We start from the raw sequence: 54,375 nt of genomic DNA, 5'->3' as shown, positions 1-54,375 counted from the left end.
GAGACCGCGTGGGGTCCCGCGGCGTCCGGGTCGGGGTCGGGATGGGCGAAGCGAAACTCGGTGATCGGTTCGAAGCCGCTGGCTCGTGCCGCGCCCAGCGAGGCCGCGTTCCACGAGAAGATCATCACGCGGCCGACGGTCGCGCCCTGCCGGCGGGCCCACTCGAAGGTCGCCTCGTTCAGCCGGTGGCTTACGCCCCGCCGGCGGTAGTCGGCCGCGACGCGCATTCCCTGGAACCAGGCCTCGTCGTCCGAGAGCATGACGGCCTGAACGATCCCCGCGGTCTCGCCGTCGACTTCGGCGAGGAAGGTCTTCTTGCCCTGTCCCGGCTCGTCCTCGAGCCAGTCGTGGTAGATTCGCGGGATGTAGTCGCCGCCGCGGTCGGGCCAGATGTCGCCCGTGAAGTCGGCGACGGCGTCGTAGTCGTCGTGAGTAGCGCGGCGGATCTCGATGGCGGACTCGGAATCCAACTCTGATGCCATAGTTGTCGAGTATTGGCATCTCATGTGATCGCCCGTGAAAGAACTTCGCGGGCTCGAGGCGGGATCGACTGCGGTGGCACACGCTGTCGTCCGATTTCGAGCGCGCGTCGCAAAACAATCTCTCGACTCCGTCTCCGTTCAGCCGCGTCCAGCGGACGCGATCACTCCCAGGGGACCGACCGCTCCTGAATCTCGCCGGCCAGCGACGTGCCCATCGCTTCCGCGACGTCGTCGCTGTTTGCGAGCGCCCACATCAGCTTGACCTTCGCCGTCCCCGGCAGCGTGTCGCCGGCCTCGACGACGCCGGCCTCGAGCAGGTCCCGACCCGTGTCGTAGACCCGGTCACAGACCCGGCCCTCGAGACACTGACTCGTCATGACGACTGTCGTCCCGTTCTCGATCAACTCCTCGATGCGGGGGATCAGATCGGTGTGGACGTGTCCGAGCCCGGTGCCCTCGATGATCAGGCCCTCGCTCCCCTCGACGACGTCGAGGAACGCGGGGTCCATTCCGGGGGTGAACTTCAGCAGTTCGACGTCGCCCTCGAGGTCGTCGCGGAGTTCCAACTCGCTCGCTCCGCGTTCCTGATACGCCCGCCGGAACTCGACGGTCTCGGTCTCGTACTCGACCTCGCCCAGCGGTTCCGCACCGACGGTCTCGAAGGCGTCCCGCCGCGAGGTGTGGTTCTTCCGCACGCGGGTCCCGCGGTGAAGGGCACAGCGGTCGTCCGACTCGGTGGCGTGCATACAGACCATGACCTCCGCGCAGTCGCTCTTGGCCGCCTCGACCGCCGAGACGGCGTTCATCACGTTATCCGAGGAGGGCCGGTCGGCCGAGCGCTGGGAGCCGGTGAAGACGATCGGCACCGGCGTCTCGAGCATGAACGCGAGGGCGGAGGCGGAGTACTGCATCGTGTCGGTGCCGTGCATGACGACGACGCCGTCCGCGCCGGCCTCGATCTCCTCGCGGACCGCCTGCGCGAGGTCCCGCCAGATCGACGGCTCCATGTTCTCCGAGAGGATGTTGGCGACGACGCGCCCGCGGTAGTTCGCCCGGCCGGCCAGATCCGGCACCGCCCGCAGGACGTCCTCGGCGTCGAACTGGGCGGTCACCGCGCCGGTGCGGTAGTCGACCGTCGAGGCGATCGTCCCGCCGGTCGAGATCAGCGAGATCGTCGGCAGGTCGTCGTCGAACTCGATCTCCGAGGCCCCATCGTCGCCCGCGGCGTCGGTGCCGTCGATCCTGTAGACGTCCTCCGCGAGGACCTCCACGTCGGCCTCGCCCCGGTCGACGCCGACGTTGTAGCCGCCCTCGAGTTTCACCACGAGCTGGTCGTCCGTACTCGAGGGGAGCAACACGCCTTCGTACGTACGGTCCGCGCGATCGACGCGGACGCGGTCGCCTGGGTTCATGCGTGGCCGTAGCGCGGCCCCGGACTTGAAGGCACGCTTTCGCGCTACCGGCGGCCGGGCCGGCAGACCCGCCCACGGAACCGAAGACGGCGAGGGAATCCCCTCGTGAAACGTCGTCAAACGCAACAAATAAATCGCTGACCGATTACATACGTGATATGCAAATCGAGCCGCAGGCGTTCGACCGGGTTCTCTCCTCGATGTGTACGGAACCCCACCCGGCGGCACGCGACGCGGCCGAGCGGTTTCTCGCGACCAACCCCGGCGATCCGGGCACCTACCCCGGCGTCTCGGAACTCGAGGACGACGCGGTCGCCCTGCTGAGCGAGATCGCCGGACTCCAAGAGCCGGCGGGCTATATCACCAGTGGCGGCACGGAAGCGAACATTCAGGCAGTCCGGATCGCCCGCGAACGGGCCGACAGCCGGAATCCGAACGTCGTCATGCCCGAGTCGGGCCACTTCAGCTTCCAGAAGGCCGCGGACCTGCTCGGAATCGAACTCCGGATCGTTCCGACCGACGACGACTACCGGGCCGACCTCGAGGCCGTCCGGGCCGCCGTCGACGACGACACCGCCGCGGTGGTCGGCGTCGCGGGGACGACCGAGTACGGCCGCGTCGATCCCATTCCCGAGTTGGGCGAGATCGCACACTCGGTCGACGCGACGCTGCACGTCGACGCCGCCTGGGGCGGCTTCGTGCTGCCCTTTACCGACTACGAGTGGAACTTCGCCCACGCCGCGGTCGACACGATGGCGATCGACCCCCACAAGATGGGTCAGGCCGCCGTTCCCGCGGGCGGCCTGCTCGTTCGCGATTCGGCCCTGCTCGACGAACTCGCCGTCGACACGCCCTACCTCGAGTCGACCTCGCAGGCGACCCTGACCGGCACCCGTTCGGGTGCCGGCGTCGCCAGCGCCGTTGCCGCGATGGAGGAGCTGTGGCCGACGGGGTACCGCCGGCAGTACGTCCGCTCGCAGAACAACGCCGAGTGGCTCGCCGACGCCCTCGAGAAACGCGGCTACGAGGTCGCCGACCCGACGCTGCCGCTGGTGGCGGCCGACGTCCCCCGCTCGACCTTCGACGCGTTGCGGGCCAAGGGCTGGCGGATCTCGAGAACCGCGACCGACGAACTGCGCGTGGTCTGTATGCCCCACGTCACCCGCGAGATGCTGGCCTCCTTCATCGGCGATCTCGACCGGCTCGAGGTGCGTGCGAGCGTCCCGATCACGAGCGACGACTGATCGCCACCGCGTACCGCGGGTCCGCCCCCGATCGAAACCGGCGGGTTTTACGCCCGCGAGCGCGACGTGGCGATCATGAGCCACGAGGACTTTCCGACGGACGAACCCGCCGTCGTGACCTGTGGGCTCCCCTACGCGAACGGGGACCTTCACATCGGTCACCTGCGGGGGTATATCGGCGCGGACGCCTTTTCCCGCGCGCTCGAGACGCTGGGACAGGAGACGGCCTACGTCTGCGGCTCGGACATGCACGGCACCCCGGTCGCCGTCAACGCCGAACAGGAGGGCGTCGACCCCGAGGACTTCGCGTTAGACTGGCACCGCCAGTACGAGGAGACGTTCCCGAAGTTCAACGTCGAGTTCGACAACTACGGTCACACCCACGACGAGACCAACGTCGAGACGACGCAGGAGATCGTCCGGACGCTGGACGACGAGGGCTACATCTACGAGAAGGAGATCCAGGTCGCCTACGATCCCGACGCCGACCAGTACCTCCCCGACCGCTACGTCGAGGGGACCTGTCCCTACTGCGGCGCAAAAGCCCGCGGCGACGAGTGCGACGAGGGCTGTCAGCGCCACTTAGAGCCCGGCGAGGTCGAGGACCCGACCAGTACGATCACGGGCAACCCCGCCGAGTACCGCAAGCGCACCCACAAGTTCTTCGAGGTCTCCGAATTCGCGGACTTCCTCACCGACTTTTTGGACGGCCTCGAGGGGACCTCGAACGCTCGTAACCAGCCCCGGCAGTGGATCGAGGACGGCCTGCAGGACTGGTGTATCACGCGCGATATGGACTGGGGGATCGATTACCCGACCGCCGAGGGCGAGGACGAGAGCGACCTCGTCCTCTACGTCTGGGTCGACGCGCCGATCGAGTACATCTCGAGTTCGAAGCAGTACTCCGAGCGCGTCGGGGAAGACGCGTTCGACTGGGAGCAGGTCTGGAAGGGCGACGGCGAGATCATGCACGTCATCGGCCGGGACATCATCCAGCACCACGCGATCTTCTGGCCGGCGATGCTCGAGGGCGCGGGTTACAACAAGCCCCGCGGGATCGCCGCGACCGGCTTCATCACGATCAACGGCAAGGGGCTCTCGACGAGTCGCAACCGGGCGATCTGGGCGAAGGAATACCTCGAGGAAGGGTTCCACCCCGATCTGCTGCGGTACTATCTGACGACGACCGGCGGGCTCCAACAGGACGTCGACTTCTCCTGGGACGCCTTCCAGGAGACGGTCAACGGCGAACTCGTCGGGACTATCGGCAACTTCTGGTACCGCTCACTGCTCTTTGCCTACCGCAACTACGAGGGGACCCCCGATGCGGCCGTCTCCGACGAAGTCCGCGACCGCATCGAGGGCGCGATCGACGACGTGCGCGAGAACGTCAACGACTACTCCATGCGCGGGGTCGGCGGAGCGGCGACCGAACTCGCGCAGTTCGGCAACGAGTACATCCAGCGCAACGAGCCCTGGAAGCTCGACGCCGAGAGCGAGGACGCGACGCAGGTCATCCGCGACTGCGTCCAGATCGCCAAGGCCGTCGCCGTCCTGCTCGAACCGATCACCCCCGACAAGGCCCAGGCCCTCTGGGCACAGATCGGCGAGGACGGCGATATCGCCGACGCCCACCTCGAGGACGCGCTCGAGGCTCCGCCACGGGACTTCGACGAGCCCGGCGAACTCTTCGAGAAGATCGAGGACGACCGCGTCGACGAACTGACTGAAAAGCTCGAGGAACGCGTCGCGGCCGCCTCGGACGATGACGACGAGGAAACCGAAAGCGACGAAAGCACCGACGCGGAAGCCGACGGTATGAGTGACACCGATGATCTCGAGCCGCTGGTCGACGAGCGGATCGGGTTCGAGGACTTTCAGGAACTGGACGTCCGGGTCGGCCGGATCGAATCCGCCGAAGGGATCGAGGGCGCGGACGACCTCGCGCGCCTCGAGGTCGACATCGGTTTCGAGACCCGACAGATCGTCGCGGGGATCAAGCAACTGCACGATCTCGACGAGCTGCCGGGCGAGAAATGTGTCCTGCTCGCGAACATGGAGAAAGCCGAACTGTTCGGCGTCGAGTCCAACGGGATGATCCTCGCCGCGGGCGAGGAGGCCGACCTGCTGACGACCCACGGCGACGCCGCGGTCGGCGAGAAGATCAAGTAGACGGCTCGCTCGAGCGGGGGCGATCCGGGCGGTCGCACGGTGACCGTTCGACACCCCCGTCTCGGTAGTATCTGTCAACCCGCCTCAAATACAGCTATGTGGTTAGATGCAATACGTTCTCATATGTCACAGAGTGACGGGCGCGCTCGAGGGGTCGTCGGTCGAGACGTGGAGTCGAACTGGCTCGCGGGACTTCCCGCCGCTTGCGGATCGGCGGAAGCCAGGGCGCTCGTCGTGATCGCCCTCTCGCTGTTTTCGCTCATGGCGCTTGGCAACCTCGCCGGCCTCTGGTAACGGTCCGATCCGGGCCCGCCGCTCGAGGGGCGGCGCGGCGGGTGACGGCGTCTCGACGAAACTGGTACTCGAAGGCGAGTAAGCGACCGGTTTTTACGCCACCTGGCGTTAGCCCCCGACATGAGAAACGCGAAGATCGTCTGTACGCTGGGACCGGCGTCGAACGACCGGGAAACGATCCGGGAGTTGGCCGAGGCGGGGATGTCGGTCGCGCGGCTGAACGCGAGCCACGGGAGCCGCGAGGACCGCGCCGCATTGATCGACCGGGTCCGCGCGGTCGACGAGGAGCGCACCGAGCCCGTCGCAGTCATGCTCGACATGCAGGGCCCCGAGATCCGGACCGCGCCCCTGCCCGAGGGGGAGACAGTGACGCTCGAGACGGGCTCGGAGATCCGCTTCGTCGAAGGCGAGACGGCGACGCCAGAGACCGTCGGGCTCTCGCTGTCGATCGACGCCGTCGAGCCCGGCGATCGGATCCTGCTCGACGACGGGTTGATCGAGGCAACCGTCCTCGAAACCGAGGGCGAGGGCGTCCGAGCCCGCGTCGATACCGGCGGCGACCTCGGCGGCCGCAAGGGGGTCAACGTCCCCGGCGTCGAACTCGACCTCGACGTCGTCACCGAGTCCGACCGAAAGGATCTCGAGCTGGCCGCCGCAAAGGAGGTGGACTTCGTTGCCGCGAGTTTCGTCCGGGACGCCGACGACGTCTACGAGGTCGACGAGGTACTCGAGGCGGCCGGAGCCGACATTCCGGTCATCGCGAAGATCGAGCGAGCAGGCGCGGTCGAGAACTTGGACGAGATCATCGACGCCGCCTACGGCGTGATGGTCGCCCGCGGCGACCTCGGCGTCGAGTGTCCGATGGAGGACGTCCCGATGATCCAAAAGCGGATCATCCGGAAATGCCGCGAGGCGGGGCGACCGGTCATCACGGCGACGGAGATGCTCGACTCGATGGTGACGGCTCGCCGACCCACCCGCGCGGAGGCCTCCGACGTCGCCAACGCCGTCCTCGACGGCACCGACGCGGTCATGCTGTCGGCCGAGACCGCGATCGGTGACCACCCCGTCGCCGTCGTCGACGCGATGGACAGCATCGTCCGCGAAGTCGAGGGCTCCGTGGAACACGCCGAACTGTTCGAGCAACGGGTCCCGGCCGCGGGCGAGGCGCGGACGGACGCGCTGGCTCGTTCGGCCCGCTTTCTGGCCCGGGATATCGACGCGGACGCGGTCGTCGCCGCGACCGAGTCCGGCTACACCGCACTCAAGACGGCGAAGTATCGTCCGGGCGTACCCGTCGTCGCCTCGACGCCGAGTCAGGCGGTGCGTCGCCAGCTCGCGCTGACCTGGGGCGTGACGCCGCTGTATGCCTCCGTCTCGGATCAGGGTGCCGACGCCGTCGTCGAGAAGGCCGTTCAGGCCGCGTTAGACGCCGGCATCGCCGAAAGCGGGGACACCGTCGTCGTCCTCTGTGGCATGATGACCGAACTCGAGGGGGCGAACACGACGAACATGTTGAAGGTCCACGTCGCGGCCGACGCGCTGACGACCGGCCAGGTGGTCGTCGAGGGCAGGGCGACCGGGCCGATCGTTCACGCCACCGACGGCGATCTCTCGGGAGTCCCCGAGGGAGCGATCCTCGCGCTGTCGGCCGACTTCGACGCGGAGTTCTCGAGCGAGACGGACCGGATCGGCGGGATCGTCAACGCCCAGCGGGGGATGACCGGTTATCCGGCGATGATCGCCCGCGAACTGGGCGTGCCGATGATCAGCGACGCGGACGTGGCGGCGCTGTCGGCCGGCGAGACGGTCACCGTCGACGCCGAGCGCGGCGTCGTCTACGGCGGCGATATCGGGGGTCGTCCCGAGCGCCCCTGAGACCGACTGTTGGACCGATTTCCCGGTGTAACTGCAGGACATCGGGGTTGGACCGGTGATCCCGTACAACGGGCCGTCCGCCCCGCGCTCGGACCACGGGTTTTTGACGGCGGATCCGTTACGATCAGCCATGGCAGACGAACCGTCCGGGACGCGAGACGACGCCGACGACGACCGGACCGAGCGGTCGGTTACGGGGCCCGACGCGACCCGGACCGACTCGGGCGAGGGCTGGGGCGTCGCCGACCGGAGCGGCGACGCGGACCGAGACGATTCCGTTCGGGACGAGCGCGTCGACGATGACGACCGCATCCCGCTCGACCTCTCGGACTCGAGCGATGACGCGGCCGACGTGGACGACGATGAGGAGTACGCGCCGGAGCCGAACGAGACGCCCATCGAGCCCGGGGAGCCGGAACTGGAAAGCGCGCTGTTCGTCCTGTTAGGGGCGATCGCGATGGTGTTGGTCCTCGTTCGTCTCGTGATGATTCCGCTCGGGTGAGGCGCTCTCGCCGCCGGCGGGAGCGCGAGGTCGTGGCCGGAGCGATAAAATCACTCGACGACCGCGGTAAACATTTAATCGGGGCGAGACCTTAGCCCCGGATATGGTGGAATCCCTCGCGGGGAACGTGCCGCTCTTGCTCCTAGTCGCGGGACTCGTGTTGATGGTCCTCGAGGCGGTGTCTCCCGGCGCACATCTCATCGTCATCGGCGTCGCGCTCGTCGGTGCCGGGCTGCTCGGTGTGTTGTTCTCGCCCTTCGCGAACGTCCTCGTGTTGGCCCTGTTGACGCTGCTTATCGGTGCCGCGGCCGCCTACGTCTACCGCGAGTTCGACTTCTACGGCGGCAAAGGTACTGCCAGGACGACCGACTCGGACTCGCTGGCCGGCGTGACGGGGTACGTCACCGAGACGGTCACGACCCGCAGCGGCGAGGTCAAACTCGAGGAGGGCGGCTTCGCTCCCTACTACAGCGCTCGGACCACCGACGGACGGATCGAGGAGGGGTCGGAAATCATCGTCATCGACCCCGGCGGTGGGAACGTCCTGACCGTCGAGTCCCTCGATGCGATCGGCGAGGACGAGATCGACCGCGCGCTCGCACGCGATCAGGCCGAGACCGAGGCGGCCGCTGAAGCCGATGCCGCCTCGGTGGCCGACACGGAGACCGACGACGAACCGGCCGATGACGCCGCGGTCGACCCCAACGACACCGAACCGGAAACGGAGACGGAAACGGAACGGTGAGGTCCCGATCGGGGCAGACATGTCGACGAAACAAGGGAACGCTTTTCCCCCCACCGCCGTAAGTCGGGGATATGGTGGTCCAACTCATTCCGATGCAGGCCCTCGGTGGGGCCCTGCTACTCGTCGGAGCCCTCTTGCTCGTCCTCGTGATCGCCGCGCTGCTGAGCGCGATCGAGATCGTCGACGCCTACGAGAAACGCGCGCTAACCGTCTTCGGTGAGTACCGAAAACTGCTCGAGCCGGGGATCAACTTCGTCCCGCCGTTCGTCTCGAACACGTACGCGTTCGACATGCGAACCCAGACGCTGGACGTGCCCCGGCAGGAAGCGATCACGCGCGACAACTCGCCCGTGACCGCCGACGCCGTCGTCTACATCAAGGTGATGGACGCCAAGAAGGCGTTCCTGCAGGTCGACGACTACAAACGGGCCGTCTCGAACCTCGCCCAGACGACGCTGCGTGCCGTGCTGGGTGACATGGAACTCGACGACACGCTGAACAAGCGCCAGGAGATCAACGCCCGCATCCGCCAGGAACTCGACGAACCCACCGACGAGTGGGGGATCCGCGTCGAATCGGTCGAGGTCCGCGAGGTCAACCCCTCGAAGGACGTCCAGCGCGCGATGGAGCAACAGACCTCCGCCGAACGGAAACGCCGTGCCATGATCCTCGAGGCACAGGGTGAACGCCGCAGTGCCGTCGAGAAGGCCGAAGGTGACAAACAGAGCGAGATCATCCGCGCCCAGGGTGAAAAGCAGAGCCAGATCCTGGAGGCACAGGGTGACTCCATTTCGACCGTGCTGCGAGCCCGCTCGGCCGAATCGATGGGCGAGCGCGCCATCATCGACAAAGGAATGGAGACGCTCGGCGAGATCGGCCAGGGCGAGTCGACGACGTTCGTCATGCCCCAGGAACTCACCTCGCTGGTCGGGCGCTACGGCAAGCATCTCTCGGGCAGCGACGTCGAGGCGGACGGTCAGGAACTCGAGAGCCGCGAGTTCGACGACGAGACGCGCGAACTGATCGGCCTGGACGACATCGCCGAGATCATCGGCGAGATCGACCAGGAGGCCGAGATGGACGTCGAGGCGATGGAACAGGAGGCCCAGGCGATCAAGGAAGGCCAGGACACGGCGGATATCTCGGATCCCGACGAGGTCATCGAACAGATGGATCAGGACTTCCAGGGCCAGACCGACGGTGGGACCGGCGTGCCGAGCGACGAGGCCGGCGACGACCCCTCGTCCAGCGACTGATCGGCCCGCCCCGCGCTCTTTTGCCGACGCAGCCGTCCAGTAACCGGTCACTATCGGAAAACAGGACGGAGCGAAACCTGTTTTACGGGTCGAACCGTTGTGGACCGTAGATAGACATGACGAAGCCCGACGGGGTCGACGACGAGAAACGAGCGACCCTGCGCCGATTCGCTGCCCTCGGTGCTGCCTCCCCGCTCGTCGGTCGCGCCGACACAGCGGCGGCTGAAACGGGCGAAAGCGACGCGCGCGACGCGATCGCGGGCTATCTCTCGACGACGCCCGGTGCCCACTTCTCGAAGATCCGCGACGACCTCCAGCTGGGGACCGGCGAGACCCAACACCACCTCCGCCGGCTCGAGGACGCCGGCGCGATCGAACGCTACCGCGACGGCGACTACAAGCGCTACGTCACCGCCGGCCGGTTCGACGAGTTCGAAAAGCGGGCGCTTGGCTACCTTCGGCGGGAGACCCCACGTGGTATGCTGATCGAACTCCTCTTGACGCCGTCGGCGACGGCCGCCGATCTCGCGGACGCACTCGAGGTCTCCGCACCCACGGTCAGCAAGTACGCCGGCGAACTCGAGGAGGCGGGCCTGCTCTCGCGGGCGGACGGCTACGCCGTCGAACGCCCCGAGACGGTGCTGGTGCTGGTCGTTCGCCACGCCGACTCCTTCGGCGACCGGGCGCGGACGCTGGCCCGGAACGCCGACGGCTATCTAGCGTATCAGGGCGACGACGCCGAATAATTCGTTCTTACAGCGACTCGAGCGCCGCCGGGAGCCCCGTCAATCCCTCGAGTTCGACGGTCGCGTTCGGCGGCCGTTCGTGATCGCGGTTGTGGTCCCGTCGCACGTAGACCGTCTCGAGGCCCGCTGCCTGCCCCGCGGCGACGTCTTTGTGGGAGTCGCCGACGTAGACACCTTCCGCGACCCCGAGGGTGGCCAGCGCGTCCTCGATGTAGTCGGGGTCGGGCTTGCGCCGCTCGTACCCCTCGAACGTGGGGTCCCGTCCGCGGACGACGTCGAAGTCGATCCCGACGTAGTCGGCGACGAACGCGGCGGTCTCGTGACGGTTGTTGGTTACGAGCCCCACCGTCGTCCGGTCGGCGAGGTCCCGGATCGTCGCGACGTCGTCGTAGATCCCACGCTCGCCGGCACGGAGCCGATCGTGGGTGCCCCGCGAGGCGTAGCGCTCTTTCAACTCCCAGAAACGGTCGGGATCGACCCCCAACTCCTCGCAGTGGGTCCTGATCCGCTCGGCGTCGTGTCGCCTGAAGTCCTCGCGCTGTGCCGGCGACGGATCGACCTCGAGATCGGCTACGGCCGCGTCAGCGGCGTCGGCGTACACCTGCGGGTCGGTGCGCGGTCCCTCGAGAACGATCCCGTCCATGTCGAACAGTACCGTCGTCGTCATTCGGTGCTGCTAGGGGAGCGAGCGAAAAGAGGGTTCGGCAGCCGCGGGGCTCGTGAAACGATCGACAAACGGCAGCGAAATGAGCCCCTTGGTCGGTTCCGTCTCAGATGTCGACCTTCCAGGTGGTACTCGAGGAGTACCCCCACTTTTCGATCTCGACGTCGTAGTCGCCCTCCTGGAGCGCTGTAATGTTCGAGCCGACCTCCTTGGCCGTCATCCCGAGTTCCTGGCCGATCAGACGGGATTTGAAGTACGTCTTCGTCGCCGCGTTGTTCCGAAGGTACTCCAGAATCCGGCGCTGTTTGCTCGTGAGGTCGGGGGCCATTGCAGTGCTCATACACGATGGGATGGCAGGTACACCCTTAGGGGGTTTGGTACGTGCAGTTAACCCGCCGCCGTCCTGCGATTTTTGTGGTCGGTAATCGATGTATACTGCCGTCGAAAGCTTTCGTTGGTACACGAGGTTAATATATATTTGCTGGCGACTGTCATCTGTACGTGTCCGTTTCCGATCGGCGGAATCGCCCGGCTGTCGGGCCGTGAAACCGGCGAGTCGGTGCCGGTGACGGTCAGCTGTCGGCGTCGTAATAGTTCGTTAGGAACGGGCCAAACGAACATGCAACCGCCTGCCCGAGCGCCGCCGTCCGGTCGGTGAGCCGATCCGTGAAGACGCCGACCGCGCCTGCCCCTTCGGCGAGTCCCTCGGTGCCGAGCAGTTCGTCCATCACCGGCCCCAACTCCCGGCCGTCCTCGAGTCGCGCCGCGACGTCGTCCGGAAGGCGGATCGTCGGACCGGCACCACGTTCCAATCGATCGCCGTCGGTGACCGCGCCCCACATGATCAGCGAGAGGCCCGGTGTTCCCTCGAGTCGCGCGACCCCGCCCTCGAGGCCGACGCCGTAGTCGGCCCCGGTCGCCTCGAGCGCCCGTCGGGCACGGTTCTCCGCACCCGTGACCGTCTCCGCGACCGATCGGGGCTGTTCGCTCACGCCGGAGTCGACGGCGACCGGGCGGACGGTCGCTTCGTCTCGCTCGACGGTCCGTTCGACCGCGTCGATCTTGACCGGGTTCGTACTCCCGACTGCGATCTCCATATCGGCCGTTCGAGCGGGGCCGATTTGGGGGCTGTGTTTCCGCTCGCGTTCGCAGTTTTACTCCGCCTATCTATCATGCTCTTTTGCCCGAATTACCCGTTTTCGGGGGATGTGCGGTTGGGATTTCGAAACCCTTAACCCTCGAGTGTCTGAACGTGGGAGGTAACGACTCCGCCCGGGCTTTTACGATCGGTTCGGCCGGGAGCATTCGCGATATGACTAACGCACCATCGAACACGAGAGTACGACGTAGCGAACCCGAAACGAACGAAACGGAAACCGAAACGGAAGAGGAGGATCTCGTCTGTCCGGAGTGTGCGGGCAATCTCGTCGTCGACGACGAACACGGCGAAACGGTCTGTGAGGACTGTGGACTGGTCGTCGAGGAGGACTCCGTCGACCGCGGTCCCGAGTGGCGCGCGTTCGACGCCGCCGAGAAGAACGAGAAGTCCCGCGTGGGTGCGCCCACGACGAACACGATGCACGACAAGGGGCTCTCGACGAACATCGACTGGCGCAACAAAGACGCCTACGGCAACTCGCTTGGCTCGCGCCAGCGCGAGAAGATGCAGCGCCTGCGCAAGTGGAACGAGCGCTTCCGAACTCGTGACTCCAAGGAGCGCAACCTGAAACAGGCCCTCGGCGAGATCGACCGCATGGCGTCTGCACTCGGCCTCCCGACGAACGTCCGCGAGACGGCGTCGGTCATCTACCGACGTGCACTCGACGAGGACCTGCTCCCCGGTCGCTCGATCGAGGGCGTCTCGACGGCCTGTGTCTACGCCGCCGCCCGGCAGGCCGGCGTCCCCCGAAGTCTCGACGAGATCGCCGACGTCTCCCGCGTCGAGAAAAACGAGATCGCACGCACCTACCGCTACGTGGTTCGGGAACTCGGCCTCGAGGTCCAGCCGGCCGATCCCGAGAGCTACGTGCCCCGCTTTGCTTCCGGACTGGAACTCTCCGACGAAGCCGAACACCGCGCGCGGAGCCTGCTCCAGAACGCCAAGGAGAAGGGCGTCCACAGCGGTAAGTCGCCGGTCGGCCTCGCCGCGGCAGCAGTCTATGCCGCCGCACTCCTGACCAACGAGAAGACCACGCAGGCCGCCGTCTCCGATGTCGCCGACATCTCCGAAGTCACGATTCGGAACCGCTACCACGAACTCCTCGAGGCCGAGGAGACTATCGGCCTGGCCTAACTCGCGGCGACGTTCGCCGAAACGATACCGTTTTCCCCGCTCTCGTCCGCACTGCGTAGCAATGAGCCTTCGATTCGATTCGTTCGTTCTCGCGGCGTCGACGGCCGACCTCGCCGACGAGCCCGCGGCCCGTGACCACGCCGACGCGATCGAGTTCCGGATGGATCTGGCCGACGACCCCCTCGCCGCCCTCGAGGCCTATGACGGCGACCTCCCGATCCTCGCGACCAACCGCGCCGCGTGGGAAGGCGGCGAGTGGGCCGGAACCGACGAGGACCGACTCGAGACGCTTGCCGAAGCGACCGCGCTCGCGGGCGTCGACGCGATCGACGTCGAACTCGCGTCGATCCTCGAGGGTGGGGCCGAGGGGCTGCTCGAGACGGCCCGCGACCGCGACGTCTCGATCGTCGCCTCGGCCCACGATTTCGAGGGGACGCCACCCCGCACGGAGTTGGTACGGACGCTGACCGAAGCGGGCAAGTACGCCGACGTCGCGAAGCTGGCAGTGACCGCGGAGTCGACGGCGGACACCCTGGCGCTGCTGTCGGCGACCGAGCAACTGACCGCCCACGGGGACGCCGTCGCGACGATGGCGATGGGCGAGGTCGGGAGCCACACGCGTGCCGTCGCGCCGGTCTATGGGTCGAAGATCGGTTATGCACCCGTCGATCCCGCAGAGGCGACTGCGCCCGGGCAGTACGACCTCGAGACGCTCGCGGAGCTGGTCGGTCGGCTCGAGTGAAAACGAGCGAAATCGGAATGTTAAGGGTCGGGGTCCCCTACGACCCCAACACACAATGACATGGTTCCGTGCGCTTCTCGCGGCCGGCCTCTCGATACTCCTGCCGGGTGCGGGCCATCTCGTGATCCGGGACTGGCTTCGCGCCGCCGTCTTCGCCGGCCTCTTCATCTCGGCGAGTGCGATCTTCCTGCCGATCGAACAGCTCACCGCCGCTGGGCCGATGACGAGCGTCGGCGATATCAACGCGTACGCGGACATCATGGCCGAGGAGACCGACGCGATGACCCAGTTCCTGCTCTCGTTTATCGGTCTCTTCGCCGCGATCGACGCGACCTTCCGCGCACTCGGGTTCCCTCCGGGCAGCGATACCGGCGGGGACGGCGCGACCTGTCCCGAATGCGGGAAGGAAGTCGACGAGGACCTCGAGTTCTGTCACTGGTGTACGACCCGGCTCGAGCCCGCCGCCGACGAAGAGCCGACCCACTCCTGACGCCCCCTCGTTCGGACCGATCCGACCGATCACTGTCGGCGGCATATACCCACGCTAGTAGTACTTCCACGGAGCCCTTTTGTCTCCGCGTCGGATACCACGGCCATCGTCGTCGGCCCCGCGGGCCGGCGGGAGTGACTTCGAATGCGAAGTGACGGAACACGACGTACCGACGACAGTGGGACGGCCGACATCGAACGCGAACGGTACGCGAGCTACCGGGACGGCAACGAGCGGGTCATCGTCGATCGACGGAACCCCGCGGCGTGGGTTCGATCGACGGTCGTTCGCCCCTGCGTTCGATAGCGTCAACGACACTGGCTACAGACGAACTCGGTTGGACTGACCGCCTCGAGCTGTGGCTCCGGAAGGTACCGGCCGCACTCGCGACACCAGGACCAGTAGATCCGGTGTGGATCGGCCGGCTCCGCGCCGGCCGTTCCGGCCGCCGACGCCTCGTCGCGCTCGATCGTCACGGACCGATCCGCGACGCCGGTAACCGTGCCGTCGATCGGGGCGTGCTGGGCGGTGCTGATCCCGTCGCCCGGACGGGCGATCAGCTCGCCCGGTTCGACCTCGTCGCCGGCCCGAACGATCGGCTCGCTGGGCGTCACCACACCCTCGAAGGCGGGGTTCGTCAGCAACGGTACGACGACGCGTTCCGGCTCGAGCCGGGCCGTCGGGGCCGTCTCGTGGCTCGATTCCGACCAGGCCGCCGACGCGAGGACGTTGATCCGGCCGCCGCTCCCGAGGCGGTTCTCCTCGACGACCGAGTCCGCCATGACGAGCAGACAGTTCGTCCGCTTTCGGACGCCGAACTCGTCCGGCGGGCGCTCGATTTCGAAGCACCAGCCCGGCCCACCGTCGAGGACGACCTCGTTTGCCCCCAACTCGTCGGCTCTCCCCGCGGCCTCGAGGAGGTCGGTCGCGGGCGTCCCGACCGGGACCCGGAGGAACCGGTGAGTGGGGACGCGGCCGTCGACGTGGACGAACTTCTCGGTCATCGGCTCGCCGTCGACCAGCGCTCGAGCGACGTTCGCGAGCGTTTCGGTGTTCTGGACGATCCAGCCGTGGTCCATGGGCAGTTCGTCGCCCGCCATGACGACGCCCGCAACGATCCGCATGAGGACGGTCTCCATGCCGAACTCGTATTTGTCGGCGGTGTAGGCGATCACGACGCCCGTTTCGGTCCCGTCGATCGGCAGGTCGCCGGGCTCGTAGACCGTCGCCTCGGTCGCCGCCTCGAGGTCGCCCAGCCATGCCTCGCGGTCGGTCCGCTTGGCGGCGACGACGATCCGATCGAACGCTCGATCGAGCAGGCCGTCGAACAGCGCCGCCAGTTCGTCGGCCCGCTCGCGACCCAGCCACTTGTCCATGTAGTAGTTGGGCTCGCTCTCCTGGTGGTTGACCAGCAGCGAATCGACCTCCTCGAGCCGGTCCCACTTGGCGTAGGTCGGGAACCCGGCACCGCCGGCCCCCGCCAGTCCGGCGTTTCGCAGCGTCACCGCGAACGCCGGCGGTTCGACCGCGCTGACTTTCTCTCGAGTGACGCTCATAGCGTGTTATTGGTGTGGGGCCAGCTACCATAGATAGTGTATACCGTTTCCGTGACGCGATCGAAAAACGATCCGTTAGCGGCCGAGTCGATATCAGGTCCGATGATAGTCCGGGTTTCCGTGGGTCGATCGGCGGCGTTCGATCCGCCGTGACATCTTCGTGCCCTATGTTACCAATTAACTATGAGGGCGAACCGACGGGTCGAGGAAACCCGCTATTTTTCGATGATACTCTCCTCGACGGCCTCGCCGAAGTGTCGGGCCGTGTCCTCGTAGTACAGCAGGATCTCGTCGCCGGCCTCGAGGTCGGTTACTGCCTTGCGGCCCTCGTCGGCGGCGACCTTGATCGTCTCGGCGTTCTGGAGCAGGGTCTCGACGCGGTCGCCCTCAGCGGTCTCGAGGGCGATCCGGAACATCGGTCGCTGTTCGATCTTGACCCGGCCGACGATGGCCTCGCGGGTGTTGCCGTCGGTGTCGACGACCTGGACCTCGTCGCCGCTTTGCAGTTCCGAGAGGTACTTCGTCCCGCCGTCGGGCGTGCGAACGTAGGCGTGGACCGCGCCGGCGTTGACCCGGAACGGCCGCGAGGCGACGTAGGGCGATTCGGCCGTCTCGGCGTGGACGAAGACCAGCCCGCGGCTCATCGAGCCGACGAGCATCCCCTCGTCGTGTTCGAGCAGGCTGCCGGTATCGATACAGACCCGGTCCGCGCTGCCGGCCCGTTCGACCTCGAGGACTTCGGCGGTGGTCAGATCGAGGCTCTCACGGGCGGCCTCGTCGCGGACCTCGACGGTCTCGCGGATCTCGTCGGGATCGTCCGAATCCAGCAGGACGGCGTCGGAGCCGATCTCGAGCGTCTCGAAGGCCGTCTTGGCCTCCTCGGCGCTGGTGACGCCCGCGATCAGGTTCGTCTCCTCGCCGATCCGGGCGATCAGGTTCTCGAGGGGGATGATCGTCCAGTCCTCGCCGACGACGATGGTGTGGTCGGCCTCCTCGGCGGCGGTCTCGGCGAACCGTTCGTACTCCTTGCCGAGGATGCGGACGTATGCACCCCGCTGGAAGTCGCCGTCCCGGCGCAGCGTCGAGAGGTCGGCCGAGCCCGCGAAGTCCTCCGGCAGGTCGATCGTCGCGTCGCCCTCGCCGTTCTTGCCGACGACGATCGCGTCCGCCTGCGATGCGGCCGACTCGTCCGTATCGCCGTCGTCGGCTTCGGCGTCATCGATGTCGTCGACCAGCGTCACGTCCCCGTCGGTCCGAAACGCCGCGACGTTGATCTCGCCGAGTTCGCGGACGCGCTCCACGTCGTCCTCGTCGACCAGTACCCAGTCTGCACCCGCCTCGAGCGCGGCGGTGATCCGCGCCCGGCGGTCGTCCCAGTCGCCGACGGCATCGTCGGCTTTCACCCAGACAGCTCGCGTCATGAATCGACTCTCGAAGGGAACCGGCTTGAACGTGGCGGATCGGGCAGGGGCGTCGGTTCGGTCGGTGATTCCCCGCCGACTCGACCGCTCGCGATCGATTCGCCGTGATGATATTCTGTTTCGTACCAATTACCTCGACACCTGCGATAGTAATGATAGTAACAATACTTTCAGGATAGCTGATAATACATGTCCGGGAGAGCGTTCGAGTATGGGTCAGCGACACCTCGAGGCCGAAGCCGCACCGTCGATCGACTGTGCCGTCCGCCGACTCGAGGTGGACTCTGCTATCGCGGTCGCCCGCGCGGCGTTCGACCACGCCGGCGAGCTGGCGACGCTGGCGTACGATCGGACCGCCGCCGTCCTCGGCGCGGTTCGACTCGCCGCCCGCCGGACCGACGCCGGCGAACCCGATCGCGACGAGATCGCCGCCGCGTTCGATGTCGACCCGGAGCGGGTCGTCGCCGCCGATGAGTTGCTGGCATCGCATCTCGGGTCGCCCGCCGACGCCGACGAGATCCGCTCGCTGCGTCGCGCGCTTCTCGTGGCCCGAGAGGTCCAGACCGCCGTCGAACGCGACCGTAACGCTGGCCCCGAGCTTCCGGGTTCGCGCCTCGCCCACGCCGCGCCCGCCCTCCTCGCTCGCGCGCGCTGGCATCTCGACCCCAGCACCGACTACGAACACCCGGGACTCGATCCGGCGGCGCTGCGGGCCCACGTCGAGCGCCTCGAGGCTGATCTCGCGTTCGCCCGGCTGGGGCCGCGGCTGTACGCGCTCGTCCACGAGGACGACGGCGAAACCGACGAGAACTGAACCGCCCCCGACCCCCGCTGACGCCCCCTCCCTCCGACTACCGTCGATCGCCGCCCTCGTCCATGAGCTTGTGCCGGAACGCCCGGTAGGCGTTCTCGCCGCGCTCGGTTAGTTCGACGACACGGCGGCGGCCGACCGACTCGATCGTGACGTAGCCGTCCTCCGAGAGGGGCTCGAGGACGTGACTGTCGAGGACGCGGAAGGCCCCCTTGTCCTCGCCGGCCCGCTCGTCGGGCGAGCGTCGATCGGCCATGAACGCGAGTTCCCGATCCCGTGCGTACTCGATGAGGTCTTTCTTCTTCGGTGGAGCGGTCCGGTCGTCGTGAAAGCCCTCCCACGCGCTCGGCTCGGCGAGGAACTCCATGATCGCGACCTGGTCGCGGGTCGGCGACTCGATGGGGTAGGTCGGGATCTCCTCGATTTCGTCGAGGCCGAACGAGACCGGCTCGGTTGTTCCGTCGTGGGCGTACTCGGCGGGCTCGACGTAGTAGGCGTGAGCGTCCGTCGAGACGTCCATACACGCGATGGTCGCGCCGATCGCCGGGATCGTCCCCGCGCCGGAGACGTTGACGTACACCTGGTCCTCGGCGTGGACATCTGCGATCGTCGTCACGTCCCCGAGGACGGCGTAGACGTCCGTCAGGTCACACTCTCGGGTCCGGACCTCGGGGACGATCGCCTCAAGTTCCGCGCGGAGTTCCTCGTGATAGTCGGCCGTCGCCGTCGCGTTTCGCTCCTCGACGCCGCGGTCCGTCCCGCTCGGTCGCCGCCCGTCGCCCCCCTCGTCCTCGAGCAGGTAGACCAGATCCGCCCGCTGGTCCCGGATCGGTTCGAGGATCCGGTCGAACTCGTAGCCCAGCGGGACGACGTGGACTCGCTTGACGACATCCATACGGTGTGGGACTCGTCAGTAAAAATAACTGCTACGGATCGACGGTAGGCTCGAGTCGAACCCTCGACGATCGCTGCGTTTCGGCTCCCGACCTCCCCACCGTTCGGGTGGGACTGAAAGGGGCGACCGGGGTCGCGAGGCGAGACGACGGAAGCACTGGAGCGAACGGGGTGAGCGAAGCGCGCAGCGAGTCGCAGCCCGCGAGCGCGGTCGGGGCTTTCAGAACGTATTCGCGGTACCGAGACGGTTCGCAGAGACGCGATCTACAGTCGCCGCTGAACCGGTTCACACACGAGACGATAGTCGGCGAAACGTTCAGAACGCCCCAGCCCCTACATGCACTCGAATGGCCGCCTACGACGCGATCTGTTTCGATCTCGATCACACCCTCTGTACCTCGACGCAGGACGCCGAGGCCCTGCTCGAGTCGGCCTGCCGGCGGGCTGGCCGCGAGCCGTTCTGTACGCCGGCGGACCTGCGCGCTGCGGTCCCGGACCTGCCGACCGCCGAGACCGACCGTGAGTTCTACGACAACCTCTTTACCGAAGTGGCGACGCGAGCGGGCGTCGACACTACCGTCGCCCCGCGACTCGCCGCCGAGTACCTCGCGGCGCGGGATCCGACCGCCGTCGAGTTCCGCCCGGGCGCGAAGGCGGCCCTCGAGTCCGCCCGCGAACGGGGTCGGGTCGGACTCATCACGAACGGCGGTCGGGAGACACAAACGCGGAAACTGCGGGCGCTGGACATTGCGGACGCGTTCGACGTCCGTGTCTTCACGGAGCCAAGTGCTGGGATCCACCCGAAACCGCACGCGGCCCCCTTCGAACGCGCGCTGGCCGAACTCGACGTCGGACCGGACGCGGCGATCCACGTCGGCGACTCCCTCCATGCCGATATCGCCGGCGCCAACGCGATGGGGCTGGACTCGGCGTGGCTGGCGACCGACGCCGACGGTCCGCGCGATCACGAGCCGACCTACGAACTCGCCTCGCTCGAGGCCTTTGACACGATCGTCTGACCGCTACTCGTCGGGCAGGAGGTCAGTATGGATCACGGCCCGGTACTGGGTGTCGGTCCCCGTCTCGAGGCGCTTGAGCAGGGCGGCCGCGTCGGCGAAGTTCTCCGGAACGGTGAACTCGTCGCTCGTATCGTCGTCGCGTCGTTTACAGAACTTCACGAACGCCAGCAGGTTCTCGTAGGTGCCCGGCCGGGCGTAGACCACGCCGATGTCGCCCTCGAGTCGCGCCTGCCAGTCATCGATCACGGGCTCGACCTCGCCGCGGGGCCCCTGCATCCGTTCGGTCAGTTCTTCGGCGTCGACCGCGCCCTCTTCGATCATCCCGTCGAGAACCGCCTGGACGTCCTCGGTGCCGCCCTCGAGCGCCGGGGCGTCGGCCTCGGCCGCAAGTAGCTCCGCGAAGGCCTCGACCTCCGCGCGCCGGACCGCGACGGGGTAGACGAACTCGTGGGTCTCTTTCGGCAGCGTGTACGACTTGGCCGCGACGCCCTGTTCGCCCTCGCCCGGACTGCCCAGCATGAGATCGAGTATTCCCATACTCGAAACAGGTAGTGTGAGTCGAATAAGCCTTCCGCGCTCGCACCGGTTCGGTTCCCCGCTCGAGCGGCCCTCCTACCACTCCTCGCTCAGCGCCGCTTTCGCGCCGCCGTAGCCGCCGGCGGTCGTCCACGTCCGACCGCTGGCGACGTGTTCGACCTCGTAGGACCCACCGCAGGCCCCACACTGGTAGCCGCCGGGCGATTTGACCGGCTTCGATGCCCGATGGCGCTTCGCGTGCCAGTCACACTCCGGCTCGAGACACCGCAGGACGTAGCGCGGGTCGGCGAACTCCTCGCAGTGCCGTGGCGCCTCGAGCGCGGCGGCCCGCTCGCGAAACCGCGGCCCGTGACCAGACTCGCCGAACTGCTGGAACTCCCAGGCGTGGACGAGTTCGTGCCTGACGATCTCCGCGAAGGCGGGCCACTCGTAGGCCTCGTAGGCCCGCCGCGCCAGTACGATCGTCGCCGTTTCGGTCTCTGCGTCCCATCGACACGCGCCCGCCCGCCGTTTGGCCCGCGTCGAGACCGCCCACTCGAGTGCCTCGAGCGCGACCGGCAGGTCGTACTCGTCGACGACCACGCGGGCGTGGATCCGCGCGCGGGCGAGGATCTCGTCGGCGAGCGTGAGATCCGCGTCGTCGGTCACGGACCGATCGAGGAACGGCGAGGCCGAAATCCTTCCGGAACGGCGGGATACTTGCGCCGCCGGAACCGAGTCGAACCAAATGAGCGACCGCGATCTCCCGACGCCCCGTACCCCCGACCCCGACACACCCGTCCGACCGTCCGCGCTCGTGCTGCCGGCCGTCGCCGACCCGCCGCTTACCGAACGTCGTCCGTGGCTCGAGCGCGCCGAGATCACCGACGCCGTGGCGGTCCCGGGGACGGACACGCCGCTGTACGTGGCCGAGGACGGCGTCGCCGTCACGACGACCGGGATCGGCAAGAGCGACGCCGCGACGACCGTCACCGCCCTGCTTGCGGCCCCCGGCGTCGACCTCTCGTCGGCCTACGTCGTCTCGACGGGGATCGCCGGCGGCCCGCCCGCCCGGACCGCGCTCGGCTCGGTCGTCGTCGCCGACGCGATCGTCGACTGGGACCGCAAACACCGCTGGGACCGCGGGGACGCCGATGCGAGCCCCGCGGCCGACGACCCGGCGGACCGGCTCGATCTCCTCGCGTATCGGCCCCGCGACTACGTCCACCGCCTCGAGCCGCGACTCGTCGAGCGCGCGCAGTCGGTCGCCGCGAGCGTCGACCTGCGATCGGACGCCGCCGTCCGGGCGTCCCAGCGGCAGTATCCCGACGCGCCGGCGGCGGGCCCGACCGTCGAGACAGGGACCAGCGTCTGCGGCGACGAGTTCTGGCACGGTCGCGAGCGCGCCCGCGAGGTCGCGTGGCTCTGTGAGGCGTACGGCGTCGCTCCGTTCCTCGCGACCCAGATGGAGGATGCAGCGACGGCGACCGCCCTCGAGCGGTTCGACCGGCTCGAGCGCTACCTGAGCGTGCGGGCGGTGGCCAACTACGACCGGCCGGCCCCCGGTCAGTCGGCCGCCGAGAGCTTCGACGGCACCGATGCGAGCCGCGAGCTGGCGATCGACAACGCCGCCCGCGCCGCCGGTGCGGTCGTCGACGACCTCGTCGCCGCGGACCCGCTCGGACTCGACGGCTGACGCGACACGCCCGACTCAGACCGGCCGGCAGCCGCCGTTTTCGATGACGGTCTCGAGCGCGTCGATGACCGCCTCGCGCTCGCCGTCGCGGACCACGGGCCCCTGCTCGAGCTGGAGCCCGCCCCGGTCCCCGTCGGCGAGCCAGTTGACGAAGTTGTTCGGACTGACGCCGGCGTAGGGACCGTCCGACACCGCCTCGACTGGGGTGGAGACAACGCGCTCGAGGCGGTGGCACACGCGTCGCTTGATCGCGGCATCGACCCCGCCGCCGACGACGACCCGATCGTCGGCGAGCCCGTGGAGGCTGATGACGGTCTCGAAGCCGCGGTCGGCGATCGCCGACAACAGCGGGTAGTCGGCCGGGTCGATGGCCGACGAGGGCGGATGCCACGCCTCGAACGCGTCGTCCTCGTCGTAGCCGAGACACGCCCAACAGCTCGCGTCGGACAACCGGGTCGCGAGTTCGAGAGCCTGCCCTCCAGTGCCGGGTTCGACCCCGCCGCCGTGGGCCGCACAGACCAGCACGTCGTCGTTCGTGCCGTCGTCGTACAGGAGTTCCGTACAGTGGCCCGTTGCGCTCCGTGCGACGGGCCGTGTCGTGAGCGTCGGTTCCGACACGGACGCGGACTACGACGGTTGCCGGGGTAACTCTTGGCACGGTAGCTGAGACCGGGCTCGCCGGAGAGCGATCGGTCACGGCCGAGTATTAAATCTCTCGGAGATCTTTGCTACTGATTGCTGTAGAAACGCCGTTTTGTAGCAGCCGATTTAATAAGTCTCCGCCCGCGAGATCGATCCACGATGGGTCACAACGAGTCGACCCGCGCTCGTGACTCGAGTTCACACGCGGGTCACGACCACGATCACGGCCACGGTGACGACACCACGAGCAGCCGAAAACTCGCCGCCGTCTCGGTGATCAACGTCGTCGGCTTCCTCGTCGAACTCGCTGGCGGGCTGGCCTTCGGCTCCGTCGCGCTCATCAGCGACGCCGTCCACATGCTGTTCGACGCGCTGGCGTACGTGATGGCTTTCGCCGCCGCCCGCGTCGCCGAGGGGTACGGCGACGACGAGCGCTGGTCTTACGGCCTCCACCGCCTCGAGCCGTTCGCGGCCTTCCTGAACGGCCTGCTCCTCCTCCCGATGGTCGGATTCATCCTCTGGGAATCGTATCAGCGCTTCCTCGAACCGGTTGCCATCGGGACCGGCCCGACGATCGCCATCGCCGTCGGCGGCCTGTTGGTCAACGTCGGCTCGGTCTTCATCCTCCACGACGACGCGATGAGCCTCAACGAAAGGGGGGCGTTCTATCACTTGCTCGGCGACGCCGGCGGCTCGATCGCCGTCATCGTCTCCGTCCTCGTGATCGAAGTCACCGGGATCCGCGTCGTCGACCCCATTACCGCGGGGTTGATCGCGGCCGTGGTCGCGTGGTCGGCGGTCCGGGTCCTGCGAGGCAGCGGCGCGATCTTCTTCCTCGAGACGCCGCTGGATCTCGGTGAGATTCGGGCCCACCTCGAGGCAATCGACGGCGTCGACCGCGTCGACGATGTCCACGCGTGGCAGATCTGCAGTCAAATTACGGTCGCAACGGTCCACGTCGAAACCGGCGTCGAGACGATGGCCGAGGCGGAGGCCGTCGTCGGGCGGGCCCACGACGAACTCGCCGGCCACGGCGTCGATCACGCCACCGTCGAACTGAGTCCGCGCTATGCCGACCGGGACGTGCATCTGAACACGCACTGTCACTGAGCCGGCAACCGGACGGCGTCGACCAACGGAGCGAACGGGAGTCGAGAATCAGGCCTCGAGCGCCAGCCCCGCTTCGGCCAGTGCGTCGTCGACCGAGAGATCGTCGTGGACGACGCCCGCGACGGCCCGGGCGATGGCTTCGGGGTCCTCGTGCTGGAAAATCGAGCGACCCATGGAGATGCCAGCGCCGCCGGCGTCCATCGTGCCGCGGACCATCTCGATCGTCTCGCGGTCGCTCCCCTTCGAGCCGCCGGCGATGATGACCGGCAGTCGCGTCGATTCGACGACGTGCTGGAAGCTCTCGGCGTCGCCGCTGTATCCCGTCTTGACGATATCAGCACCGAGTTCCTCGGCGAGGCGAACCGCGTGTCCCAGCGCTTCGGGGTCCGTCGAGTCGACGCCGGGGCCGCGGGCGTAGGCCATCGCCAGGACCGGCATCCCGAGCTGACGGGCCCGCTCGGTGACCTCCGAGAGCTGGTTGATCTGATCGGGCTCGTGATTCGAGCCGACGTTGATGTGGAAGGAGACGGCGTCGGCACCGACCCGAACCGCTTCCTCGACGGTGCCGGTCAGTCGCTTGTCCTGCTCGTCCGGCCCGATCGTCGTCGAGCCGTTGAGATGGACGATGTAGCCCTTCCCGTTCTTGTTCTCGTGAACGCGGGGCGCGATCCCCTTCTGCGTGAGGACGGCGTCGGCACCGCCGCTGGTTACCCCGTCGATCGTCGATTCGATGTCTTTCAGTCCCTGGACGGCACCCATTGTGATGCCGTGGTCCATTGGGACGATCACGTACGAGTCGTCCGTCCCGATTCGATCGAGTCGTGCGTCGATTCCTGTAGTCATTGCGGGAGTGTAGCAAGCTAGCGGTTATGGCTGTTCTGGTTCCGGTGCATCTTCCGGATCGATCGTGACGGTTTCCGCGCCGCTGCGCGCGCCTCGCTTGAGTTCGCGGGCCTTCGCCTCGAGTCGGTCCACCGCCGCCTCGGGCGTGTCGCTCGAGGCTACGATGTCGACCAGCGCGCTGCCGACGATGACGCCGTCGGCCCCGGCCTCGACGATCTCCGCGGCGTGGTCGCCCTTACTGACGCCGAACCCGACTGCCTTCGGAACGTCGTACTCGGAGAGGCGCTCGAGGCTCTCGTGGGTCGCGCCTGAGACGTTCTCGCGCGCACCCGTCGTCCCGAGTCGGGCCTGGACGTAGGCAAAGCCCGACACGTGGGACATGATTCGATCCAGGCGCTCGCCCTCGGTCGTCGGCGCGATGATGAAGACGAGGTCGAGTCCGTTGTCGTCGCAGGCCCGTCGCAGCGGCTCGGCCTCCTCGGCGGGCAGGTCGGGGACGATGATCCCCGAGAGGCCGGCCTCGGCGGCCCGTTCGACGAACGGACGAACGTCCGGCTTGGCTCGCGGGCGTTGCCCGCTCGCTTCTTCCGAGGCGCGTGGCGCCTCGCTGTCCCCGTACTGGAGGATCATGTTGTAGTAGGTCATCACCAGCAGCGGCGCCTCGGTCTCGAGGTCGTCGACCAGTTCGAAAAAGCCCTCGGGGGTCGTCCCGGCCGCCAGCGCGCGGTTGATGGCGTCCTGAATCGTCCGACCCTCTGCGATCGGCTCCGAGAACGGCAGCCCGAGTTCGATCAGGTCCGAGCCGCCCCGATCGAGCGCTTCGACGTAGTCCTTGGTATCGGCCAGCGAGGGGTCGCCCGCGGTGATGTAGGTGATCAGCGCGGGGTGGTTCTCGCGGATGGCGGCCTCGACTTCGCTGTCGTACTCGCTCATCCGTCGAACACCTCCACGTCCGGTGCGGCCTCGAGATCCCGTTTCTCGGTCTCCTCGAGGACGGTCTCGAGGTCCTTGTCGCCACGTCCCGAGACGTTGACGACGACGAGGTCGCCGAGTTCGTCGGCGGACTCCTCTAGATACCCCAGCGCGTGACTCGACTCGAGCGCGGGGATGATCCCCTCGAGCCGCGAGAGTCGGTGGAAGCCGTTGAGCGCGGCCTCGTCGTCGACGTTCGCGGGCGTCACGCGCCCGGTCTCGACGAGATGTGAGAGTTCGGGCCCGACGCCGGCGTAGTCAAGCCCCGCGCTGACGCTGTGGGATTCGACGATCTGGCCGTCGCCGGCCTGCAGGAGCTTCGTCATCGCGCCGTGGAGGACGCCGTCGGTGCCGGTCGAGAGCGTCGCGGAGTTGGGGGCCATCCCCTCTTCCTCGTCGATCTCGAGGCTCGAGCCACCGGCCTCGACGGCGTATAAGTCGACGTGCTCTCGCGGCTCGCTTCCCTCGCCGCTCGATTCATCCGCGGAGCGTGGCTCCGCGCAGTCCGGCACGAACGCGTGGAAGGTGCCCATCGTGTTCGAGCCGCCGCCGGCGCAGGCGACGACGCTGTCTGGCAGTCGCCCCGCTTTCTCCCGGATCTGCTCGCGGATCTCGTCCCCGATGACCGCCTGGAAGTCCCGGACCATCTGCGGGAACGGATGGGGGCCCACCACGGAGCCGATGACGTAGTGGGTCCGCTCGACGGTCGTCGCCCAGTCGCGCATCGTCTCGTTGATCGCCTCCTTCAGAGTGGCGCTACCGGCCTCGACGGGGTTGACCTCGGCCCCGTTCATCCGCATCCGGTAGACGTTCGGACGCTGGCGGTTGACGTCAGTTCGGCCCATGTAGATCTCGCAGGGCATGTCCAGGTGGGCCGCGGCCATCGCCGTCGCGGTGCCGTGTTGGCCCGCGCCGGTTTCGGCGATGATCCGCTCTTTGCCCATGTACTTCGCGAGCAGGACCTGCCCGAGCGCGTTGTTGAGCTTGTGGGCCCCGCCGTGGAGCAGGTCCTCACGCTTGAGATAGACCTCGCGGTCGTAGCGGTCGCTCAGCCGGTCCGCGCGCTGGAGCGGCGTCGGCCGCCCGCCGAAATCGTGCATCCGCTCGCGGAACTCGTCCATGAAGCCGTCCTCGTTTTCCAGGACGTACCGCTCGTAGGCGTCCTCGAGTTCCTGTAAGGCCGGCATCAACGCTTCGGGGACGTACTGCCCGCCGTAGTCGCCGAAGGTACCCGTCCGTCCGGCGTCGCCGTCGTCGTGGTCGTGTTCTGTACTCATGTCTGAATAGTGTCGTCGTGGTCGCTCATGTGGAGTCTCCCGCTGTCGGTTCCGCCCGCGTGAGCCGCCGCGTGTTCTCGGTGACGTCGCTGTCGCCCGTCCCGTGGTCCATGATCGCGCTGCCGACCAACAGGGCGTCGGCACCTGCCTCGCGCATCCGCCGCACGTCGGCCGGCGACGAGATCCCGCTCTCGGCGATCAGCGTCACGTCGTCCGGTACCTCGGGTGCGACCGACTCGAAGGTTTCCAGTTCCACCTTGAGCCGCGCCAGATCCCGGTTGTTCACGCCGACGATCTCCGCGCCCGCATCGATGGCCCACTCGAGTTCCGCTCGGTCGTGGACCTCCACGAGCGGCTGGAACCCCCGCTCGCGGGCCGCAGCGACCAGCCCCTCGAGGTCGTCGACGAACCGCGCGATCAGCAGGAGCAGGTCGGCCTCGACGACGTCCATCCCGTCCTCCTCGAGGACGAAGTCCTTGCGCAACACGGGGACGTCGACGGCCTCGCGGACCCGGGTCAGCGCCTCGGGCGACCCGTCGAAGTGGGTCGGCTCCGTGAGGACCGAGATCGCCGCCGCGCCGCCCGCGACCATCGCCTGCGCGAGTTCGACCGGGTCGTCGGCGCGGGTCCCCGCGGCCGTCGGACTCGTCGGTTTCACCTCCGCGATCACTGGGACCCGCCCGTCGGCCTCGGCCGCCGCCAGCGCGTCGGGAAGCGAGCGCGCATCGACGTCGACGACGCCCTCCCCGCCCGACCGGGCCCGAGCGGCCTCGAGGATCGATCGGACTGCCGGGGCGAGTTCGGTATCGGAGTCCATTATTGTACATCGACGTACTCATATGTACATAAGGCTTGCGTCATCCTCACGGGGCCGGCGGTCGCAGCGAACGGCTAAAGTGTGACCCGTGCTAACTCTAGACTGGGTTCCGTATGTCCGTCGAGAACGAACCCACACTGGATCCGCCGACCTGCTCGCGCTGTGGCCGCGAGATGGAACTCCGTGCCGAGGGGACCGAAACCACGGTCCCGCTGCTCGGCAGCGAGATCGAGTACCGTCAGTTCGGCTGTCCCGAGTGCGGTCAGGGGGCTCGGTTCGAACGGAGCGGCGACGACGAGGACTGGACGCGTACCGGCGTCTGACCGACCACGGTGTCGCGGTCCCGGCACCGAACGTCCGGGACCGGCGGCTATTCAAGCCCGGCTCGCCTACGGGCGGGTATGGACGACGTTACGGAGGCCGGAATCTACGCGCGGGAATCGCCGTACCTCGATCGACACGTCCAGCTCGGTGCCGCGAGCGGACGCGTCCTGAGCGTCTCGTTCCCGGAGATTCCGGACGACGACGCCGAGGACGACCACCCCGTCCTCGACCGGATCTTCGAGTACCTCGACACCGTCGAGGAGATCACCTTCGAGGACGTCCAGGTCGCGATGACGATGCCGACCGACCGGCGGGCGGTCCTCGAGAGCGTCCAGTCGGTCCCCTACGGCGAGCAGGTCTCCGTCGAGACGCTCGCCCGGATGACCTCGGGACTATCCCACGAGGACGACGACGACCTGATTCTCGTCCGGACCGCCCTCGACGAGAACCCCGCCCCGTTGTTGATTCCGGACCACCGCGTGCGCGACGGGCCCAGCGCCGCGCCGCCGGACGTCGAACAGAAGCTCCGGTCGCTCGAAGGGCTCTAAGCACCGGTCGCCGTCTCAGAACTCGGACCGGTCGACCTTTTCCGGTGCTTCGAAATCCGTCGCCAGCTCGAGCAGTTGCACCAGAATCCGGCCGGTCGCGCCCCAGACGGTGTAGCCGTCGACGTGGAAGTAGTGGATAACGATCTCGCCGTAGTAGGGGTGTGAACGGCGCTCGTACTCGTAGTTCGAGCGGTCGAGCAGCCCCGACAGCGGGAGGACGACGATCTCGGCGACCTCGCTCTCATCGCGGACGTACTCCCGGTCGGGGACGTGTGCGACGAAGGGGGTAACTGCGTACTCGGTGACGGTTCGGATGTCGTCGAGTTGGCCGACGACCTCGGCCTCGCTTCGCTCGAGGCCGATCTCCTCGTTGGCCTCCCGGAGCGCGGTGTCGAGGATCGTCCCGTCTACGGGTTCGGCCCCGCCGCCGGGGAAACTCATCTGGCCGGGGTGTTCGCCGAGGTGGTCGGCCCGCCGGGTAAAGAGGAGGTGGTCCTCGCCGTCGCGGTCGACGATCGGCGCGAGGACGGCCGCGTCGAACTCCTGATCGGTGATCTCCGTCGGCTCGTAGCTCGCGACCGGCTCGAGCGTCAGTCGGGCCGTCATTCTTCGAGCCGTTCCTCCAGTCGTCGACGTTCGTCGGTGCAATCGATCGGAGCCCACGCCTCGAGATCGTAGGTGACGTCGATCAGGGTCCGGGCCCGCTCGGCGTTCTCCGCCTCGACGGCCGTTTCGACGGCCTCGCGCAGCCGTTCGCCGGCGGCCTCGCCAAGCGCCTCGCGGTCGAGTCGTCGGCGGTCGATCTCGAGGATGTGCGGAACGTCCTCGGCGTCCTCCGGAACCGTCGGAAAGGCGGTCGGGCCGGCGACCAACAGCGCCTCGTCGTCGGGTCCACCGTCGTCCCCGTCGGGCTCGTACCGCACGAGCGCGAACGACTCGAGGGCGTCCCGGATCGCCGTCTCGAGGGCCGCCGCCTCGACCGACCCCCCGTCGGCGCGGTAGGCGGCCTCGGCGAGCGCCCGCTCGAGTTCCGTGCGGGTCAGCCCGCCGAAGAGATCGACCACGCCGGCCAGTTCGTCGGCGGTCGCGTCCATACGGTGTGCAAGGAGCGGTGAGAGGATTAGTCTTGCGAGCGCGAGCCGGTGCGGCGGTCCCGCCAGGGGCGGGCCGCCGCCAGCACGTCGGCCGGCGCGAACGGGGCTTCGGTCCAGCGTGGCAGCCGCGTGTCGGCTTCCGGCGGTGCGATCGACTCGGCGTAGCGGGCGAGCTGGTCCCGCTCGGCCGCGGGCTCGTACTCGAGGCCGTTAAAGGCGGCGTCGGCCCGATACTGGTCGATCAGTTCCTCGCCGGCGGCCCGGTAGCGTTCGGTCAGACTCCCGTAAGCGGGCTCGACGCCGTGTTCCTCGAGGACGCCCAGCAGCGTCGCAGCCACCTCCCGGCTCATCCCCTCGAGGCCGGTATCGCCGGCGACCGCGCGGTGGTCGTGGACGTGTCGGCCCAGATCGACCTGCGCGGAGCGGTCGAACCCGGCGACGTCGAAAGCGTCGCTGAGGGTCCCGACCTCGAGCCCCCATGCCCGCGGGGCGCGGAGGCGGCGGGCCAGCGAGGCCGTCGCGGCGAACTCGCCGGCCAGCGCGTAGCGAAACGCCCCGAGGTAGTCGAGGATCGGGGCGTCGTGGGCGTCGGCCAGCGCCCGCACGAGCGGTGCGTAAAACAGCCGGAAGAGCCGCCCGTAGAGCCGCTCGTCCTCGACGCGGGCGTAGTACCCCTTCGCGAAGTCGAACCCCAGTTGCAGCGGCGCGAGCAGGCGGTGGACGTGTTCGGCCTCGTAGCTGCGGGCGTCGGCGTCGTGGACGACGACCGCGTCGCCGGCCGCGGCGGCGGGACCGAGCGCCAGCCAGACGTCGCGGCCCTTGCCGAACCCGCCGTCGAGCCCCGCCTCGGCAAACAGCGTCTCGATGCCGGGTGCGTTACACCAGAGGAGCCTGAACGGCAGGGCAAACGAGGCCAGCCACTCCCGGAACGGCTCGACCCGGTCGGGCTCGGCACGGATCGGCACGAAGACCGCGGCCGGCGAGGGCTCGAGGCGCTCGAGTTCGCCGAGGACGCGCGCGGCGGCGGGGCTCTCCAGTTCGCGGCCGGCCATGGGGACGACGACGGCCGTCTCGGCGACCGCGTCGACCGCGCTCGAGCGGGCCCCGCCGGCCGAACTCGCCTCGCCGAACTCGTGGAGCGTCGCGATCCGCTCCTGGACGTACTCCATCGGTGGGGTCTTCGGCCCGATCGGTAAAACGACCACGGATCCGGCTAGGTAGGTACGTCGCGAGTAGACGACGAACGCCGCCGTCACGATACGCGGAGCGGTCGGCGCATCGACACTCGAAAAAGCACCGGTCTTTTTCTCCCCCACCTTCTTACAGGGCGAATATGAAATCAGTCCGGAAGGCGCTCCGCGACGGCGAACTCGAGAAAGACACCTACGATCGACTCGTCTGTGGCGAGTGCGAAAAGCCCCTGAAGACCGAAAACGACCCGGACGAGATCAAGACGGTCCGTATCTGTCCCGACTGTGCGGATGAGTGGAAAGAGATCCGGTAACGGCCGTCTCGCGTACCGTCGCGGCCGGCCCGTGAGGGCCGATCGGGCCGCCGTGCGAACCGATCTTCGCCGTACTGGCCGGTGTCTTTTGGCCACGGGCGACGAGTGCCGACCGTGAGCGACGACCATCGCGACCGTCCGGCAATCCTCGAACACGACGACCCCAGACATATCGTCACGCTTCCCGACGGTAGCGTCGATCGCTGGTACGCGCTCGGTGGCTCGGGCGGCGACCGCTTCGAGTCGGCCGACGCGTTCGCCGACCGGCTCGCGGCCGGCGACCGCACCTTCTCGCTCGAGCCGACGGCCGTTCGGCCGGGCGGGCAGGCGGTCAACGCGGCGCGGCAGGTACACGCCCTCGGCGATCGGGCGACGCTCGTCGGCCACCTCGACCATCCGGTGTTTCCCGACTTTCCGTTCGAGATGCGCTCGATGGGGCCGCCGGCGACAGTCCGCGTCGTCGACGTCGGCGGAGAGGAACTCCAGCTCGCCGAACCGGGGCCGGCCGAGGACTGGGGACTCGCGGAGCTGCTCGCGGTCGTCGACTGGGACCGGCTCGTCGGCGCGGACGCGCTGTGTTGTACGAACTGGGTCTCGGTCCGGGGCCTCACCGCGGTCTTCGACCGGCTGGCGGCGACCCCGCCCGCGGATCCGCTTCCGATCGTCGTCGATCCAGGGCCGATCGAGACCGTCGACCCGGCCGCGCTCGAGGGGCTGTTCGACGCACTCTCGCGGGCCGACCGGGCCGACGACTCGCTCGCGGTGGTCCTGAGCGTGAACCCGACGGAGTTTCGGGCCGCCGCGCGCACCGTTGGCGTCGACGCCGAGCCCACCGCCGACTCGCTTGCCGCACTTCGCGCTGCGCTCGATCTCACCGGTGTCGTCTTCCACGGCGCGGACGCGGCCATCGGCGCGACGCGGACCGAGACCGCCGTCGTGGAGATGTACGACGTCGGCGACCCGCGGCGGACGACCGGTGCCGGCGACCGGTTCTCGGCCGGACTGACCTGTGCGCTGGCCCGCGGGTGGGGCCTCGAGTCGGCGCTGTCGCTTGGAAACGCCTGTGCGGCACACTTCGTCGAAACGGGTGACACGGCCGGTCCGGCGGCCGTCCGGGCGCTGCGCGAGGACTAGCGCTCGCCGGCCATCGCAGAGAAGAGGCGCTCTTCGAACTCATCGCGGCTGATGCCGTCGGAGGGACCGATCCCGTTCATGTGATCGATCGAGAGCTGGCCGCCGCCCATCCGCGCGTGGCCGCCCGCACTCGCCATCGGAATGTCGCTGATGGCGTGGCGAAGCGCCTCGCCCATGTGGACCCGGTCGTCCCGGGAGCGCCCCGAGAGGTGGATCGTCCCGTCGTGTTCGCCGTAGACGACGACGGCCGTCACCCCCTCGAGGTGCATGAGTTCGTCGGCGGCCTGGGGGATCGCGTCGACGTTGCCGATCTCGCCGACGTCACAGACGGCGAAGGGGCCTTCGATCCGCTTTTCGGTGATCGCCGTCGCCTTGACCCGAAGGACGTCGTCGCTGACCTGCGGGTTCGCGATCCGATCGAGCAGGTCCTCGTCGATCCCGGAAAACAACGTCGCACAGGCGTCGAACTCGGCCCGCGAGCAGCCGTTGGTCAGGTGGTTCGTGTCCGACTGGATGCCATAGAGTAGCCCGGTCGCGAGTTCCGGCGATACGTCGGGGCCGCTGCCCTCCCCGTCGTCCAGCGTCGCTCCGATCTCCTCTAAGTACTCGACGATGATCGTCGAGGCCGCGCCGTAGTCGGTCCGGACGTCGGTGAACTTCGTGCCGGCACCGTTGCCGGGGTGGTGGTCGACGACCGCGACCGGCTCGACGGTCTGGGCCCCGGTGAAGCCACGCGGCGTGTTGTGATCGACCAGGACGACCGGGTCCGCGGCGAGCTGGGAGCTGGCGTCGATCGATTCCATCTCCAACTCGAGAACGGTCCGGAACGCCCGGTTCTCCTGATGGCGGATCTCGCCGGCGTACTGCAGTTCGGCGTCGGTGTCGACTGCGTCGGCGATCGCCGCGACGCCCATCGCACACGACATGGCGTCGGGATCCGGGTTCGGGTGCATCAACACCGTCACCTCGTCGTGGGTCGCCAGCAACCGCTGTAACTGTGCGCCCGGCGGCCGCCGGAACCACCGCACGACCCACCAGCCGCCGACGGCGAGCCCGACGACGGCAAGCACCAGCAGGGAGAGAACGAGCGGCTCGAGGGAGCGCACCGAGTCGCCGATCGACTCGGTCGCGAGCGGTGTCGCCCCGACGACCCCACCGTCGATCGGGGCGCTCCGATAGCTCATACCCGGAAATCAGATCGAACCCTCAAGAATTTTCCCCCGATTCCGGCGCGTTGTTACTCCTCGGTCCCGCAATATAGCAGCCACTGAAAGTCATTGCACACCTGATCGCACGGCAGCGTTGCGATCAGTGTGAATCGTTTCAGTGGCTACTATAGCGCTCGATCGCGTCGCGATATCCCTCGCGGAAGGTCGGATACGCGAACTCGTAGCCCAGATCGCGCAGCTTTTCGTTCGAACAGCGCTTGCTCGTCAGGATCCGCCGCCGGCCCGCCTCGCTGATATCGTCGTCCGCGAGCCGCTTGGCCTTCGTTTGCTTGGGTGGCCGGTCGACGCCGCACTCCTCGGCCAGCCAGTCCGCGAACGCCCACTTCGATGCCGGCTCGTCGTCGACGACCTGGACGACCTCCCCGCGCGCGAGGTCCTCGGTGAGCAGGTACCGGACCGCGCCGGCGGCGTCGTCGCGGTGGACCATGTTGAGATACCCCTCGGTGACCGGCCCCTCGAGGTAGCGCTCGAGCCGATACCGGCCGGGGCCGTACAGCCCCGCGTAGCGGGCGACGGTCCCCTCGAAGCCGTACTCCGGGGGCGACTCGAGGGCGATCCGTTCGGCCTCGGCCAGCACCTCGGTCTTCTCCGTCGTCGGCTCGAGGGGCGTCTCCTCGTCGACCCAGTCGCCGTCGTGGTCGCCGTGGACCCCCGTCGAGGAGGTGTAGACCAGTCGGTCCGGGGGTGCCTCGCGCTCCCCGAAGGCATCGATCGCAGTCTGTAGCCCCTCGACGTAGACCTCACGAGCGGCCTCGGCACCGCGGCCGCCGCTGCTGGCGGCGAAGACGACGGCGTCGACGTCGGGAACCGCCGAAAGCGCCTCGCGGTCGGTGACGTCGGCTCGAACCGCCTCGAAGCCGGCGTCTTCGATCCGCTCGACGCCCTCGGCCGAGCGGCGAACGCCGATCGGGTCGTGGCCGCGGGCCGCGAGCTGGCGGCCCAGCTCGAGGCCGACGTGTCCACAGCCCAAGATTGCAACCTTCATACCTCGACTCGCGGTCGGTCGCACATAATTTCACCGCTCGAGGGCGGTTTTCTCCCGTCTCCGCGCCGATTCCCGCGAATATTCGATCGGGGACTCGAGGCGCGACCGGCGTCACTCGACGGTGACCGCGACCGCGTGGGGGAGACAGGCGTTTTCGGCGTAGCCGCCCTCGTTCCACGGATACGCGTCGTCGGCGTCCTCGGTCGGACCGGCGATCCGGACGGGCTGGCGGCGACCGCGCTCGTCCGTCGCCCGCGAGACGAGCGTGTAGCTGCCGGGCGCGGGCTCCCAGTCGTAGCGAAACAGCCGCCAGGCGCAGTCGTAGTCCGGGCCGAAGCGCTCGGCCTCGGCCCAGTCCTCGCCGCCGTCGGTCGAGACCTCGACGCTCGTCACCGCGTCGTCGCCCGCCCAGGCGACGCCGACGACCGCGATCGGCCCGTCCTCGCTCGAGACGGTCGCGCCGTCCTCGGGCGCGCCGATCGTCGACTTGACGTTCTGGTCGAAGGTGTAGGGGTGGTCGATCCCGGCCGACTCGAGCTGGTCCCAGGTGTCGAACGTCGAGACCGTCGCGTTCGACTCGGGGTCGACGCCCTCGGGGTGGATGCGATAGGACGACTGCTGCCACTGCGTGTAGTCCTCCCCGTCGCGGTCCGTCCACTCCTCGCCGTGGACCATGGTTTCGGTCACGCGGAGTTCGGTGACCCACTTGACGCTGTTGACGCCGTACCAGCCGGGGACGAGCAGTCGAACCGGGTGCCCGTGTTCGGGGGGCAGCGGCTCCCCGTTTACCTCGTACGCGAGAATGCAGTCCTCGAGTACCTTCCCCATCGGGATCGAGCGGGCGAACCGGTCGTTCTCGCCGTCGACTTCCGGCCGATCGCCGCCGACCGCGGTGAGCCACATGTCGTCGTCGGTCGCCGCGCCGTGGTCGGCGAGGATCGACCGCAACGGGGTCCCGGTCCAGAACGCGGTGCTGACGGCCCCGTATTCCCACTGGACGCTCCCCGTCTCGGGCTCGAAGTAGCCCCGCCCGTTGCCCGCACACTCCATCGTGTGGGCGACGGCGACCGTCGGATACTCCTCCCGGATCGCCGCCATCTCGAGGTCGGCGTCCCGCTCGACCGCGCCGCCGAGTTCGACGGTCCAGTCCTCGGCCGCGGGGTCCAGCGTCTCGTTGCGGTGACAGACGTAGTGTTCCTCGAGCGGCGTCAGCCAGTTCGCGTACGTCCCCCGGTCGGCGGCACCGACCACTCGATACCGGTCCGCGAGGTCAGTGACGGCCTCGGTGCCGGGTTTCCGTGCCAGAATGTCGTCGGTCTCCCGATGCCGGTTCTCGCTGCGCTCCATGTTCGACATGGTGTGTCGACGCCGTCGAGGGCGATAAATCACGGGGCGCGGTATCAATCACCGTTATCGGGGCAGCGCTACGGCGCGCCGTCCGCGATCACGTACTGGACGTGGACGAACTCGTCGAACGACATCGGTGCGCGGCTCTCGATCTTCTGTTGGATCTCCTTGGCATCGAGGTCGATCTCGAGTTCGCTCTCGACGGCGTCGACGTCGAGTACCGCCGTCGACATCCCCAGCAGCAGGTGTTCCAGCGCCATCGTCTTCGTCGTCTCGGGATCGGGCGCGCCCTCGGCCAGCGACTGGATCCGTGCGGCCTCCTCGAGGGTCAGCTCCGGCAGCTCGCCCGCGGCGACCGCCTCGAGGCGCTCCCGCTCGAGGCCGGTTTCGGCGGCCGCTTCGGCGGGGCCACGTTCCGTGACGATCGCCGCGAGGTCGTCCGCGTACTCGGCCCGGAGTTCGGCGGGCGAGTCCGGGACGGTCATCCGCTGTTCGTGGAACATACCGGATCCGACGGGAATGCTCCACAAATGTATTGTGAACTGTGGCGAACGCGCCGTCGAACGCTCCCGTCTCGGGGGTGCCGGTCAAGCGGCTACCCTGGCACGAGTCGAGTATCAGATCACCGGAACGTTCAACAGCCCCCACCCGTATGGGAGCAATATGAAAGTAGCCCTGATCGGGGTCGGTCAGGCCGGTGGGAAGATCACCGAGCGGCTCGCGAGGTTCGACGCGAACATGGACTTCGGAGCCGTCCAGGGTGCCCTGGCCGTCAACTCCGCGAAACCCGACCTCCAGTCCCTCGACGTCGTCGACACGAAGCTGATCGGTGCCGACCGCGTCAACGGCCACGGCGTCGGCGGCGACAACGAACTCGGCACGGAAGTGATGCAGGCCGACATCCAGCAGGTCCTCGGCGCGCTCGACGGCCGCGTGACCTCGAGCGCCGAGGCGATCGTCGTCGTCGCCGGACTGGGCGGCGGGACCGGCAGCGGCGGCGCGCCGGTGTTGGTCCACAACCTCCAGCAGGTCTACGACGTGCCCGTCTACGCGCTGGGCGTGTTGCCCGGGCGCAACGAGGGGGCGCTGTATCAGGCCAACGCCGGCCGCTCGCTGAAGACGCTGCTGCGGGAGGCCGACTCGACGCTGCTGATCGACAACGACGCCTGGCACGAACAGGGCGAGAGCGTCGAGGGGGCCTTCGAGACGATCAACGACCGGATCGCCAAGCGGGTCGGCCTGCTCTTTGCCTCCGGCGAGGCCGTCGAGGGCGTCGGCGAGAGCGTGGTGGACTCGAGCGAGGTCATCAACACCCTCCGCGCGGGCGGGGTCGCGGCGCTGGGTTACGCGACCGAGGTGGCAAGCGAGGACAGCGCCGAGAACATCAACACCGCGATGACCGTCTCCCGGCAGGCGCTGTTGACGGGGACGAGTCTGCCCGACGCGACCACGGCTGACTCCGCGCTGTTGGTCATCGCCGGCCAGCCCGACGCCATCCCGCGCAAGGGCGTCGAGCGCGCCCGGCGCTGGCTCGAGGACGAGACCGGCAGCATGCAGGTCCGGGGCGGGGACTTCCCGCTCGACAGCGACCGGCTGGGGGCGTTGGTGTTACTCGGCGGTGCCGAGCGCTCCGACCGGGTCCAGGCGTTCATGGAACGGGCCCGCGAGGCCAAGGAGGCCCAGGAGGAAGAATCGACAGACCACGCCGAGGAGTTCGCCGACGACCGGCTCGAGAACCTGTTCTGAGACGGTCTCCTGCCGTCAGTATCGGTGCGACCACGACCGCTTTGTGGTTGCACCGGAAATCGGTACACCAAACCGTCTGAACCGTCGGAAGTGATTTTTATCTCGGGTTCACTCTCGGGGGTAATGACCGACGAGTGGACTGCCGGCGTCGTCACCGACGCCGGCGGTGACGACCCGCCGACCGTCGAGGGGTGGCGACCGGTATCGGTGCCCGGCCACCCTGCGGCCGTTGCCGATGCGGACGGCCCGATCGCCTATCGCACGACGGTTCCGGACCCGCGAGACGAAGCGTCCGAACGGGCGCTACTCGAGGTCCGCGGCGCGTACGGCCGCGCCGAGATTTGGGTCAACGGCACGCGACTGGGGACCCAGAACGTCCCCTTCGTCCCGGCCCGCCTCGAGTTCGAGCCCCGCCCGGAGAACGAACTGCTCGTCGTCTGCGAGCCCCCCGACTCGTTCGCGGGGATTCACGCGACCGACGCGGTCCCCGACCGGTTCGACACGCCCGGGATCCGCTGGGGCGTCGCGGTCGAGTCCCGTCCCCGGACGTTCCTGCGAGCGTTCGAGGCCCGTCCGCGACTGGGACCGGTGTCGGCGGGCGACGCGAGCGAGGGGGCCGCGTCGGCCGCAAACGTGGCTCCCGACGGCGCGGGTGCCGCGATCGACGTGACCCTCGAGGTCGACGCGGGCGCGGCCGTCGACGACGCGGTGACGCTGTCGCTGCGGCCCGAGGGCTTTCGCGGCGGCGCGGCCATGGAACGGGTGCCCGTGCGGGCCGAGGCGGGGGAACGGACCACCGTCTCGCGGACGCTCACGATCAGGGAGCCCTCGCTGTGGTGGCCCCGCGAGTACGGCCCGCAGGACCGCTACACCGTCCGGGCGAAACTCGAGGGCGACACCCTCGAGCGGACGGTCGGACTGCGCCGCGTCGAGCGCGACGACGAGGGCCTGCTGGTCAACGGCCGACGGGTTCGGGCCCGCGGGTTCACGCGGCTTCCCGGCGGCGAGCCCCGCGAGGATGTCGACCGGGCCCTCACCGCGAACGCGACGCTGCTCCGGGCGCGCGGCCACGTCCCGCCGCGGTCGTTCTACGAGGCCTGCGACGAGGCCGGAGTGCTGGTCTGGCAGGACCTGCCGGCCTGCGGGGCCGATCTCCCGGTCGAGCGGGGGACCGAACTGGCGACGGCGCTGGCCGAGACGTACGGCGGCCACCCCAGCCTCGCGATGTACGGCGTTCAGGACCGGCCGGCCGATCCGTCCGCGGAGCCGCTTGGGGAGGGCTTGCTCGCGAAACTCGCCGTCCGGTACCGGGCGTGGCGAGCGTCGGCCGACCGGGAACCGGCGGACGAGATCGCCGAGAACCTCCCCGACGAGCTGCCGGTCGTGTCGGTGGCCGGCCCCCCGGGAACCGACCCCGACGCGGCGCATCTCTTCCCCGGCTGGCGATACCTCGCGGCCGCCGACATCGACTGGCTGCTCGAGACCTATCCGTCGCTGGGCGAGGCGGTCGGCCGGTTCGGCGCCGGATCGCTCGCAATCGATGAGGCCGACCCGGCGGAAGTGGCGGGACTCGAGCCGTCCCTGCTCGCCGACGGGGCCGACGCCGCGGACTCACAGCGCGAGCAGGCACGGATCCTGAAAACGGTCGCCGAGACGCTCCGCCGGCGGGAGTGTGGCGTCCTCGCGGCGTCGACGCTTCGCGACCCCGGACCGGGCGGCGGCATGGGCGTTCACACCGTCGACGGGGATCCGAAGCGGGCCGCCGAGGCGATCGCGCAGTCCTACGAGCCGATTCAGGCCGTCCTCGACGGGCCGCCGACGCCGGGGACCGCCGGGATCACGCTCTGTAACGACAGCCACGAGGTCGTCGAGGCGACCGTCGGCTGGCGGGCGGGCGAGGAGACGGCCGCGACGACGGTAGACGTCGACCCCCTCGAGACGACGAGCGCCGGGACCGCCCGGATTCCGCCCGACGCGGATCGGGTCGACCTCGAGGTCGCCGTCGACGGGCGGACGGTCCGTAACCGGTACTATTTATAACTACGTTCGGCTCTCCATGTCACGGCCTAACGGGGCGAGACGAGGCCCCTGCGAACCGTTTTCAGGGGTTGGGGTACCGGTAGCTTTAAATTAGAGGCGACAATAGTACCAGTCACCAGAACGCCACCGGGGCGCGTATCGCTCGACGATCGATGACAGGAAATCTTATTCACCGAGGTTTCGCAGATCGTGAGCAGTCGCTTCGAACGACTGGTTGGCTACTGCCGAACCGATCGCCGAATCGCCGGCGATCGGCTCGGACGGCCGGCCGGTCGGTTTCCCGGTGCGGGTATGGCACAGAGGTTTGACTAACATGGTAGACGAATCGAAGAACATCGAACTGACAGAGGACGACCTAGAAAACAAATCGAAAGGACAGCTCATCAAGATGGCCGGTCAACTGCGAGACCGGCGCAACGAGCTGAACCAGATGGCTTCTGACCGGGCTTCCAAACGCGACGACCTTAACGCGAAGACTCGCGAGAAGGTCGACGAAGCCCAGGAGCATCGCGAGAAACGCGACGAACTCAACGAGCAGGTCCAGGAACACAAGGAAAGCCGCAACGAGCTCAACGCCGAGGCCAACGAACTGTTCGACAAGGTCGAGCAGCTCAAATCGGACATGGAGCTCGACGAGGGCAAGGACCTCGAGGAACTCGAAGAGGAGATCGAAGACCTCGAGTTCAAACAGCAGACCGAGGTCCTCTCGAGCGAGGAAGAGCAGGAACTCATCGAGAAGATCGAGAGCAAGCGCGAGGAGTACGAGGAGCGCAAGCAGAAACTCGATCAGAACGAGGACTTAGAGGAACTCGTCGAGGAAGCCGAGGAAGTGCGATCGGAAGCCTCCCAGCACCACCAGAAGGTCACGGAACTCGCCGACAAGGCTCAGGAACATCACAACCAGATGATCGAGGCTTATCGGGAGGCCGACGACATCCGTGACGAGGCCGACGAGATGCACGAGAAGTTCGTCGAGGCCCAGGAGGCCGCTGACCGCCACCACGAGGACTTCGTCCGCGTCCAGAAGCGCCTGCGCGAACTGGACAAGAAAGAGGAAGAAGAGCGCAAGTCCGAGCGCGACAAGAAGAAAGAGGAGGCCAAAGAGGAGGCCGAGGAGATCTACCAGAAGTTCAAGGAAGGCGAAACCCTCGACACCGAGGACCTGATGAAGCTCCAGAAGACGGGACTGCTCTAAGTCGATTCCGTCTACCCCGCGGTTTTTCTCCCCCGAGTCTTCGGGGTTCTCGAGTCCGTCCAGCGACGGCGCTGGCGGGCCGACAGTCGCTCCGGGATCGGCTCCGGTCGCTCGAGCGCGGCGGGACCGTGACCGTGTCTCAACCGGCCGACTCGTCCCCGTCAGCTCCCGCCTCGTCGGCCGGCGGCTCGTCTCACCCGCGACCGGCCGGTCCGGTGTCCGATCGATAGGAGTGACATACGTGTCCTGTAGCGCCGTCCTAGCGCCTGCTATCCGTTGTCGGCCGCCGGAATCGACGGGTTCGACTCGTGGCGGCCGGTCGCACTGGCGTCTCGGTGCCGGCCGTGGGTAGCCCGCGCCTACAGCCACCGGTCGGAAGCCGGGCCGGTGGTGTCGTCGTCCCGCCGCTGTACCCGATCTATAACAATGGAACCGGCCGTCCTCAGTCGCTGCTCATGCAACGTCACAGGGAGGACGCGAGCGTTCTCGTGCCGGGAATCGCCGCCCCGAGTACGGTCGCCTGTTGCCGCTCGCTTCGACCGCGCGGCGTTCGGACCGTCGTGGGTTCCGAGTCGCGATCGACGCCGGCGGCGACGTCGGCCTATCGCGACGAGTTCGTGGGGCTGCCCGACCCCGAGACCGACCTCGCCGCGTACGGCGACGCGCTCCGTTCGCTCGCCGATCGGACCGATATCGAGACGATCGTCCCGGTCCGCGAGGAAGACGTCTACGTCCTCGCGAACCGCAGGGACGAGTTCGCGACGGACGTCGCGACCCCGTGGCCGGCGTTCGAGACGCTCCGGCGCGTCCAGGACCGGGTCGACCTCTTCGCCGCCGCCGACGCGGCCGGCGTCGCGGCCCCCGAGACCGCCCTTCTCGACGAGTGGGACGACTGGGATCGCGAGACGATCGTCAAACCACGCTACACCGTCGCGGCACCGGCCTATCTCGGCTCGAGCGCGGCACACGCGACGATCGGCTCGACCGAGTACCAGCCTCCGGGAACGGAACCGGACCGGCAGGCCGAGATCGACACGCGAGGCCACGTGCCGCTGGTCCAAGAACGGATCCCGGACTCGCCGGAGTACGGCTTCTTCGCGCTGTACGATCACGGGGACCCGGTCGCGACCTTCCAGCACTGCCAGCGACGAGGCTGGAAGTACTGTGGCGGACCCAGCGCCTACCGGGAATCGGTCTTCATCCCGGAACTCGAGGACGCGGGGCGGGCACTGCTCGACGAACTCGAGTGGCACGGGCTCGCGATGGTGGAGTTCCTGCGGGACCCGTCCGACGGCGAGTTCAAGCTGATGGAGATCAACCCGCGGTTCTGGTCCTCGTTGCCGTTCTCGGTCCGGGCGGGCGCGGACTTTCCCGCCTACTACTGGCAGCTGGCGACCGGCGAGCCGATCACGTCGGAGCCGACCTACGAGGTCGGGATGGGCGGCCATCTGTTGCGGGGCGAACTCAGCTACGTACACAGCGTCGCCACCGAGGAGTATCCGCTGGTCGAGCGGCCCTCGCTCGGGACCGCCGTCCGCGAGGTTGCGACGTCGCTCGTCGCTCACCCACGGTTCGATTACGCCGTCGCCGACGACCCGGTGCCGTTCGTGCAGGACGGCGTCAACCTCGTGCGGACGTGGCTGGGGGATCGGTCGGCGACGGCCGAGACGGGGGACGACGGGACGGAGCCGACCGGCGCGACGCCGACGATCGACCGCCCGGCATCGGAGCCGGCACAGACCGACGGCGGCCCAACCGGACCGCAGTCAGGGAGTTCGGACGACGGGACGCGGTGACCGACACGTTGCCAGCGCGAAACGTCGATGTAACCGTCCCAGACCAGCAACACATCACACTCCGAATTACGGAATTCGTAACTGACTCGAGTTCACAGTAAAATAGATCGCGAAGCGGGAGTCTCAGGAGTCAGTCGTACTCGGAGACGAGTTCGAGCGCCGTACGTCGAACACGTACAGCGTAGTCATGACGAGTAGACCGCCGAAAAAGAACGCAAAAAGGAGTTCGGACCATGTTTCATCGGAAATGAGTACGCCTATCGTCCCGCCGGCTACGACTGCCCATATTGCTTTCAGGATCGTACTCTCCCGTGTATACTCGATAAGAGCGCCGAGAGTTCCGAGCGCGGCCGCGACGAGTAAGTAAGGCAGTGGCGTCACCACTTCGACTACCTGCCCCGTAGCGATCGTATATAGCCCCGTTGCCACCACCCCCGATAAAATCATAATGAACGTAGTTCTTGTCTGTGGTCTGTGGTTTGTCATCTAATTTCAGCCCTGACTTATGGACTAGGGTCGGCGAGTGCGAGATATCCCGGAACGCTCTCTGCTTCCTCGAGATCTTCATGCGAATATTCATGACCTGCTGCAGTACCAATACGAATTTGGGGGGTACCGACTGGACCGTCGCTGGCTTCGTCCCAAAGGCCCACGGTGAATTCGTCCCCGGCCGTATCGAAGTCTATGAGAACGCTCCCAGCGGCCCCACAGACTCCTGCTGCACCCCACCCTGCACCGGGGAGAGCCGCACAGATTACACCCCCAATTGCACCCCCAGCTGCCTGTCCAATATCTTCTCCTGCGACTGCTGCAACTCCGACTTCGTATTTTTTGACGTTAGGAAATGAGTATTCACCGATAGTGTCTCCCCAAGGATCGGTTTCTCGGAGTATTTCGAGATCAGTGTCGACTTGTTGAGTACCAATATTGGTACGGGGGTTCACTTCTATGAGGTGAACCGAAGTACTCTTCTTATCAATTCGGTATCTGTATGTCTCACCTTCAATACTTACGTCCACTATCTTCTGTTGTTCTGTTTCCGAGACCACTTCAACACTACACTCATCGCATTCGTCGTTTGATTGCGCTGCGCCGCTTCCGACTGCGGCGATGCCCAAAGTAAGTCCCGATTCACACGTGCGCAATACCGTTCTTCTTTTTCTCATATTGCGGCCTGAAATACCATGGATGGTAAGTAATCTGTTGGGTGTTATTTTCTACCCTATTAACCGATAGTAACTATTATAAATCCTTTATGACCCTAAATATATGGAAATTGAATCGGTACCGGTTCTTACTATAGTTACTGACTGTACTTCAGTTTGGACCACCAACGCTTAACGGAGCGCACACGCAGCTATCAATATGACTCGAGGTGTCACCGATGGTCAGTAACGGGACCGAGCGACTCCTGACGGTCGCGCTCGGCGGGTTCGCGTCCGCGGCGGTCGCGGTCGCGCTGTTCGTCGTCTATCCGCAGACGCTGACGGACCTGTTCGGCGTGCTGTTCGCGATCGCCGCCGTCCTCGTGGGGCTGCGATTCACGAGCAACATCGCCGGCTCGCTGTACCCGAGCTACGACGTCGCCGAAGTCGCCGTCGAGGGGCCGATCAGCCGCGACGGCGGCGGTGGGCCCCTGCCGACGAGCCCGGGTGCGACGCCGGCCGACGACGTCGTCGACCAGATCGATCGCGCCGACGAGGACGACAGCGTCGACGCGTTGCTGTTGAAGCTGAACACGCCCGGCGGCGAGGTCGTCCCCAGCGACGACATTCGTCTGGCCGCCGAACGCTTCGACGGGCCGACCGTCGCCTACGCGACCGACGTCTGTGCCAGCGGCGGCTACTGGATCGCCAGCGGCTGCGACGAACTCTGGGCCCGCGAGGGGTCGATCGTCGGCTCGATCGGCGTCATCGGCTCCCGGGTCAACGCCAGCGACCTAGCCGAAAAGGTCGGCCTCTCCTACGAGCGCTTCGCCGCCGGCGAGTACAAAGACGCCGGCACGGCGCTCAAAGAGATGGACGAGGACGAACGCGAGTACCTGCAGGGGATCATCGACGACTACTACGACACCTTCGTCGAACGGGTCAGCGACGGCCGCGACTTAGAGCCGGAGTTCATCCGCGACACGGAGGCCCGGATCTACCTCGGGGAGCAGGCCCACGAGCTGGAGTTGGTCGACCACCTCGGTACCCGCCGCGAGATCGAGGCCGAACTGGCCGACCGGCTCGAGACCGACGAGGTCGTCGTCGAGGAATTCGAGCCCGAGCGTCCGCTGATGGCCCGCGTCGGCGCGGGCGCCCAGAAGGTCGCCTACGCTTTCGGAGCCGGCATCGCCGGCCTCGGCGACGGCCGCGGGTTCCGCCTGCGGAGCTAACTGCGCGGGGTCGCCCGCTCGAGTCCCCGTCCCCCGGTCGAGACCGCCACGGGAGCGGTCGAACGAGTAAGTGGTTTTATCGTTGCACAGAATGCATCGGCTACCGTGACAACGCTGGTCGTCTGTCTCGACCGGACCGACGACGTGGGCCGCAAGACCGGCCTGCGCTCGCCGGTCGTCGGCTGGGAGGCAGTTCGCGCGCTCGTGACCGACGTCGGCCTCGCGGATCCGGAGGACTCGGGAGTCAACACCCTGCTCGAGTCGTTGCGGGTCGCCCAGGACTTGCGCGACGAGAACGAGGAGGTCGTCGTCGCGGTCGTCTCGGGGGACCACGAGTCGATGGTGTCGGCCGACCGGGCGGTCGCCGAGCAGCTCGACGACCTCATTGCGGACTACGATCCGGACTCGGCGGTCGTCGTGACCGACAGTGCGGAGGACGAACGGCTGATTCCGATCGTCGAGAGCCGCGTGCAGGTCGATTCGGTCGACCGGGTCGTCGTCCGCCAGGCACGGGACATCGAGTCGACGTACTACCTGCTCAAGCAGTTCCTCGCCGACGAGGAGCTGCGCCAGACGATCCTCGTCCCGATCGGGCTGACACTGCTGGTCTTTCCGCTGCTCGCGACGACCGTCGGGCCGGCGGAGGGCGCGGCCGCGATCACGACCGTCATCGGCCTCTTCCTGCTCTACAAGGGCTTCAACATCGACGAACGCCTGACCAGACTCGCCCGGGGGACCCGCGAGTCGCTGTACTCCGGGCAGGTGTCGGTCGTCACCTACGTCGTCGCGGCCGGGCTGACCTTCGTCGGCCTGTTCGTGGGCGCGCTCGGCGTCTCGGGGCTCGAGGACACCCCCGGCGTGGTGATCCCGGCGACCCGCTTCGCGTTCGACAGCGTCCCGTGGCTGGCGATGGCCGCGTTGACGGCCAGCGCCGGCCGGTTGCTCGACGAAGCGATCAGCGACGAGCCCATCCGCACGTCCTTTCTCAACCTCCCGTTCATCGTCGTCGCGGTGGGGCTGGTCGTCCGCGGGTTCTCCGCGTACTTCCTCGAGCAACAGGGTCAGATGGAGTCGTTTGTCGTCCCGGCCAACGAGTTCCTCATCTTCTCGAACGAGCGGTTCGTGATGGGGGCGGGCGAACGCCTCGCGCTCTACGTCGTCACCGCGATCGTCATTAGCCTCGTCGGCGCACAGATCGCGGCCTCGCTCAGTGGCTCGAGCGGCGAGGACGAACGGAGCGACGGCGGCTCCGATGCGGGTCCACAAGACGGCGCGACGGCCGACGGCGAGTCCGCGGCCGCAACCCCCGATTCCGGCGCGGTCCCGGACCGGAGCGATCCCGAACTCACCGACGGCGGTGCGGCCGCCGGCGCCGACTCGCCCGCCGATCGCGACCGCTGACCGTTCCGACTCGGTATTCATTTACCCGCGCCGGCCGACGACCGACCATGAGCGACGCAGACGGCGCGTGGGTGAGTCTCTTTTCGGGCGGCAAGGACTCCTCGTGGGCGCTGTACCGGGCCCTCGAGGCGGGACTGCCCGTCGACCGGCTCGTGACCGTCCACCCCGCGGGCGACTCGTATATGTATCACGTCCCCGCGACGGAACTGGCGACGCTGGCGGCCGAGAGCATCGGCATCGAACTGATCGACGTCGAGCCCGACGACTTCGCGGCCGACACGGCCGCCGACTCCGGGGTGCAAGGCGACGCCGAACTCGAGCCCCTCGAGGCCGCCCTCGAGGACCTCGACGCCGATCTCCCCGGCGGGATCGCGGGCGTCACCGCCGGTGCCGTCGAGAGCGAGTACCAGACGAGCCGCATTCAGGGGCTGTGCGACCGCCTCGGCTGTGAACTGTTCGCCCCGCTCTGGCAGGAAGACCCCCGCGAACTCGCCGACGCGATGCTCGAGGCCGGCTTCGAGATCGCGATCATCCAGGTCGCGGCCCGCGGGCTGGACGAGTCGTGGCTCGGGCGGACGCTCGACCGCGAGGCCATCGCGGACCTCGAGGCGCTGCACGAGGAGTACGGCGTCCACATCTTGGGTGAGGGCGGCGAGTTCGAGACCTTCGTCGTGGATGGGCCACATATGGATCGGCGGATCGACCTCGAGTACGAGCGCGAGTGGGAGGGGACGCGCGGCCGGTTGCGAATCACGGACGCGACGTTGGAGTAGGAATCGTTCCGCGAGCGAACGGCGTGAGCGAGCGGCTTTTCGGTCCAGAGTGTTGCGCGAGCGGTGAGCGAAGCGAACCCGAGCGGAACAAGGTGGTCCACCCGGTCCGTAGCGGCGGTTCGACGGGGTTCAGCGGGACTTCCGTCGCTTCTACGGACGAGCGGCCTCGAGGACCGCCTCCCGTTCGGCCGGCTCCGTCGCTCGCCACCACGCGATCCGATCGATCTCGAGCGGGCGATACCCCGAGGCGACGGCGAGCCACTCACAGGAGGCGATCGTCCGGCGCGCCGTCGCGGTGTCGATCGGCGACGACTCGCAGTCGTCGTCGACGGCCGACAGCAGTTTTTCGAGGGTCGGATCCGGTCGCGGGGTATCGACCCCCGCCAGTTGTCGCAGGTACTGGAAGGTCCCGGGCCCGACGCCGGCGATCGACCCGATCGGGTCCGACTCGTGGCGGTAGTGATCCGCGGTTTCGGCCCAGTCGATCAGCGCCGCGAGGTCGTCTTCCGCCGGGGAGTCGGCGAGGACGGCCGCGATGTCACAACAGACATCGCGCTTGCGCCGGGCGCCCAGCGCCGCTACGAGGTCGTCGTCCTCGCGTTCGAGGGCGGCGAGGTCCGAAAACGACGCGATCCGCCCGGTCGCGACGAACGCGTCGCGAAATCGCTCGACGGCCGGTTTGATCCCGTGGAGAAAGCCCTGTCCGGTCGCGGCCGCGGCGGCCTCGGCGACGAGCAACAACGGGTCCGAGCCGGTCCAGCGCCGGAACTCGAGGAACTGGGCCGCGAGTTCCGCGGCCGGGACGCCGTCGGCACGGGACTCGAGGGCCGCCCGGGCCGTCTCGTCGACGCACATGTGCGTTGATCACGGGTGACACACGGAACGCCCATAGGTGTATCGCCGATTCCCGCGATCGACGGCCGCCGGGTGCTACTCGCTGCCGTTCGTGATCGTCGTGTGGGCGCCGATGAGCGCCCCCGCGAGATCCAGTTCCTCGAGGGTGGTCCCCCGGTCGATGATCGAGCGGCGGATGTCGCCGTCGCGGACCGTCGCCTCGGGGAAGATGACGGTGTGTTCGAGGTCGGTCCCCTCGAGGGCCACGTCGTCCATGACGTGGACGTTCTCGCCGATCGTGGCGTCTTCCAGCGTCGCGGAGTCGGCGACCAGCGAGTCGCCGTCGAGGTGCCAGGCGACGGCGTCGAGATAGCTCTCGGGCGTACCGATGTCGAACCACGCGCCCTCGAAGGTGTAGGCGTAGGTGGCCTCGCGGTTCTGGAGCCACTGGACGAACCAGCCGGGCTCGTCGGGGTTGTTCCCGTCCTCGAGGTAGGTCGGCAGGAGATCGAGCGACTCCTGGGGAAAGGCGTAGCAGGCGATCGAGACGAGCGTACTCTTCGGGTCGTCGGGTTTCTCCTGAAAGTCGACGACGCGGTCGCCCTCGAGGTCGACCAGGCCGTAGGAGGAGGCCTTCTCGCGGGAGCCGACGTCGTAGGCGGCCAGCGTCGGCGCGTCCCGCGCTTCGAACGCGTCGAGGAAGTCGGCGACGTCGAAGCTGATCAGGTTGTCGCCGGCGATGATCAGCAGGTCGTCGTCGACGTTCTCGCGGTCGATCAGCTGGGCGAGCGCGCCGACGACGCCGAACTTGTCGTCTTCCTCGGTCGTCTCCTCGACCGAGAGCTGGGGTTTGTCGAACTCGCTGTCGGCGAGGTGGGCCTCGAAGTCGGGGGCGAACCGCTCGTTGGTGCTGACGTAGACCTCGTCGATCCGCTCGTCGGCCTCGAGTTCCGCGAAGATGCGATCGACGACAGTCGACTCGCCGATCGGGAGGAACATCTTGGGCCGATGTTTGGTAATCGGCCACATCCGAGTCGCGTACCCGCCTGCAAGGACGACGGCCTTCATAGGGCGGTGTTCTCCTGCGGGGTCTAAGTCAGTTGTCCTTTCATGGGGGGCGGGCAAGCGGCGGCGAGCGGAGAGCAAACAGTAAAAGCGCACCCGCCGTTACCCCCGGTATGCGCGAGGCCGACGAAACCACCCGACAGAAACTCGCCGACGCCCTTCGGGCCGAGCCGGCGACGCCGAGCGAACTCGCGACGCAGTTCGATCTCACGCCCCACGCGGTGGTGGGCCACGTCGAACACGTCTCCCAGTCGGTAGCCGACGGCGACGAGCAGTTCCTCGTCGCCCCGCCGACCTGTCGGAACTGCGGGTTCGACGACTACGACGACCTGCTGAACCTCCCCTCGCGGTGTCCCGACTGCAAGAGCGAGTCCGTCGACGAACCGACGTTTACGATCGAGTGACCCGACAGTCCACCTTCGAGGACTGTCATCGCCGGTGTCTAATTTCGTCTCCGATTCGACACTAATATTTAGCGCGCAAGAGCAAACCCGGTAGTCCCCTCGAGCGAGCGGTCGTGTCCCGGTCGACGAACCCCCGCGTGTCCGGGCACCGTCTCGGCCGTTCGACTCGAGCCCATCGAACAGATATGAGTCCCGCACCACACTCGGAACCCGATCGCGCCGAGTTCGTCCAGGCCGTCCTCGACTGGCTCGACGAGCCCACCGCATCGGCAGAGGCGATCGACGACGCGTTCGCGTTGCTGTCCGACCAGCGCCGCCGGCTGCTGTTGCGGGTCATGCGCACCTACGACGAGGAGCTGACGCTGCCCGACGCCGCGGAGGAGGTCGCCATCCGGGAGACGGGCCACGGCGTAACGGATATTCCGGCCGAGCGGGTCACCGAGGTTTATCTCTCGCTCTATCACGATCACCTGCCGCGGCTGGTCGATGCCGGCCTGCTCGTGTACGATCAGGAACGCGATCTCGTCGCGCCCGACGAGATCTAGAACTCGACGTTCGAGGTCGACGTCCGATCGAGATCGTCCGTCTCGAGCGGGCCGGGACCGACGAATTCGTAGTCGTCGTCGGTCAGGTAGACGTCGCCGTCCGCGACGGTGACCTCGAGGTCGGTGAGATAGGCTCCCTCGCAGGGGCCGAAGGTACAGCGGCCCGAGTCGGGTTCGAAGTACGCGCCGTGGTTCGCACAGACGAGTTCGCCGTTCCGGATCGGCGCGCCAGACCCCTTGTCCAGTTTGATATGCGTGAGATGTTGACAGTAGTTGAGCCAGCAGGCGACCTCGTCGGCGGGATCGTCGCCGTCGGGGTCGGTCCTGACCAGAATCGCCTCCCGTTCGTCGCCCGCGTCGTCGGCGACGCGAAACAGCACCGTCGAGTCGGCGGGCACGTCCGCGAGCGTCGTGATCCGTCCTGCGTCCATGGGCCCCCGATTACCGGTCGCCCGTCCTGAACGTTTCGACAACGAGCGGGCATATGTCTGACAGAGTTTTAACCCCCTCTCCGCCCAACACCGCCTATGGACTCCCTTCTCGTCTACGGCTCCTACGGCTACACCGGGCGACTGATCGCACGCGAGGCGGTCGCTCGCGGCGGGTCGCCCGTCGTCGCCGGCCGCGACGGCCGCGCGGTCGCCGAACAGGCCGACGCGCTCCGGGTCGAGGGCCGGACCGTCGACCTCGCGGCCGACGACCTCGAGCGCCGACTCCGCCCCTTCGACGCCGTCCTCAACTGTGCCGGTCCGTTCGTCGAGACGGCCGGCCCGCTGGTCGACGCCTGCCTCGAGACGGGGACGGACTACCTCGATATCACCGGCGAGTTCCCGGTCTTCGAGCGGCTCCGCCAGCGCGACGAGCAGGCCCGCGAGGCGAGGATCACGCTATTGCCCGGCGTCGGCTTCGACGTCGTCCCCTCGGACTGTCTGGCGGCGTTTCTCAACGAGCAGCTACCGGCCGCCGACCAATTGCGACTCGGGATCAAGGGCGGGGGCGGCCTCTCGCGGGGCACCGCCCGGACGATGCTCGAACACCTCGGCGACGGCGGCGTCGTGCGCCGCAACGGCCGGCTCATTCAGGTGCCGACCGCGTTCCGGAGCCGCGAGGTCGACTTCGGCGACGGCCCCGAACACGCCGTCACGATCCCGTGGGGCGACGTCGTCACCGCCGCCCACAGCACCAGGATCGAATCGATCGAGGTCTACGCCGCCGCGCCGTCGTGGGCGGACCGGGCCCTCTCGGCGGTCGACTCGCTGGGCTGGCTCCTCGAGCGCGGCCCCGCCGAGCGAGTCCTGAAGCGACTGATCGACGCCCGACTCGAGGGGCCGGACGACCGCCAACTGGCGACCGGCAGCGCCGTCGTCTGGGGCGAGGTGACCGACGAGGCGACCGGCCGACGGGCACAGGCCCGGCTCCGCACACCGAATCCCTACGCCCTGACGGTCGAGTCGGCGGTCGCGGCCGCACAGCGGGTCCTCGAGGGGGGCCGGGTCCCGGCCGGCTTCCAGACGCCCGCATCGGCCTTCGGCAGCGAATTCGTCCTCGAGCTGTCGGCGACCGAGCGGGAACTGGTCGAGACACCGGCCGAGTCCGGCGGGCAAGCGGCGGCGATCGGCGAGTCCGAGCGGCCGTCGCCGGTCGAGCCGCGGTGAATCGATCCGTTCGGCGGGAGTGGAGCCACGTTTTCCGATGGCACTCGAGCGGCGAGTCCCGGCGAGGCGGTCCCGAGGACTGCGGACCTCTTGGATAACCAACCACACTTTTGTGCGTCCGGCTCGAGCCGGTAGCTATCGATGTCCTCCGATCGACCGACCCTTCGCGAGCGGTTCAGGGACGATCTCCGGACCGGCTCGCTGCCGGTTTTGTTGACCGCGGTGCCGATCGCGATGGCGGTCGGGCTCGGAAGTACGTGGTACTGGGACGAGTTCGCCGGCGGGGTCATGTTACTCATGCTGCTCGGTGTGATCGTGCCGTCCATTCACGAAGCACACTGGCCACAGGAGTGGCCTTGGTCGACCGACGTCCTGTGGACCGTCGCCGCGTCCGCCGTCGCGCTCGGGCTGTTCGCCGGCATCTATCTGCTCGCCGGGGTCCTGACCGAGGACCCGACCCACCGCGCGGCGATCGCCTTCGGCGTGACCAGCCTCGGCGGCTGGTCGCTGTCGTGGGCGATTCGACGGGCGCGGTGACAACCACCGTTACTCGTAACAGGTTCGCTCGACCCGCTCGTCGTACAGCCGCGCGAGCCGGTCCGTGACCGGGCCGCCGCCGATCGCGCGGCCGTCAAGCGTCCCGATCGGACGGAGTTCCCACGTTCGGTTCGTGAGAAACGCCTCGTCGGCCGCGCGGACCGCGTCCGGCTCGTATCGCCCCTCGCGGACCGAAATCCCGGCCTCGCGGGCCAACTCGAGGACGATATCGCGGGTGATCCCCGGCAACACCGGGCCGTCGGTCGTCGGCGTGTGGACCGTGCCGTTCCGGACGAAACACAGGTTGCTCGTCGCGCCCTCGGTCACTCGGCCCTCGAGATCGCACAGCAGCGCCTCGTCGCTTCCGGGCTCGAGTTCCGTGCGCGCGAGAATGCCGTTCAGGTAGTTGTGAGTCTTGGCGGCGGCGGGGATCGACTCGTCGGGGACGCGGCGCGTCGCGACGGTTTCGACGGTCGCCGGGCCGTCCCAGACGGGCTCGCCCTCGAGCCCGCCCCGCGGGAGCGGTTTGACGTAGACGACGACGGTGGGATCGACCTCGGGATCGGGGGTGAGCTTCCCCGGCTGGACGCCGCGGGTGATCGACAGCCGGACGTAGGCGTCCGCGAGGTCGTTGGCCGCCAGCGTCTCGTCGATCCGTTCTCGGAGGTCGGCGGCGGCGAGCCCATGCTCGAGCGAGAGCGCCTCGCAGGTCCGCTCCAAGCGCTCGCGGTGGGCCTCCCACGCGAAAATCCGCCCGCCGTAGGCCCGCAGCGTCTCGAAGGCGGCGTCGCCGTACCGAAAGCCCCGGTCGTCGACGCTGACGGTCGCCTCGCTGGCGGGCTCGAGGTCGCCGTCGACGTGGTAGATCGGGTCGTCGGTCATGGCGGTGGATCGTCTCGTCGTGGCATTCGGAGGTGTATGAAGTTGCTGACTGCTGCTCGATCGCGCCGCTCGCGTCACGCTCACTTACGTTCGGGACTCGCGAGGGACTTCACGAAGCAGAGTTCCAGACGTTCGATACCGCTTCGATTTGCCCATCGTTCGGGTTCGTGCGCTCGTACACACGAACCCCTCAAGGCGTCGTTTTTGGCTCTCTCGAGTAGCCTATTGGCCCATGACTGAGGAGTTTCATCGTCCGATCGCCGCAATCGGCTGGTTCGTCGAACCGATCGTAAGTTGAGATGCACACGCGTTTCGCATCTCGTGTGTATATTCGTAGAGCGGTATTCTTCGATGTATAACTAGAGGGGAGAGAGTAGGAATGGAAGCGAGGTATAGAGATAATAAATATTTGCCATCTATAAATCATCAAGATAGTCGTCAAGTATTCTAAATTGTCTTTTAGATA

At 67.7% G+C, this 54,375-nt stretch carries 59 protein-coding genes (2 of these 59 running past the window's edge); 31 read left to right on the top strand and 28 right to left on the bottom strand.

The genetic code is table 11. The annotated features are described in order from the left end of the window. Nucleotides 1-482, bottom strand: partial view of a GNAT family N-acetyltransferase gene (locus tag NP511_RS07460; RefSeq protein ID WP_049965028.1) — the 5' portion only. 481 nt of this gene lie to the left of the window's left edge; 482 of the gene's 963 nt are visible here — the first part of the coding sequence; the start codon lies at nucleotides 480-482; the stop codon falls past the left edge of the window. A 161-nt stretch (nucleotides 483-643) separates the two neighbouring features. Further along, nucleotides 644-1,894, bottom strand: coding sequence for a Glu-tRNA(Gln) amidotransferase subunit GatD (gene gatD, locus NP511_RS07455; RefSeq protein WP_049965027.1), 1,251 nt, complete (start codon nucleotides 1,892-1,894; stop codon nucleotides 644-646). A 158-nt stretch (nucleotides 1,895-2,052) separates the two neighbouring features. Between gatD and mfnA the strand changes: the two genes are divergently transcribed. From mfnA to NP511_RS07415, 8 genes are all read left to right on the top strand, one after another. Further along, nucleotides 2,053-3,138, top strand: coding sequence for a tyrosine decarboxylase MfnA (mfnA, locus tag NP511_RS07450; RefSeq protein WP_049965026.1), 1,086 nt, complete (start codon nucleotides 2,053-2,055; stop codon nucleotides 3,136-3,138). 75 nt (nucleotides 3,139-3,213) lie between these two features. Beyond that, the gene (gene metG / locus NP511_RS07445; RefSeq protein ID WP_049965098.1) at nucleotides 3,214-5,310 is read left to right on the top strand and encodes a methionine--tRNA ligase; all 2,097 of its coding nucleotides are present in this window, start codon (nucleotides 3,214-3,216) and stop codon (nucleotides 5,308-5,310) included. 123 nt (nucleotides 5,311-5,433) lie between these two features. Continuing rightward, nucleotides 5,434-5,604: a hypothetical protein gene (locus NP511_RS07440; RefSeq protein ID WP_158413751.1), complete on the top strand. Its 171-nt coding sequence runs from the start codon at nucleotides 5,434-5,436 to the stop codon at nucleotides 5,602-5,604. Between the two features lie 120 nt (nucleotides 5,605-5,724). Beyond that, nucleotides 5,725-7,482, top strand: a complete 1,758-nt coding sequence (pyk, locus tag NP511_RS07435; protein ID WP_049965025.1) for a pyruvate kinase — start codon at nucleotides 5,725-5,727, stop codon at nucleotides 7,480-7,482. A gap of 130 nt (nucleotides 7,483-7,612) precedes the next feature. After that, nucleotides 7,613-7,984, top strand: a complete 372-nt coding sequence (locus NP511_RS07430; protein WP_049965024.1) for a DUF7312 domain-containing protein — start codon at nucleotides 7,613-7,615, stop codon at nucleotides 7,982-7,984. Between the two features lie 103 nt (nucleotides 7,985-8,087). After that, nucleotides 8,088-8,729: an NfeD family protein gene (locus NP511_RS07425; protein WP_006650059.1), complete on the top strand. Its 642-nt coding sequence runs from the start codon at nucleotides 8,088-8,090 to the stop codon at nucleotides 8,727-8,729. A 71-nt stretch (nucleotides 8,730-8,800) separates the two neighbouring features. Beyond that, the gene (locus NP511_RS07420; protein ID WP_006650060.1) at nucleotides 8,801-9,985 is read left to right on the top strand and encodes an SPFH domain-containing protein; all 1,185 of its coding nucleotides are present in this window, start codon (nucleotides 8,801-8,803) and stop codon (nucleotides 9,983-9,985) included. 116 nt (nucleotides 9,986-10,101) lie between these two features. After that, nucleotides 10,102-10,731, top strand: coding sequence for a winged helix-turn-helix transcriptional regulator (locus NP511_RS07415; protein WP_006650061.1), 630 nt, complete (start codon nucleotides 10,102-10,104; stop codon nucleotides 10,729-10,731). A gap of 7 nt (nucleotides 10,732-10,738) precedes the next feature. Here NP511_RS07415 and NP511_RS07410 read toward each other — a convergent pair whose 3' ends face one another. From NP511_RS07410 to yjjX, 3 genes are all read right to left on the bottom strand, one after another. Next, entirely contained in the window at nucleotides 10,739-11,398 is a 660-nt protein-coding gene (locus NP511_RS07410) for an HAD family hydrolase (RefSeq protein WP_049965023.1), read from the bottom strand. A 103-nt stretch (nucleotides 11,399-11,501) separates the two neighbouring features. Continuing rightward, on the bottom strand, nucleotides 11,502-11,723 hold the full coding sequence (locus tag NP511_RS07405) for a DUF7123 family protein (protein WP_006182561.1): 222 nt from the start codon (nucleotides 11,721-11,723) through the stop codon (nucleotides 11,502-11,504). A 244-nt stretch (nucleotides 11,724-11,967) separates the two neighbouring features. Then, nucleotides 11,968-12,492, bottom strand: coding sequence for an inosine/xanthosine triphosphatase (yjjX, locus tag NP511_RS07400; protein ID WP_006650063.1), 525 nt, complete (start codon nucleotides 12,490-12,492; stop codon nucleotides 11,968-11,970). A 215-nt stretch (nucleotides 12,493-12,707) separates the two neighbouring features. Between yjjX and NP511_RS07395 the strand changes: the two genes are divergently transcribed. The 4 genes from NP511_RS07395 to NP511_RS07380 all read left to right on the top strand — a co-directional run bounded on the left by NP511_RS07395 (nucleotide 12,708) and on the right by NP511_RS07380 (nucleotide 15,226). After that, nucleotides 12,708-13,688, top strand: a complete 981-nt coding sequence (locus NP511_RS07395) for a transcription initiation factor IIB (protein WP_006182559.1) — start codon at nucleotides 12,708-12,710, stop codon at nucleotides 13,686-13,688. A gap of 61 nt (nucleotides 13,689-13,749) precedes the next feature. After that, nucleotides 13,750-14,430: a type I 3-dehydroquinate dehydratase gene (locus NP511_RS07390; RefSeq protein ID WP_049965022.1), complete on the top strand. Its 681-nt coding sequence runs from the start codon at nucleotides 13,750-13,752 to the stop codon at nucleotides 14,428-14,430. Nucleotides 14,431-14,485: 55 nt separating this feature from the next. Then, nucleotides 14,486-14,920 (top strand): zinc ribbon domain-containing protein, encoded by a 435-nt coding sequence (locus tag NP511_RS07385; protein WP_006182557.1) that lies wholly within the window; start codon nucleotides 14,486-14,488, stop codon nucleotides 14,918-14,920. Nucleotides 14,921-15,064: 144 nt separating this feature from the next. Next, nucleotides 15,065-15,226, top strand: a complete 162-nt coding sequence (locus NP511_RS07380; RefSeq protein WP_162834888.1) for a DUF7331 family protein — start codon at nucleotides 15,065-15,067, stop codon at nucleotides 15,224-15,226. A 2-nt stretch (nucleotides 15,227-15,228) separates the two neighbouring features. On the opposite strand, the gene NP511_RS07375 is transcribed toward NP511_RS07380, so the two are convergent. Together NP511_RS07375 and NP511_RS07370 are read right to left on the bottom strand one after the other, a co-directional pair. Then, nucleotides 15,229-16,476, bottom strand: a complete 1,248-nt coding sequence (locus NP511_RS07375; RefSeq protein ID WP_049965021.1) for an NADH dehydrogenase — start codon at nucleotides 16,474-16,476, stop codon at nucleotides 15,229-15,231. Between the two features lie 215 nt (nucleotides 16,477-16,691). Continuing rightward, the gene (locus tag NP511_RS07370; RefSeq protein WP_006650067.1) at nucleotides 16,692-17,897 is read right to left on the bottom strand and encodes a 3-dehydroquinate synthase II; all 1,206 of its coding nucleotides are present in this window, start codon (nucleotides 17,895-17,897) and stop codon (nucleotides 16,692-16,694) included. 211 nt (nucleotides 17,898-18,108) lie between these two features. On the opposite strand from NP511_RS07370, the gene NP511_RS07365 reads away from it, so the two are divergent. Continuing rightward, on the top strand, nucleotides 18,109-18,711 hold the full coding sequence (locus NP511_RS07365; RefSeq protein ID WP_049965020.1) for a hypothetical protein: 603 nt from the start codon (nucleotides 18,109-18,111) through the stop codon (nucleotides 18,709-18,711). 37 nt (nucleotides 18,712-18,748) lie between these two features. Here the strand turns inward: NP511_RS07365 and NP511_RS07360 are convergent, their stop codons facing one another. Continuing rightward, nucleotides 18,749-19,603: an HFX_2341 family transcriptional regulator domain-containing protein gene (locus tag NP511_RS07360; RefSeq protein ID WP_049965019.1), complete on the bottom strand. Its 855-nt coding sequence runs from the start codon at nucleotides 19,601-19,603 to the stop codon at nucleotides 18,749-18,751. A gap of 346 nt (nucleotides 19,604-19,949) precedes the next feature. Here NP511_RS07360 and NP511_RS07355 point away from each other — a divergent pair, with 346 nt between their 5' ends. Then, the gene (locus NP511_RS07355; RefSeq protein ID WP_049965018.1) at nucleotides 19,950-20,621 is read left to right on the top strand and encodes an HAD family hydrolase; all 672 of its coding nucleotides are present in this window, start codon (nucleotides 19,950-19,952) and stop codon (nucleotides 20,619-20,621) included. Between the two features lie 3 nt (nucleotides 20,622-20,624). Here NP511_RS07355 and NP511_RS07350 read toward each other — a convergent pair whose 3' ends face one another. Both NP511_RS07350 and NP511_RS07345 read right to left on the bottom strand, forming a co-directional pair. Next, nucleotides 20,625-21,158 carry a hypothetical protein gene (locus tag NP511_RS07350; protein WP_006650071.1) on the bottom strand — a complete coding sequence of 178 codons (534 nt, stop codon included), beginning with the start codon at nucleotides 21,156-21,158 and terminating at the stop codon, nucleotides 20,625-20,627. Between the two features lie 75 nt (nucleotides 21,159-21,233). Then, the gene (locus tag NP511_RS07345) at nucleotides 21,234-21,806 is read right to left on the bottom strand and encodes a SprT family zinc-dependent metalloprotease (protein ID WP_049965017.1); all 573 of its coding nucleotides are present in this window, start codon (nucleotides 21,804-21,806) and stop codon (nucleotides 21,234-21,236) included. A gap of 79 nt (nucleotides 21,807-21,885) precedes the next feature. Here NP511_RS07345 and NP511_RS07340 point away from each other — a divergent pair, with 79 nt between their 5' ends. After that, nucleotides 21,886-22,833: a phosphorylase family protein gene (locus NP511_RS07340; protein ID WP_049965016.1), complete on the top strand. Its 948-nt coding sequence runs from the start codon at nucleotides 21,886-21,888 to the stop codon at nucleotides 22,831-22,833. Nucleotides 22,834-22,848: 15 nt separating this feature from the next. On the opposite strand, the gene NP511_RS07335 is transcribed toward NP511_RS07340, so the two are convergent. Further along, nucleotides 22,849-23,451, bottom strand: coding sequence for a poly-gamma-glutamate hydrolase family protein (locus NP511_RS07335; protein ID WP_049965015.1), 603 nt, complete (start codon nucleotides 23,449-23,451; stop codon nucleotides 22,849-22,851). 183 nt (nucleotides 23,452-23,634) lie between these two features. Between NP511_RS07335 and NP511_RS07330 the strand changes: the two genes are divergently transcribed. Next, entirely contained in the window at nucleotides 23,635-24,585 is a 951-nt protein-coding gene (locus NP511_RS07330; RefSeq protein ID WP_049965014.1) for a cation diffusion facilitator family transporter, read from the top strand. Between the two features lie 48 nt (nucleotides 24,586-24,633). On the opposite strand, the gene NP511_RS07325 is transcribed toward NP511_RS07330, so the two are convergent. Genes NP511_RS07325 through trpC form a run of 4 tightly spaced genes read right to left on the bottom strand, consistent with a single transcriptional unit; the run spans nucleotide 24,634 to nucleotide 28,494 of the window. Then, on the bottom strand, nucleotides 24,634-25,428 hold the full coding sequence (locus NP511_RS07325) for a 2-amino-3,7-dideoxy-D-threo-hept-6-ulosonate synthase (RefSeq protein WP_006650076.1): 795 nt from the start codon (nucleotides 25,426-25,428) through the stop codon (nucleotides 24,634-24,636). A gap of 24 nt (nucleotides 25,429-25,452) precedes the next feature. Then, nucleotides 25,453-26,361, bottom strand: a complete 909-nt coding sequence (gene trpA, locus NP511_RS07320) for a tryptophan synthase subunit alpha (RefSeq protein ID WP_006650077.1) — start codon at nucleotides 26,359-26,361, stop codon at nucleotides 25,453-25,455. After that, nucleotides 26,358-27,677 (bottom strand): tryptophan synthase subunit beta, encoded by a 1,320-nt coding sequence (gene trpB, locus NP511_RS07315; RefSeq protein WP_049965013.1) that lies wholly within the window; start codon nucleotides 27,675-27,677, stop codon nucleotides 26,358-26,360. The genes trpA and trpB overlap by 4 nt, the downstream gene beginning before the upstream one ends. A 25-nt stretch (nucleotides 27,678-27,702) precedes the next feature. Beyond that, on the bottom strand, nucleotides 27,703-28,494 hold the full coding sequence (gene trpC / locus NP511_RS07310) for an indole-3-glycerol phosphate synthase (protein WP_049965012.1): 792 nt from the start codon (nucleotides 28,492-28,494) through the stop codon (nucleotides 27,703-27,705). A gap of 113 nt (nucleotides 28,495-28,607) precedes the next feature. Between trpC and NP511_RS07305 the strand changes: the two genes are divergently transcribed. Both NP511_RS07305 and NP511_RS07300 read left to right on the top strand, forming a co-directional pair. Beyond that, nucleotides 28,608-28,817 carry a hypothetical protein gene (locus NP511_RS07305; RefSeq protein ID WP_006650080.1) on the top strand — a complete coding sequence of 70 codons (210 nt, stop codon included), beginning with the start codon at nucleotides 28,608-28,610 and terminating at the stop codon, nucleotides 28,815-28,817. Between the two features lie 78 nt (nucleotides 28,818-28,895). Further along, complete coding sequence (locus tag NP511_RS07300) at nucleotides 28,896-29,366, top strand: MGMT family protein (RefSeq protein ID WP_049965011.1); 471 nt, start codon at nucleotides 28,896-28,898, stop codon at nucleotides 29,364-29,366. Between the two features lie 15 nt (nucleotides 29,367-29,381). On the opposite strand, the gene NP511_RS07295 is transcribed toward NP511_RS07300, so the two are convergent. The 3 genes from NP511_RS07295 to NP511_RS07285 are packed head-to-tail and all read right to left on the bottom strand — an operon-like array spanning nucleotide 29,382 to nucleotide 31,629. Then, nucleotides 29,382-29,972 (bottom strand): NUDIX hydrolase, encoded by a 591-nt coding sequence (locus tag NP511_RS07295; protein WP_006650082.1) that lies wholly within the window; start codon nucleotides 29,970-29,972, stop codon nucleotides 29,382-29,384. Continuing rightward, nucleotides 29,969-30,460, bottom strand: a complete 492-nt coding sequence (locus NP511_RS07290; protein WP_049965010.1) for a DUF7109 family protein — start codon at nucleotides 30,458-30,460, stop codon at nucleotides 29,969-29,971. The genes NP511_RS07295 and NP511_RS07290 overlap by 4 nt, the downstream gene beginning before the upstream one ends. A 26-nt stretch (nucleotides 30,461-30,486) precedes the next feature. Continuing rightward, nucleotides 30,487-31,629 (bottom strand): glycosyltransferase family protein, encoded by a 1,143-nt coding sequence (locus tag NP511_RS07285; protein ID WP_049965009.1) that lies wholly within the window; start codon nucleotides 31,627-31,629, stop codon nucleotides 30,487-30,489. Between the two features lie 164 nt (nucleotides 31,630-31,793). On the opposite strand from NP511_RS07285, the gene NP511_RS07280 reads away from it, so the two are divergent. Together NP511_RS07280 and NP511_RS07275 are read left to right on the top strand one after the other, a co-directional pair. Beyond that, on the top strand, nucleotides 31,794-31,964 hold the full coding sequence (locus NP511_RS07280; protein WP_006182537.1) for an HVO_0758 family zinc finger protein: 171 nt from the start codon (nucleotides 31,794-31,796) through the stop codon (nucleotides 31,962-31,964). 114 nt (nucleotides 31,965-32,078) lie between these two features. Then, nucleotides 32,079-33,098: a carbohydrate kinase family protein gene (locus NP511_RS07275; protein ID WP_049965097.1), complete on the top strand. Its 1,020-nt coding sequence runs from the start codon at nucleotides 32,079-32,081 to the stop codon at nucleotides 33,096-33,098. Here the strand turns inward: NP511_RS07275 and NP511_RS07270 are convergent. The 4 genes from NP511_RS07270 to NP511_RS07255 form a co-directional block, all read right to left on the bottom strand. Beyond that, the gene (locus tag NP511_RS07270; RefSeq protein WP_049965008.1) at nucleotides 33,095-34,282 is read right to left on the bottom strand and encodes a DHH family phosphoesterase; all 1,188 of its coding nucleotides are present in this window, start codon (nucleotides 34,280-34,282) and stop codon (nucleotides 33,095-33,097) included. The genes NP511_RS07275 and NP511_RS07270 overlap by 4 nt on opposite strands. A 139-nt stretch (nucleotides 34,283-34,421) precedes the next feature. Further along, entirely contained in the window at nucleotides 34,422-35,312 is an 891-nt protein-coding gene (locus NP511_RS07265; protein WP_049965007.1) for an SDR family oxidoreductase, read from the bottom strand. Nucleotides 35,313-35,423: 111 nt separating this feature from the next. Next, on the bottom strand, nucleotides 35,424-36,668 hold the full coding sequence (locus tag NP511_RS07260) for a sulfite oxidase (protein WP_049965006.1): 1,245 nt from the start codon (nucleotides 36,666-36,668) through the stop codon (nucleotides 35,424-35,426). A 68-nt stretch (nucleotides 36,669-36,736) separates the two neighbouring features. Beyond that, nucleotides 36,737-37,162: a DUF5791 family protein gene (locus tag NP511_RS07255; protein ID WP_049965005.1), complete on the bottom strand. Its 426-nt coding sequence runs from the start codon at nucleotides 37,160-37,162 to the stop codon at nucleotides 36,737-36,739. Between the two features lie 160 nt (nucleotides 37,163-37,322). Here NP511_RS07255 and NP511_RS07250 point away from each other — a divergent pair, with 160 nt between their 5' ends. The 4 genes from NP511_RS07250 (at nucleotide 37,323) to NP511_RS07235 (ending at nucleotide 43,436) form a co-directional block, all read left to right on the top strand. Further along, nucleotides 37,323-38,405, top strand: a complete 1,083-nt coding sequence (locus NP511_RS07250) for a tubulin/FtsZ family protein (protein WP_049965004.1) — start codon at nucleotides 37,323-37,325, stop codon at nucleotides 38,403-38,405. Between the two features lie 123 nt (nucleotides 38,406-38,528). After that, nucleotides 38,529-40,445, top strand: a complete 1,917-nt coding sequence (locus NP511_RS07245; RefSeq protein ID WP_049965003.1) for a glycoside hydrolase family 2 protein — start codon at nucleotides 38,529-38,531, stop codon at nucleotides 40,443-40,445. Between the two features lie 313 nt (nucleotides 40,446-40,758). Then, complete coding sequence (locus NP511_RS07240) at nucleotides 40,759-41,640, top strand: coiled-coil protein (protein WP_006650092.1); 882 nt, start codon at nucleotides 40,759-40,761, stop codon at nucleotides 41,638-41,640. Between the two features lie 455 nt (nucleotides 41,641-42,095). Continuing rightward, nucleotides 42,096-43,436: a carboxylate--amine ligase gene (locus tag NP511_RS07235; RefSeq protein WP_049965002.1), complete on the top strand. Its 1,341-nt coding sequence runs from the start codon at nucleotides 42,096-42,098 to the stop codon at nucleotides 43,434-43,436. 503 nt (nucleotides 43,437-43,939) lie between these two features. On the opposite strand, the gene NP511_RS07230 is transcribed toward NP511_RS07235, so the two are convergent. After that, nucleotides 43,940-44,554 (bottom strand): hypothetical protein, encoded by a 615-nt coding sequence (locus NP511_RS07230; RefSeq protein WP_136396866.1) that lies wholly within the window; start codon nucleotides 44,552-44,554, stop codon nucleotides 43,940-43,942. Nucleotides 44,555-44,820: 266 nt separating this feature from the next. Between NP511_RS07230 and sppA the strand changes: the two genes are divergently transcribed. The 3 genes from sppA (at nucleotide 44,821) to NP511_RS07215 (ending at nucleotide 47,987) form a co-directional block, all read left to right on the top strand. After that, nucleotides 44,821-45,813, top strand: coding sequence for a signal peptide peptidase SppA (gene sppA / locus NP511_RS07225; protein ID WP_006650095.1), 993 nt, complete (start codon nucleotides 44,821-44,823; stop codon nucleotides 45,811-45,813). A gap of 105 nt (nucleotides 45,814-45,918) precedes the next feature. Next, nucleotides 45,919-47,214 carry a DUF373 family protein gene (locus NP511_RS07220; protein ID WP_049965001.1) on the top strand — a complete coding sequence of 432 codons (1,296 nt, stop codon included), beginning with the start codon at nucleotides 45,919-45,921 and terminating at the stop codon, nucleotides 47,212-47,214. 47 nt (nucleotides 47,215-47,261) lie between these two features. Beyond that, complete coding sequence (locus tag NP511_RS07215) at nucleotides 47,262-47,987, top strand: diphthine--ammonia ligase (protein ID WP_049965000.1); 726 nt, start codon at nucleotides 47,262-47,264, stop codon at nucleotides 47,985-47,987. A gap of 150 nt (nucleotides 47,988-48,137) precedes the next feature. Here the strand turns inward: NP511_RS07215 and NP511_RS07210 are convergent, their stop codons facing one another. Further along, nucleotides 48,138-48,842, bottom strand: a complete 705-nt coding sequence (locus tag NP511_RS07210) for a hypothetical protein (protein ID WP_049964999.1) — start codon at nucleotides 48,840-48,842, stop codon at nucleotides 48,138-48,140. 75 nt (nucleotides 48,843-48,917) lie between these two features. Continuing rightward, entirely contained in the window at nucleotides 48,918-49,889 is a 972-nt protein-coding gene (locus NP511_RS07205) for a nucleotidyltransferase family protein (RefSeq protein WP_049964998.1), read from the bottom strand. Nucleotides 49,890-49,999: 110 nt separating this feature from the next. Here NP511_RS07205 and NP511_RS07200 point away from each other — a divergent pair, with 110 nt between their 5' ends. Next, the gene (locus NP511_RS07200; RefSeq protein WP_049964997.1) at nucleotides 50,000-50,290 is read left to right on the top strand and encodes a transcriptional regulator; all 291 of its coding nucleotides are present in this window, start codon (nucleotides 50,000-50,002) and stop codon (nucleotides 50,288-50,290) included. Between the two features lie 185 nt (nucleotides 50,291-50,475). Continuing rightward, complete coding sequence (locus tag NP511_RS07195; protein ID WP_006650102.1) at nucleotides 50,476-50,835, top strand: DUF7344 domain-containing protein; 360 nt, start codon at nucleotides 50,476-50,478, stop codon at nucleotides 50,833-50,835. Here the strand turns inward: NP511_RS07195 and NP511_RS07190 are convergent. Then, nucleotides 50,832-51,266 (bottom strand): Rieske (2Fe-2S) protein, encoded by a 435-nt coding sequence (locus tag NP511_RS07190; protein WP_049964996.1) that lies wholly within the window; start codon nucleotides 51,264-51,266, stop codon nucleotides 50,832-50,834. The two genes, NP511_RS07195 and NP511_RS07190, sit on opposite strands and share 4 nt — an antisense overlap. Before the next feature lie 96 nt (nucleotides 51,267-51,362). Between NP511_RS07190 and NP511_RS07185 the strand changes: the two genes are divergently transcribed. Continuing rightward, a complete protein-coding gene (locus tag NP511_RS07185) occupies nucleotides 51,363-52,490 on the top strand; it encodes a saccharopine dehydrogenase family protein (RefSeq protein WP_049964995.1) in 1,128 nt (375 codons plus the stop codon). Between the two features lie 141 nt (nucleotides 52,491-52,631). After that, on the top strand, nucleotides 52,632-53,027 hold the full coding sequence (locus tag NP511_RS07180) for a hypothetical protein (protein ID WP_049964994.1): 396 nt from the start codon (nucleotides 52,632-52,634) through the stop codon (nucleotides 53,025-53,027). A gap of 9 nt (nucleotides 53,028-53,036) precedes the next feature. Here the strand turns inward: NP511_RS07180 and NP511_RS07175 are convergent, their stop codons facing one another. Then, nucleotides 53,037-53,909, bottom strand: a complete 873-nt coding sequence (locus tag NP511_RS07175) for an aminotransferase class IV (protein ID WP_049964993.1) — start codon at nucleotides 53,907-53,909, stop codon at nucleotides 53,037-53,039. 416 nt (nucleotides 53,910-54,325) lie between these two features. After that, a protein-coding gene (locus NP511_RS07170; RefSeq protein WP_136396865.1) for a type II toxin-antitoxin system VapC family toxin crosses the window boundary here: on the bottom strand, nucleotides 54,326-54,375 show its final stretch. Its footprint extends 418 nt past the window's final position; the window shows 50 of its 468 coding nt (coding positions 419-468); its start codon lies beyond the right edge, outside the window; its stop codon occupies nucleotides 54,326-54,328.

Source organism: Natrinema thermotolerans (assembly GCF_031165565.1).
Taxonomy (GTDB): Archaea; Halobacteriota; Halobacteria; order Halobacteriales; family Natrialbaceae; genus Natrinema; species Natrinema thermotolerans.
The sequence above is the reverse complement of the archived record's forward strand: the minus strand, read 5'-3'. Positions and strand labels throughout refer to the sequence as shown.

Bases quoted from the DNA above. Each gene is read 5' to 3' on its own strand.
- NP511_RS07180 (WP_049964994.1), top strand. From the start codon at position 52,632: ATGTCCTCCGATCGACCGACCCTTCGCGAGCGGTTCAGGGACGATCTC.
- NP511_RS07285 (WP_049965009.1), bottom strand. From the start codon at position 31,629: ATGGAGTACGTCCAGGAGCGGATCGCGACGCTCCACGAGTTCGGCGAG.
- trpC (WP_049965012.1), bottom strand. From the start codon at position 28,494: ATGGACTCCGATACCGAACTCGCCCCGGCAGTCCGATCGATCCTCGAG.
- NP511_RS07290 (WP_049965010.1), bottom strand. From the start codon at position 30,460: ATGGACGCGACCGCCGACGAACTGGCCGGCGTGGTCGATCTCTTCGGC.
- NP511_RS07420 (WP_006650060.1), top strand. From the start codon at position 8,801: ATGGTGGTCCAACTCATTCCGATGCAGGCCCTCGGTGGGGCCCTGCTA.
- NP511_RS07265 (WP_049965007.1), bottom strand. From the start codon at position 35,312: ATGAAGGTTGCAATCTTGGGCTGTGGACACGTCGGCCTCGAGCTGGGC.
- NP511_RS07330 (WP_049965014.1), top strand. From the start codon at position 23,635: ATGGGTCACAACGAGTCGACCCGCGCTCGTGACTCGAGTTCACACGCG.
- NP511_RS07440 (WP_158413751.1), top strand. From the start codon at position 5,434: ATGTCACAGAGTGACGGGCGCGCTCGAGGGGTCGTCGGTCGAGACGTG.
- NP511_RS07375 (WP_049965021.1), bottom strand. From the start codon at position 16,476: ATGAGCGTCACTCGAGAGAAAGTCAGCGCGGTCGAACCGCCGGCGTTC.
- NP511_RS07340 (WP_049965016.1), top strand. From the start codon at position 21,886: ATGAGCGACCGCGATCTCCCGACGCCCCGTACCCCCGACCCCGACACA.
- gatD (WP_049965027.1), bottom strand. From the start codon at position 1,894: ATGAACCCAGGCGACCGCGTCCGCGTCGATCGCGCGGACCGTACGTAC.
- NP511_RS07195 (WP_006650102.1), top strand. From the start codon at position 50,476: ATGAGTCCCGCACCACACTCGGAACCCGATCGCGCCGAGTTCGTCCAG.
- NP511_RS07410 (WP_049965023.1), bottom strand. From the start codon at position 11,398: ATGACGACGACGGTACTGTTCGACATGGACGGGATCGTTCTCGAGGGA.
- NP511_RS07355 (WP_049965018.1), top strand. From the start codon at position 19,950: ATGGCCGCCTACGACGCGATCTGTTTCGATCTCGATCACACCCTCTGT.
- NP511_RS07260 (WP_049965006.1), bottom strand. From the start codon at position 36,668: ATGTCGAACATGGAGCGCAGCGAGAACCGGCATCGGGAGACCGACGAC.
- NP511_RS07390 (WP_049965022.1), top strand. From the start codon at position 13,750: ATGAGCCTTCGATTCGATTCGTTCGTTCTCGCGGCGTCGACGGCCGAC.
- NP511_RS07190 (WP_049964996.1), bottom strand. From the start codon at position 51,266: ATGGACGCAGGACGGATCACGACGCTCGCGGACGTGCCCGCCGACTCG.
- yjjX (WP_006650063.1), bottom strand. From the start codon at position 12,492: ATGGAGATCGCAGTCGGGAGTACGAACCCGGTCAAGATCGACGCGGTC.
- pyk (WP_049965025.1), top strand. From the start codon at position 5,725: ATGAGAAACGCGAAGATCGTCTGTACGCTGGGACCGGCGTCGAACGAC.
- NP511_RS07380 (WP_162834888.1), top strand. From the start codon at position 15,065: ATGCGAAGTGACGGAACACGACGTACCGACGACAGTGGGACGGCCGAC.
- NP511_RS07240 (WP_006650092.1), top strand. From the start codon at position 40,759: ATGGTAGACGAATCGAAGAACATCGAACTGACAGAGGACGACCTAGAA.
- mfnA (WP_049965026.1), top strand. From the start codon at position 2,053: ATGCAAATCGAGCCGCAGGCGTTCGACCGGGTTCTCTCCTCGATGTGT.
- sppA (WP_006650095.1), top strand. From the start codon at position 44,821: ATGGTCAGTAACGGGACCGAGCGACTCCTGACGGTCGCGCTCGGCGGG.
- NP511_RS07385 (WP_006182557.1), top strand. From the start codon at position 14,486: ATGACATGGTTCCGTGCGCTTCTCGCGGCCGGCCTCTCGATACTCCTG.
- NP511_RS07365 (WP_049965020.1), top strand. From the start codon at position 18,109: ATGGGTCAGCGACACCTCGAGGCCGAAGCCGCACCGTCGATCGACTGT.
- NP511_RS07325 (WP_006650076.1), bottom strand. From the start codon at position 25,428: ATGACTACAGGAATCGACGCACGACTCGATCGAATCGGGACGGACGAC.
- NP511_RS07350 (WP_006650071.1), bottom strand. From the start codon at position 21,158: ATGGGAATACTCGATCTCATGCTGGGCAGTCCGGGCGAGGGCGAACAG.
- NP511_RS07280 (WP_006182537.1), top strand. From the start codon at position 31,794: ATGAAATCAGTCCGGAAGGCGCTCCGCGACGGCGAACTCGAGAAAGAC.
- NP511_RS07430 (WP_049965024.1), top strand. From the start codon at position 7,613: ATGGCAGACGAACCGTCCGGGACGCGAGACGACGCCGACGACGACCGG.
- NP511_RS07405 (WP_006182561.1), bottom strand. From the start codon at position 11,723: ATGGCCCCCGACCTCACGAGCAAACAGCGCCGGATTCTGGAGTACCTT.
- NP511_RS07175 (WP_049964993.1), bottom strand. From the start codon at position 53,909: ATGACCGACGACCCGATCTACCACGTCGACGGCGACCTCGAGCCCGCC.
- NP511_RS07300 (WP_049965011.1), top strand. From the start codon at position 28,896: ATGGACGACGTTACGGAGGCCGGAATCTACGCGCGGGAATCGCCGTAC.
- trpA (WP_006650077.1), bottom strand. From the start codon at position 26,361: ATGAGCGAGTACGACAGCGAAGTCGAGGCCGCCATCCGCGAGAACCAC.
- NP511_RS07395 (WP_006182559.1), top strand. From the start codon at position 12,708: ATGACTAACGCACCATCGAACACGAGAGTACGACGTAGCGAACCCGAA.
- NP511_RS07370 (WP_006650067.1), bottom strand. From the start codon at position 17,897: ATGACGCGAGCTGTCTGGGTGAAAGCCGACGATGCCGTCGGCGACTGG.
- NP511_RS07415 (WP_006650061.1), top strand. From the start codon at position 10,102: ATGACGAAGCCCGACGGGGTCGACGACGAGAAACGAGCGACCCTGCGC.
- metG (WP_049965098.1), top strand. From the start codon at position 3,214: ATGAGCCACGAGGACTTTCCGACGGACGAACCCGCCGTCGTGACCTGT.
- NP511_RS07295 (WP_006650082.1), bottom strand. From the start codon at position 29,972: ATGACGGCCCGACTGACGCTCGAGCCGGTCGCGAGCTACGAGCCGACG.
- NP511_RS07360 (WP_049965019.1), bottom strand. From the start codon at position 19,603: ATGGATGTCGTCAAGCGAGTCCACGTCGTCCCGCTGGGCTACGAGTTC.
- NP511_RS07425 (WP_006650059.1), top strand. From the start codon at position 8,088: ATGGTGGAATCCCTCGCGGGGAACGTGCCGCTCTTGCTCCTAGTCGCG.
- NP511_RS07185 (WP_049964995.1), top strand. From the start codon at position 51,363: ATGGACTCCCTTCTCGTCTACGGCTCCTACGGCTACACCGGGCGACTG.
- NP511_RS07205 (WP_049964998.1), bottom strand. From the start codon at position 49,889: ATGAAGGCCGTCGTCCTTGCAGGCGGGTACGCGACTCGGATGTGGCCG.
- NP511_RS07245 (WP_049965003.1), top strand. From the start codon at position 38,529: ATGACCGACGAGTGGACTGCCGGCGTCGTCACCGACGCCGGCGGTGAC.
- NP511_RS07270 (WP_049965008.1), bottom strand. From the start codon at position 34,282: ATGAGCTATCGGAGCGCCCCGATCGACGGTGGGGTCGTCGGGGCGACA.
- NP511_RS07235 (WP_049965002.1), top strand. From the start codon at position 42,096: ATGCAACGTCACAGGGAGGACGCGAGCGTTCTCGTGCCGGGAATCGCC.
- NP511_RS07210 (WP_049964999.1), bottom strand. From the start codon at position 48,842: ATGTGCGTCGACGAGACGGCCCGGGCGGCCCTCGAGTCCCGTGCCGAC.
- trpB (WP_049965013.1), bottom strand. From the start codon at position 27,677: ATGAGTACAGAACACGACCACGACGACGGCGACGCCGGACGGACGGGT.
- NP511_RS07200 (WP_049964997.1), top strand. From the start codon at position 50,000: ATGCGCGAGGCCGACGAAACCACCCGACAGAAACTCGCCGACGCCCTT.
- NP511_RS07250 (WP_049965004.1), top strand. From the start codon at position 37,323: ATGAAAGTAGCCCTGATCGGGGTCGGTCAGGCCGGTGGGAAGATCACC.
- NP511_RS07305 (WP_006650080.1), top strand. From the start codon at position 28,608: ATGTCCGTCGAGAACGAACCCACACTGGATCCGCCGACCTGCTCGCGC.
- NP511_RS07255 (WP_049965005.1), bottom strand. From the start codon at position 37,162: ATGTTCCACGAACAGCGGATGACCGTCCCGGACTCGCCCGCCGAACTC.
- NP511_RS07215 (WP_049965000.1), top strand. From the start codon at position 47,262: ATGAGCGACGCAGACGGCGCGTGGGTGAGTCTCTTTTCGGGCGGCAAG.